Origin of the sequence: Streptomyces sp. NRRL S-920 (assembly GCF_000717945.1) — a bacterium.
Classification (GTDB): domain Bacteria; phylum Actinomycetota; class Actinomycetes; order Streptomycetales; family Streptomycetaceae; genus Streptomyces; species Streptomyces alboniger.
In genome coordinates this window covers 1-57,671 of sequence record NZ_JODF01000035.1, presented here as the reverse complement: position 1 = coordinate 57,671, position 57,671 = coordinate 1, and the positions used below count along the sequence as shown (strand labels likewise).

The window sequence follows — 57,671 nt, the reverse complement described above, 5'->3', positions numbered from 1 at the left end:
ACGCGGACTCGTCGTCGGCGCTCCAGGTGTCGCCGACGCGCTTGGCGTCGAAGCGGGTGTCGTCGGCGATCAGGCGCCCCGAGACGCGCCGCACCCCGGAGGCGGCGATCTTCGCGGCGAGTCCGTCGTAGTCCTCGGCGAGCGTCGTCGGGTCGCCCGTGCCGCGCAGATACAGGTTTCCGTGCAGCACGCGGCCCCGCCGCTCTCCGTCGGCGAGTACGTCGGTGGTGAACCGGTGGTCGGGTCCCAGCAGCTCCATGGCGGCGGCCGAGGTGAGCAGTTTGGTGTTGGAGGCGGGCATCAGGCGCCCGCTGGGCCGGTGCTGGTAGAGGACGTCACCGGACGCGGCGTCGGCGACGACCACGCCGGCCACGCCGCCCTCCATCCGGGAGTCGCCGAGGATGGTGTCGATGGCCTCCGGCAGGCCGGACCGGTCGGAGTCCGCGCCGGCCGGGGCACCTGCGGAGAGCGTGCCCGCCGCGACGGCGAGCACGGCCGGCCAGATCCAGTGGCGCATACGGTGGTTGACGCGTCGCACGGGTCTCCTCATGACCCAGGAGGATAAACCCGGGCGCCACACGGAAGAAGCCCCCTGACCGAGGGTCAGAGGGCTTCAACCTCACATGGGAATTGTGGAGATGGCGGGAATCGAACCCGCGTCCAACGGTGCTGAACCAGGGCTTCTCCGAGCGCAGTTCGCTGCGATTTTCTCGGCCCCGGAGATCTCGCGAACAAGTCTCCGACGGGCCCAGTCACTGTTTGATTTCCCGTCGAACCCCGTGACCGGGTTCGACGGTTTAGTTCCCTAGATTATGCCAGGGTCCGGGTCGGGAACACCCCCGGGCTGACACCCATTTAGGGTCCTTCAGTCACTGCTTATTAGGCAGCGAGGGCGAAGGACTGGGAATCGCTCTTGGAATTGGCGATTATTTGTTGCGACATATGGTTTACGAGATCATTGCCGCTTCCTCGGCTCGCTTCCCCTGCTTCGACATCCGCTGTCGAAACCGATCATCCCCATGTTGTTTTTTCAATGTTCCTTCAAGGTGGGCCCCTGCTGGGCGGGGACCCGGTGCCCCTGCTGTGAGGAGCACGACCCATCGTACGTGACCAACGCCCGACGGTGCCAGCCTATTCCTGAGGGCCCGGCCGCAAGGCTAGGCGATCCCCTGGCGCCGCCGCACCGCCGAGATCGCGCGGTTCGTCTCGCGCGTGTCCTGCTTCTCGCGGAGCGTCTGCCGCTTGTCGTACTCCTTCTTGCCCTTGGCCAGCGCGATCTCGACCTTGACCCGGCTGTCCTTGAAGTACAGCGCGAGGGGCACGATCGTGTGACCCGTCTCCTTGGACTTGGACTCCAGCTTGTCGATCTCCGCCCGGTGCAGCAGGAGCTTGCGCTTCCGCGTGGCGGAGTGGTTCGTCCAGGTGCCCTGCACGTACTCGGGGACGTGGATGTTGTGCAGCCACGCCTCGCCGCGGTCGATGTGCACGAAGCCGTCCACCAGGGAGGCCCTGCCGAGCCGCAGCGACTTGACCTCGGTGCCCATCAGCACCAGGCCGCACTCGTAGGTGTCCAGGATGTGGTAGTCGTGCCGCGCCTTCTTGTTCTGCGCGACCATCTTGCGGGCGGGGGCCTTCTCATTGGCCTTCGCGGCCTTGCGCTTTACCTTTTCCTTCGCCATAGTCCGGCCATTTTCGCACTACGAGGGGGGTCCGAGGCCAGTCAATACTGTCTCGGCCCGCTTCTCGGCCCCGTCCTCGACCTCAAGGTCCGGTGTGATGCCCCGCCCGTCGACGGCCCGCCCCGAAGGCGTGCGGTAGTGGCCGACGGTCAGCTCGGCGACGGAACCGTCCGGGAGGCGGCTCGGCATCTGGACCGAGCCCTTGCCGAAGGTCCTGGAACCCACCACGACCGCGCGGCCACGGTCCTGGAGGGCGCCGGTGAGCAGCTCGGCCGCGCTCATCGTGCCGCCGTCGACGAGCGTGACCACCGGTCTGCCGGTGTCGCCGCCCCGCCGGGCGTGCAGCGCCTTCTGCTCGCCCCGTACGTCGTACGTCGCCACGAGGCCGCCGTCCACCAGCGCGGACGAGGCGGTGACCGCCTCCGAGACCAGGCCTCCGGAGTTCCCGCGCAGGTCGAGCAGGATGCCGGCGCCCTCGGGAGCCTCGCGCACCGCGGTCCGCACGGCCTCTCCGGAGCCCTTGGTGAACGCGGCGACCTTGATCAGGACCGCGCCGCCGGGCAGCTCGGTGACGGTGACGGAGTCCGTGGAGAGGCGGGCCCTGTGCAGCGTCTCGCTCCACGCGCGCGTGCCGCGCGCGAGGCCGAGGCGCACCGGGGTGCCGGCGCGGGTCCCGCGCAGCAGGCCGACGACCTCGGTGACGGGGCGGCCGGTGACGCGCTCACCGTCGATGGAGCGCAGCCGGTCGCCCTCCCGGATCCCGGCGCGGTCGGCGGGCGCGTGCTTCTGGACCCGGGAGACCTCGATGCGTCCGTCGGCCGCGCGCCGCGCCCACAGTCCGACGCCCGTGTAGGCGCCGTCGAGGGCCTGCTCGAACTCCCGGTACTCCCCGTGCGAGTACACCGCCCCCCAGCGGTCCCCGCTGCGGCTGACGGCTTCCTCGGCGGCCTTCTTGGCGGACTTGCCGTCGGCCATGGCATCGGCGGCGGCGTCCGCGGCCTCCTCGGCGGTGTCGGCGCCGCCCGTCAGCGGGGCCGAGGCGTCCGAACGTACCGAAGGAGGTGGCGTTTTCCGGCCGTCGTCCGCCGCCTCGCTCCAGGAGCCGGTGGCGGCCCCGGTGGCGAGGACGCTCGCGAAGACCAATGTCAGCGTCGCCCCGCGGCGGATGCGGCGGGGCACTGAGCACCGATCGGCGAACCGGTCGAGACCTGACATGACGGTGAGTCTAGGACAACGAAAGGCGCCGTACGGCGGGTTGAACCGTACGGCGCCCTGGAACGACGAGGGTACTTGTCACACCTTGAGGTACTTGCGCAACGCGAAGAACGCGGCAAGCGCGGGCATCAGAAGACCGATCGCGAGCACCAGCGGCAGCTTCGCCAGGACGGCGTCCCAGCCGATGAAGTTGATGAGGTTGATCTTCTCGGCGAGCGCGAGACCGTGGTCGATCATGAAGTAGCGCCCGACGACCAGCATGCCGCAGGCGAGCGCGCCGCCGATGAGACCGGCGACGGCGGCCTCCATGATGAACGGCATCTGGATGTAGAAGCTGGAGGCGCCGACCAGCCGCATGATGCCGGTTTCCCGTCTGCGGCTGAACGCCGAGACGCGCACGGTGTTGACGATCAGCATCAACGCGACGACGAGCATCAGCGCCATCACCGCGAGCGCCGCCCAGTTCATGCCGTTGAGGAGCCCGAAGAGGTTGTCCAGATAGCCCTTCTGGTCCTGCACGGCCTGCACGCCGTCACGGCCCGAGAAGGCGGTCGCGACGACCTGGTACTTCTCGGGGTCCTTCAGTTTGATGCGGTACGACTCCTGCATCTGGTCGGGCGTGAGCGAGCTGGACAGCGGGGAGTCGCCGAACTGCTCCTTGTAGTGCTTGTACGCCTCGTCCGCCGACTCGTGGGTGACCTTGTCCACGACCGGCATCTTCTTCAGATCGCCGAGGATCTGGTCCTTCTGCTCGTTCGTGACGGCGCCCTTGGCGCACTTCGGGTCCTGCTCGGCGTCGGCCTTGTTGCACAGGAAGATCGAGACGTTGACCTTGTCGTACCAGTAGCCCTTCATCGTGCTCACCTGGTCGCGCATGAGCAGCGAACCGCCGAAGAGGGCGAGCGAAAGCGCTACGGAGACGACGACCGCGAAGGTCATCGTGAGATTGCGGCGGAGACCGACGCCGATCTCCGACAGGACGAACTGGGCACGCATGGCGGCCTTTCAGTGCTCAGGTGGATCAGGTGGAACGACAGCGGTCGGGCCGCGGATGTCAGTGCTGGTAGCCGTAGACGCCGCGCGACTGGTCGCGCACGAGACGGCCCTTCTCCAGCTCGATGACCCGCTTGCGCATCTGGTCCACGATCTGCTGGTCGTGGGTGGCCATCACGACGGTGGTGCCGGTCCGGTTGATCCGGTCGAGCAGTTTCATGATGCCTACGGAGGTCTGCGGGTCGAGGTTGCCGGTCGGCTCGTCGGCGATGAGGAGCTTGGGACGGTTGACGAACGCGCGCGCGATCGCCACTCGTTGCTGCTCACCACCGGACAGCTCGCCGGGCATCCGGTCCTCCTTGCCGCCGAGGCCCACGAGATCGAGGACCTGGGGCACGGACTTGCGGATCTCGCCGCGGGACTTGCCGATGACCTCCTGCGCGAAGGCGACGTTCTCGCCGACGGTCTTGTTGGGCAGCAGGCGGAAGTCCTGGAAGACGGTGCCCAACTGGCGGCGCATGTGCGGCACCTTGAAGTTGGACAGGCGCGCGAGGTCCTTGCCGAGGACGTGCACCTGGCCGTGGCTGGTGCGCTCCTCGCGCAGGACGAGCCGCAGGAAAGTGGACTTTCCGGAGCCGGAGGACCCCACCAGGAAGACGAACTCGCCCTTTTCGATCTCTAGGGAGACATCCCTGAGCGCGGGGCGGGTCTGCTTGGGATAGGCCTTGGAGACGTTGTCGAAACGGATCACGGATGCACCACGGGTTGCCGGGGGTAGGTGTGCGTGACCCTACGCGAAGGCGGTGCGCGAGCGCAGTCGGCGTCCGGAGTTGCGCGATTTGTCGCGGAAGTACCGAGGTACGGAACGTGCCGAAACCGGCGGGCGGCGGCGGGCCGCGCCGAAACCCGTGGAAGCTGGCACAGTGGTAAGGGGAACGATTGGGTTCCCCGTAGCGTTGGGCAGGCTGAGACTGTGCGGGAGGAGAAGCGCATGACCCTGGATCGGTTGGTATGCGCGAACTGCGCAGCGCCCGTGAGTGAAGGCCGATGCCCCGTGTGCCGGGCCAATCGCGAGCGCATACAGCAGGAAGGGCCCTTCGCGGGCCTCAATCCCGCGGCACTGATAGCGCTGCTCGTGGTGCTGATCGCGGCGGTCGCGCTGCTGGCGCGCGTATAGGCACGCCGCGCCGCGGCACACCGCGCGGACGACGGAGAAGGGCCCGGAGCTTCAGGAAGCTCCGGGCCCTTCTTTTACGTACGTACGTCTCAAGGACGTACATCGCGTACGTGCCGTACATGCCGTACGCCTCGCTACCTCGGGTACGGGGCGTACGTCGGCGCCGGTGTCAGGCGGCGGCGCCGCGGTTGCCGACGAGGCGCGGCAGGACGCGGAAGCCGATGCCGCCGGCGATCATCGTGGCGGCGCCGATCACCAGGAAGGTGATCTCGGCGGCGCCGGTCTCGGCCAGCTCGCCCTTGCCCTTGTTGCCGCCCTGCTCGACCGGCTTGGAGCCGGTGTCGGAGAGGCTGTCCTTGCCCTGGCCCTGCTCGACGGGGTTGGAGCCGCCGGCGGGGTCGGTGTCGTTGCCCCCACCGTTGCCGCCGCCGTTGCCGTGGCCGTTCCCGTTGCCGTTTCCGTTGCCGCCGCCGTTCCCGTTGCCCTCGTTGCCCGGGTCACCCGGGTCCGAGGTGGGCCGGCCCGGGTCGGTCGGGTCCGAGGTGGGCGGGTCGGTGGGGTCGGGCTCGGTCGGCTCCGGCGGCTCGGTCGGCTCGTTGGTCGGCTCGGGCGGGTCCGTCGGCTCCTCGGTCGGGATGCCCGGGTCCGAGGGGTCGTCGTCGGGCTCGACGTCGACGTCGACACCGACACCGCTGTCGTCCGCGTGGGCGCCCACCGGGCCGAGGTCGACGTCGAGGGCCGAGGCGGCACCCGCGGCGGTCAGCGAGGCACCGGCGGCGATCACCGCACCGGCGGCTATCCGCGCGACACGGATCCGCGTCTTCTTGGTCATCTGGTTGCTACCCCCAGTAGCTGAATCGTCAGAGAGGCAGCGTCCGAGGCGGCGTTCCGGGGCGAACGATCAGCCCCCACAGATCCCACGCACCCCAGGAATACGCATACCGCTCGCTAGCCTTTCCACTTTTCAGAGCAGCGTCAAGGTCGTTGCGGGCGCGATGTCCGAAATCGGGGCAGTTGACCGTCGTAGGGAGATGTGACTGTGACGTAAAAGGCAACTGCCGCCTCATGGGCGGCAGTTGCCTTGTCGATAAAGCCGCTCCGGGCGGTTTTTACTTCTCCTGCTGCTTGCGCCAGCGAATTCCGGCTTCCAGGAATCCGTCGATCTCGCCATTGAAGACGGATTCGGGATTGCCGACCTCGAACTCCGTACGCAGGTCCTTGACCATCTGGTACGGGTGAAGGACGTACGAACGCATCTGGTTGCCCCAGGAGTTGCCTCCGTCACCCTTGAGGGCGTTCATCTTCGCCTGCTCCTCCTGGCGGCGGCGCTCAAGGAGCTTCGCCTGGAGGACGTTCATCGCGGTCGCCTTGTTCTGGATCTGCGAGCGCTCGTTCTGACAGGAGACGACGATGCCGGTGGGGAGGTGGGTCAGCCGCACCGCGGAGTCGGTGGTGTTGACGCCCTGGCCGCCCGGGCCCGAGGAGCGGTACACGTCGATGCGCAGCTCGCTCTCGTCGATCTCGATGTGGTCGGTCTGCTCGACGACCGGGAGGATCTCGACACCGGCGAAGGACGTCTGGCGGCGGCCCTGGTTGTCGAAGGGCGAGATGCGGACGAGACGGTGGGTGCCCTGCTCGACCGAGAGCGTGCCGTAGGCGTACGGGACCTGGACGGCGAAGGTGGTCGACTTGATGCCGGCCTCTTCCGCGTACGACGTTTCGTACAGCTCCGTCTTGTAGCCGTGGCGCTCCGCCCAGCGCAGGTACATGCGCTGGAGCTTCTCGGCGAAGTCGGAGGCGTCGACGCCGCCGGCCTCCGCGCGGATGGTGACGAGCGCCTCACGGGCGTCGTACTCCCCGGACAGGAGGGTCCTGACCTCCAGCTCGTCCAGCGCCTTCCGGACGGACTCCAGCTCGGACTCGGCCTCGGCGCGGGTGTCCGAGTCGTCCTCCTCCTCGGCCATCTCGAACAGCACGGCGAGGTCGTCGATGCGCCCGCGCAGCGCCTCGGCCTTCCTGACCTCCGCCTGGAGGTGGCTCAGCTTGCTGGTGATCTTCTGTGCCGCTTCCGGGTCGTCCCACAGGGACGGTGCGGCCGCCTGCTCCTCGAGCACGGCGATATCGGCCCTCAGCTTGTCGAGGTCCAGGACGGCCTCGATCGACTCCATGGTCGAGGAGAGGGACTTCAGCTCTTCGGATACATCGACGACTGCCACGCCTCCAGCCTAACGGCTGCGGCAACCGACCTGGCCCCGAGTGGGGTGAGCGGGGCGGGGAGGAGGTCGGGGAGGAGGTCAGGGGGAGACCGGGGAGGAGGTGTCGGGGGCCGAGGGGGGCGCGTCGGAGGAGCTGGCGGCATACACGCCGACGCCGGCCGCCGCGGCGAGGACGACCCCGGCCACGCCGAGCGTGATCCGGCGCCGGCGCGCGGAGGCGCGGTGCTTGGCGGAGCCGGGGCGGGCGGCGCCGGCCGCCCGCGGCGCGCGGGCCGTACCGCGGGCCCCGCCGGCCAGCTCGTCGGGTCCTGGCACCCGCATCGAGGTGTGCGTGTCCCGGTTGGAGTCGGCGGGCGCCGAGCCCGGCACCAGGGGGACCGCGCCCCGCCGGGGGGAGGGCTCGCGCGGCTCGGGGGCCGAGTCCTCGTACGCCTCCTCGGCCCGCGAGGGCTCCGTGTCCGGCTCGTCGACGTCCAGCGGGGGCATCCCAGCGACCAGCGGCAGCAGCTCCCGAAGGCGCGTGGCCAGCTCCGAGGCGCGCAGCCGGGACGCGGGAGCCTTGGCGAGGCACTGGACGAGGAGCTGCCACAGCTCCTCGGGGATGCCGGGGAGCGGCACCACCGTCTCGGTGACGTGGCGCCGCAGGACCGCCCCGGGGTGCCCGCCGCCGAAGGGGGTGAAGCCCGCGAGCAGTTCGTACAGGACCGTGGCGAGGGCGTAGATGTCGACGGCGGCGCGCGGCGGCAGGCCCTCGATGATCTCGGGGGCGAGGTAGTCGGGCGTGCCGATGATCTTCGTGGCGCGGGTGCGGCGCGGGGAGTCGATCAGCTTGGCGACGCCGAAGTCGGTGAGCAGGGCGGGGTGCGCCCCGCCGGGGCCGAGGGGGCCCTGCATGTCCAGGAGGACGTTCTCGGGCTTGACGTCGCGGTGCACGATGCCCGCGGCGTGCGCGGCCGCGAGCCCGTCGGCGACGTCCGCGACGATGGCGACCGCGGCCTCGGGGGCCATGCGCCGCTCACGGTCGAGGCGGGTGCGCAGGTCCGTACCGCGTACGAGGTCCATGACCAGCGCCAGGTCGTTGCCGTCGACGACGAGGTCGTGGACGCCCACCACGCGCGCGTGGTCGAGGCTGAGCAGAGCCGTGCGCTCCTGGACGAAGCGGCCGACGAGTTCCTGGTCGGAGGCCAGGTCCTCGCGCAACAGCTTGATGGCGACGGGGCCTTCGGGCCCCTCGCCGAGCCACACCGTGCCGGCGCTGCCACGGCCCAGGATCTGGTGGGCGGTGTACCGGCTGCCGATCTTGCGCGTCAAGACTGCTCCTACGGATGCGTGTTGGCGACAAAACTACGCGTCCTCGCCGCCAACCTTCACTCCGGGAGCAGAAATCACTCTGCTGATGTCGACAAATCCCCAGAGTCGTCCGAGCCCTAGTTCCCGCCGAGCTTCCCGATCCAGCCGCTGACCGTGCCGTACCAGTCCGTCAGCTGTTCCCAGTAGCCCTTCGTGGTGCCGATCCAGTCCTGGAGCGGGCTGAACTCCCAGACCAGCCAGCTCGCCACGAAGAGGATGAGGATCGTGAACAGACAGCCCTTGAGGCAGCCGAGCCCCGGGATCCTCATCGGGTTGGCGCTGCGCTGACGCGGCTGCCTCGGCTCGCGCGCGGGGCGCGGGGCGGGCTGCTGGGGCGGCGGCGCCTGCGGGGGCGCGGCGTACTGCTGCGGCTGGGGCTGCTGGTGCTGGGGCGCGGGAGCGTACTGCTGCTGGGGGCGCTGCCCGCGCGGCTGCTGCGGGGCGTACTGCTGCGGGCGCGGCGGCTGCTGCTGGGGCCGGGCCACCTGGCGCTGGGGGCGTCGGCGCAGCGGGTCCTGGTCGGGGTCCAGCTGCGCGTGGTACTGCGTCTGTTCGTTGCGGTCGCGGGCAGCGGCCATCTGGCTCTGCCAGGGGTGCGGGTCGTTCGGGTTCGCGCCGGGGCCGTTCGGCGGGACCGGCGGCATGACCGCGGTCGGGTCGGCGCCGCCGCCGCGGTTGGCCGGCAGTACGGAGGTGGGGTCGGCGTCGCCGTGGCCCTGGCCGCCGGTGCTCCGCATGACGCTGGTCGCCGCGTTCGGGTCGTACGAGCCCGCGTTGCTCGGCAGGACCTGCGTGGGGTCGGCCGCGCCCGGGGCGTCCGGCACGGGGGCCGGCGAGGGGTCCGGCATGAGCAGGGCGCCCACGCCCTCCGCGGCGGCGATCTGCGCCGGGGTGGAGTGCACGCCGACGCCCTCGGCGACGGCCCGCAGGCCGCGGGCGAGGTTCACGGCGCTGGGGCGGCGGTCCGGGTTCTTGTCGAGGCAGCGCTCGATGACCGTCCACAGCGGGTCCGGGACGGTCGAGGGGCGGCGCGGCTCGGCGCTGAGGTGCTGGTGCAGGACTTCGAGGGCCGAGCCCCCGGCGAACGGCGGGCGGCCGGTGACCAGCTCGTACAGCAGGATCCCGGCGCCGTAGATGTCGACGGCGCTGGTCTGCGGGCGGCCCTCGGCGGACTCCGGCGCGACGTACGCGGGCGTGCCGACGAATTCCTGGGTGCGGGTCAGGCCCGGGGAGTCCGCGAGGCGCGCGATGCCGAAGTCGGTGAGCATCGGGTGCATGCCCTGGGCGTCCTGCTTGAGCAGGACGTTCGCGGGCTTGAGGTCGCGGTGGACGACGCCGTCGGCGTGGCTCGCGGCCAGCGCGTCGGCGATCTGGGCCGTCAGCAGGGCCGCGGCGACCGGCGTGAACGGGCCGTTCTCGCGCAGATAGCGGTGCAGGTCGGGGCCGTCGATCAGGTCCATGACCAGGGCGAGGAGATCGCCCTCGACCACCAGGTCGCGGGTTCTGACGATGTTCTCGTGAGTCAGCCTGAGCAGGACGGAGCGCTCCCTGAGGAAGCGCATCACCACGTCCGCGTCGTTGGCCAGCTCTTCCTTGAGGACCTTGATCGCGACGGTCTCGCCGGGCTGGCCGGCGACGGCCGCCTCGGCACCCGCGGTCTCCCGCTGGCGGGCTCGCCAGACGGTGCCCGTGGCGCCGCGCCCGAGCGGCTCCTCGAGCAGGTACTTGCTGCCTACCGGCCGCACGTCATGCGCTCCCTGCTGATCTGGCTGGTCCCGTCCGGACGCTGGTCCTGTCCGGGGGTCTGAGATGTTCCGACCCACTGTAGTGCTGCCGAACGGGGCACCGGTCGATCCGATTCCGCCCGGCCGTTCCCGTGGATCGCTGTCCAGGGGGAAGACGCCCGCCCGTGGCCATTGGTTGCCGTGGAGTGCGCGGTGCGACCTTCCTGTCGACCTTCCTCCACGGACCCTCGCATGTGTCCCCAACGGTCCAAGCAGGCACTTTTCCGAGCAGAGGCGACCAATCAAGATCACTTACCGGTGGCCGCCGGGCGTGTTGTCGGTCGCAGGTGCGAGGATGCCTCCAGTACTGGCCACGTGCCCGTGTGCGGTGGGGGGAAACACAGCGCGAGTCCCCGTGCCGGGCGCCCAGCGCAGAAGGGACCGCTGACGGCGATGCAGATCCGGCTGACCGTCCTCGGGCCGCGCAGCGGCCAGCCCGAGCAGCAAGGCCGCCCCACGGCGGCGACCGGCATCCACGGCGCCTGTGACGTGCTGGTCACCGCGCCCGCCGGGACCGCCCTCGCCGCGGTGGCCTCCGGCCTCGCCACGGCCGTCGCGGGCAGCGAGAGCCCCCTCGTGCTGTACGCGGGCCCCGAGCGCCTGGACGCCCAGCGGTGCACGCTCGGCGAGCCCCCCTTGATCGACGGCGCGGTGCTCTCGCTGGGCGCCCCCGCCGAGCCCGGCCCCGAACCGGCCGGCGCGGCCGCCCAGCTGCACGTGGTGGCGGGGCCCGACGCGGGCGGTGTCCATCTGCTGCACGGCGGCCAGATCCGGGTCGGCCGCTCCGCCGACGCGGACGTGCCGCTGGACGACCCCGACGTCTCCCGGCTGCACTGCGCGGTCACGCTCGCCCCGGACGGCCGCGTGACGGTCACGGACCTCGGCTCGACGAACGGCACCTCGGTGGACGGCACGGAGGTCACCGACCGCCCCGTGCGGGTCTCCCCCGGCTCCCTGCTGCGGATCGGCGAGTCCGCGCTCCGGCTGACCGGCGGCGGCCTCGGCGCGGCCCCGGGAGCGGGCGGCGTCCTCTCGACGGCCCCCGACGGCGAGGGGCACGTGCGCGTGCGGGTCGCCGAGGCCCCCCAGCCCGCCTTCCTCGCGCCCGCACGCCCTCCGGAGGGGACCGCCCACCACGCGTACGGCTCGGCGGACTGGGGCGCGGCGGGAGGCGACGGCACCCACCGCCCGTCCGGCGCCCACGGGACCCACGGCGCCTCGGGGGCGTACGGCACTTCGGGGGCGTACGGGACACCGGGGCCGCACGGCTCGCACGGGGACGGCACGTCGCAGGCCCACGCCGGCGGGCCCGGTGCGTACGCCCCGGGCGGCGGCCCGGGTGCCGTGCCGCCGCAGGGTGGCGTGCCCGACGCCGAGCGGACCCGCGCCGGGACCCCGCCGCGCGGCACGACCGTCCCGCGCGCCCTGCGCAAGCGGAGCGGCCTCTCCGCCTGGGCCCGGCGGCTGGCCGGGGGCCGGGCCGGCGGGCAGGACGAGGGCGCGTACGACAGCTATGAGCCCTACGCCGACGACGAGGACGGGGCCGACGGCGCTCTCGGGGCGGCGGAGCCCACGCCGGAGGAGCTGGCCGTGGCCGCCGCCGCCCGGACGCCCGAATCCTGGCCGGATCCCGCCACCCTGCTGCTCACGGCGCTCGGCCCCGGCCCCCGTCTCTGGGAGCGCGGCCCCGGCCACCCGGAGGCGCTCGCGGTGCGGCTCGGCACGGTCGACCGGGTGGCCCCCGGCGATCAGGCGCCGCTGCCCGCCGTGCCCGTCACGGTGAGCCTGCGGGAGGCGGGCGCGCTCGGCCTCGCCGGGCCCCGGGAGCGGCTGACCGGCCTGGCCAGGGCCGTCGTCGCCCAGCTCGGCGCGCTGCACTCCCCCGACTGCCTGGAGATCGTGCTGATCAGCACGGACCGCGCCCGCACCACAGCGGAGCGCACCGCCGAGTGGGCCTGGCTCGGCTGGCTCCCCCATCTGCGGCCCACCCACGGCCAGGACTGCCGGCTCCTCCTCGCCTACGACCGTGATCAGGCGGCGGCGCGCACGGGCGAGCTGATCCGGCGCCTCGACGACCACATCGCCGATGAGGGCGTGGCGGGTGCCGGGAAAGCCGCTCCTTTCGAAGGCCCCGAGCCCCTCGGGGGCCCCGGTTCCTTCGGACAGCCCGGCTCCTTCGGGGCGCCCGGGTCCACGGAGTCCGCTGCCCGGGAGCCCGCGTGGCGCACTGTCGTCATCGTCGACGGCGACCCCGGGTCGGCCGCGCTGCGGGAGGCGACCGTCCGGCTCGCCGGTGAGGGCGCGCGGGCCGGGATTCACGTCGTGTGCCTCGCCGAGACCGAGGCCGCCTCCCCCGCCTCGCCGGTCCTCGACACGTACGAGGCCGCCTGCTCGGTGTCGCCCGCCTTCCGCGCGTGCGGTGCCGTCGCGCTGCTCAGCGGGGACGTGGCGACCGCGCTGCGCCTGATGCGGACGGCGGGCGGGCGCCCCGCGGGGCACGGCACCGTCGCCGCCGTGGACGCGGTCTCGGCGGCCTGGGCCGAGCGGTTCGCACGGGCGCTCGCGCCGCTGCGGACGGACGGCACGGCCGGTGAGGGCCACGCGCGCGTGTCCGCGCCGCTGCCCCAGGCGGCCCGGCTGCTGGACGAGCTGGGGCTCGCCCGGGCCACGCCCGCCTCGCTGATGGCGCGCTGGGCCGCCGCGGCGGACGACGCCGAGGCGCTCGGCGGGCGGGCCGTCGCGGTGCTGGGTGCGGGACCGCGCGGGCCCGTCGTCGCGGATCTCGCCGCCGACGGACCGCATCTGCTGGCCGAGGGGCCCGCGGGCAGCGGGCGCACGGAGTTGTTGCGTTCCATCGCCGCGTCCCTGGCCGCCGCCGAGCGGCCCGACCGGCTCGGCATGGTCCTCGTCGACGGGCGGGACAGCGGGAGTGCGGGCGGGGCCGCCGGGCGGCAGGGCGCGGGGCTCGGGGTCTGTACGGACCTGCCGCACGTCACCACGCACCTGGTGGCCAACGACCCGGTGCGGATGCGGGAGTTCGCGCAGTCCCTGGCGGCCGAGCTGAAGCGGCGGGCGGAGCTGCTGGGCAGGCTCGGGTTCGCCGAGTGGCATACGCAGCGGGAGGTCTCGGGGCGGATGGTGGCGCAGCGGTCGCCGTCGTCGTCCGGGGCGGGTGGTGCCTCCGGGGGCTCCGGGGCCGCTGGGTCTTCCGGGGCGGGCGGGGCAGGCGGGTCCTTCGGGGCTTCTGGGGCGTCGTCGTCCGGGGCGTCGTCCTCGGGGGGTGGCGCGGAGGGTTCCGCGGCCGTGCCCGCGCAAGGCGGCGACGGTGATCTCGACCCGACGCCCAGTCCCACGATGCGGTTGCGGCCCGCGGCGGCGCGGCAGCGGCCCGAGCCCGGACCTCCACTGCCGCGGCTCGTCGTACTCGTCGACGACTTCGACGCGCTGCTCGCGCCCGCCCTCGGCTCCCCCGGGCGCCCGGCGGCCGGCTCGGTCGTGCGCGCCCTGGAGGCGGTCGCGCGGGACGGCGAGCGGCTCGGTGTGCATCTCGTGGCGGCCACCGGGCGCAGTGAGCGGATGCCGGAGACCGAATTGGGGCAGCGGGCGTCGCTGCGCGTGGTGCTCGACGCGGTGGCCTCGGGGCCCGAGGAGCCCGCGCCGGGGCGGGGGGAACTGCGCTCCCCGGATGGGCGGGCCACCCCCTTCCAGGCGGGGCGGGTCACCGGGCGGATTCCCCGTACGGCGACGCTTCGGCCCACGGTCGTGCCGCTGGAGTGGGAGCGGATGGGGGATCCGCCGGCGCGGCGGCCCGTGCGGGAGCTGGGGAACGGTCCCACCGATCTGGCTCTGCTGGCCAGTGCGCTGGAGCGGGCGGCACGGTCGGTCTCGGCTGATCAGGTGCCGTCGCTTCTTTAGGCGGTGGGGGGAGCTTCTGTTCCGTCCCCTTTGCCGCGGGGGCGCTTGCGTGCCGTACGCCCGTTGGATCGGTTCCCGGCGCTGGTGCGTTGTGCCCACCCTTCCCCAAGCTCTCGGCTCCGCTCGACCAGGGGAGACCCCAATCGCCCTGCGGCACGCCTGCCCACAACGGGCAGACCTCTGCCCTCAGCGGATCGTCGCCCCGTACACCCTCTCCACCCGCATCGTGATCAGGACGCGTCGCTCCGCGACCATCACCGCGCGGTACTCGTCCCAGTCCGGGTGTTCTCCCGCGGCCTCGCGGTAGTACTCCACCAGGGCCGCCACCTCGGGGCCCGCGGGGTCCGAGCCGGGGCCCGTGAGGGTGACCGTGCCCTCCGCCGTGGCCCAGGCCATGCCGTCCGGGTGGGTGACCTCCAGCGCGGCCCGCGCGTCGCGGCGCAGGTTGGTGATCTTCGCGGTGCCCACGGTCGTGGAGATCCGCAGGAGGCCCGTGGCGCGGTCGTACGACGGCAGGACCGGGGAGAGCTGCGGGCGGCCGTCGGCCTTGATCGTCGCGAGTACGCCGAGGCGGCTTTCGGCGAGCAGCGCGTGCGGGTCGAAGGCCTGGGCGGCGCCGGCGGTGGCTTCAGTCATGTCGGGGCCAACCCGCGCCCCGGTGGTGCCTATTCCCCCCAGTGGTGCGACAAGGCCGGGCACGCGGTGATGACGCCACGTCACAACGCCATCACGATCGATGAGTTGACACCGCAGGCCATCTTGCCGCCCCTCCCCGCACGGGCGTAGACAGACCGCACGGGACTCGCCAGGGAAGAGAACGGGGCAGTGATGCGCAGCACTCTTCGCAGTACACGCAGGGCGCCACAACATCGGCGCACCACCGCCAAATTCGCCGCGGCCCTCGTCGCGGGGGCGCTCGCGCTCACCGTCACCGCGTGCGGTGGCGACGACAGCGACGACGGGGAGAAGGGGGGCAAGGACGGCGGCAAGGGCGACGGCGCGTCGGTCCAACTTCCCAAGCTGGACGGCGAGAACGTCTCGGTGTCCGCCGTATGGGGCGGCTCGGAGCGCAAGGTCTTCCTGAAGGTGCTCGACGAGTTCGAGGAGCGCACGGGCGCCAAGGTCTCCTTCGTGCCCGCCCAGGACCCGATCATCAGCTTCCTGGAGTCGAAGGTGGCGGGCGGGCAGCCGCCGGACGTCGCGATGCTGCCGCAGGTCGGCGCGATCGAGCAGGCCGTGGCGAACAAGTGGGCCAAGCCGGTCGGCGCCGAGGCGCAGAAGCAACTCGACAAGAACTACGCCAAGGGCTGGCAGGACCTGGGAGCCGTCGACGGCAAGCAGTACGGCGTGTACTTCAAGGCCGCCAACAAGTCGCTGGTCTGGTACAACACCCGCGTCTTCGAGAACGCGGGCGTCAAGGCCCCGAAGACCTGGGACGAGTTCATGGAGGCCGCCCAGACGATCTACGACTCCGGTGTGCCGCCGGTATCGGTCGCGGGCGCCGAGGCGTGGACGCTGACCGACTGGTTCGAGAACATCTATCTGTCGCAGGCGGGCCCGGAGAAGTACGACCAGCTGGCCCAGCACAAGATCAAGTGGACGGACCCGTCCGTGAAGGACGCGCTGACCACGCTCGGTGAGCTGTTCGGGAAGAAGGGCTTCGTCGCGGGCGGCGCGGACGGCGCGCTCCAGACCGAGTTCCCCGCTTCCGTGAAGCAGACGTTCAAGGGCGGCGACCAGCCCAAGGCGGGCATGGTCTTCGAGGGCGACATGGTCTCCCTGCCGATCTCCGAGACGAAGGCGAAGGTGGGCACGGACGCGAAGGTGTTCCCGTTCCCGGCCGTGGGTGACGAGTCGCCGGCCGTGGTCGGCGGCGACGCGGCCGTCGCGCTGAAGGACAGCAAGGGGGCGCAGGCGCTGCTGACCTATCTGGCCTCGCCGGACGCCGCGCGGATCTGGGCCGAGGCGGGCGGGTTCATCTCGCCCAACAAGAACCTGGACATGGCGGCGTACCCGAACGACGTGCAGCGCAGCATCGCCAAGGCGCTCATCGCGGCGGGCGACGACATCCGCTTCGACATGTCCGACCAGGCCCCGCAGGCCTTCGGCGGCACGCCGGGCAAGGGTGAGTGGAAGGCGCTCCAGGACTTCCTGAAGAACCCGAAGGACGTCGAGGGGACGCAGAAGACGCTGGAGACGGCCGCCGCCAAGGCCTACAAGGACTGACGCGATGGCGTCCGCGAACGCCGGGGGCACCGCGAAGGCGGCGCCCCCGGCCCCGATCCCGCGCAAGAGCGTGACCGGCACCCGCAGGATCGTGGCGGTGCTCTTCCTGCTGCCCGCCCTGGTGCTGCTCGGCGCGCTCGTCCTCTACCCCATCGGGTACTCGCTGTTCCGCAGCTTCTTCGACTCGTCGGGCGACTTCACGGCGTTCGGCAACTACAAGACGCTGTTCACGGACGACAGCATTCTGACCGCCATCAAGAACAACGCGGTCTGGCTGGTCGTGGCGCCCACCGTGGCGACCGCGCTCGGCCTGATCTTCGCCGTGCTGACCGAACGGGTGCGCTGGGGAACGGCGTTCAAGCTCGTCATCTTCATGCCGATGGCGATCTCGATGCTGGCCGCGGGCATCATCTTCCGGCTCGTGTACGAGTCCGATCCCGACCGGGGTGTCGCCAACGCGGTGGCGGTGAGCGTGCACGACACATTCGCCGAGTCGTCGGCGTTCCCGCAGGCGCACCCCAGCATGAAGTCGCCGCTGAAGTCGGCCGGCGGCGGGGCCTTCATCACCAAGGAGCCGGTCGAGGCGGGCACGCCCGTGGTGCTGCCGCTGACCGGTGTGCCGCCGAACGAGATGCCGGACGACGCGAAGGCGGCCAAGCCCGCGCGGGCCGAGGCCGGCCAGGTCACCGGCACGGCCTGGCAGGACTTCACACGCGGCAAGGGCCGGGGGAAGGTCAACGCCCCCGACACCGCCGAGCTGGGCTACGCGGGCATCAAGGTCGAGGCCGTCAAGGACGGCGAGGTCGTGGCGTCCACCGAGGCCGGGGCGGACGGCACCTTCGCCCTGCCGAAGGAGGCGGACGGCGCCCGACTGCGCTTCCCCGCCTCGAACTTCCGCGAGCCATACAACGGCGTGGACTGGCTGGGACCGTCCCTGATCACCCCCGCGGTGATCGGCTCGTACCTGTGGATGTGGGCCGGTTTCGCGATGGTCCTGATCGCGGCGGGCCTCGCGAGCGTGCCGCGTGAGCTGCTTGAGGCGGCGCGGGTGGACGGGGCCAACGAGTGGCAGGTGTTCCGCCGGGTGACGGTGCCGCTGCTCGCGCCGGTCCTCGCGGTGGTGCTGGTCACGCTCATGATCAACGTACTGAAGATCTTCGACCTGGTGTTCGTGATCCCGCCGGGCTCCTCGAAGGACGACGCGAACGTCCTCGCGCTCCAGCTCTACAACTCGGCGTTCGGCGATCGCGACGCGGGTGTGGCCAGCGCCATCGCGATGCTGCTCTTCCTCCTGGTGATCCCGGTGATGCTGTTCAACATCCGGCGCATGCGGCGGGAGGGGCGACGATGACGACCCAGACGGAGATCGTCAAGGCCAAGCAGTCCCTCGGCGGGCGGATCGCGTCCGCGCTCGGGGGCACCGCGCTGCGCGTGTTCCTGGTGCTCGTCGGGCTGTTCTGGCTGGTGCCGACCATCGGGCTGCTGATCGGCTCGCTGCGCACCTCCGCCGACATGAGCGAGAGCGGCTGGTGGAAGGTGTTCGGCGCGCCCTCGCAGATGACGCTGGACAACTACTCCAACCTCCTCAAGGACGAGACGATCACCGACTCGATCCTGTCCAGCGTCATGATCACGGTCCCGGCGACGGTGCTCGTCGTGGTCCTCGGCTCGCTCGCCGGATACGCCTTCGCGTGGATGGACTTCCCCGGCCGCGACTGGTGGTTCATCGGCGTGGTCGGGCTGCTCGTCGTCCCCGTGCAGGTGGCGCTGCTGCCGGTCTCCGAACTCTTCGGCGAGATCGGCATCTTCGAGACGACGGTCGGCGTGGTCGTCTTCCACGTCGCCTTCGGCCTGCCGTTCGCGATCTTCCTCCTGCGGAACTTCTTCGCGGAGATCCCCCGCGAACTGCTTGAGGCGGCGCGGCTGGACGGGGCGGGCGAGCTGCGGCTGTTCCTGCGGGTCGTGATGCCGCTCGGGGCGCCCGCGATCGCCTCGCTCGGCATCTTCCAGTTCCTGTGGGTCTGGAACGACATGCTGATCGCGCTGATCTTCGCCGACTCGGAGAGTCCCCCGATCACGGTGGCGCTCCAGCAGCAGGTGCGGTTCTTCGGCGACAACGTGCACATCCTGGCGCCCGGCGCGTTCATCTCGATGGTGATCCCGCTGGCGGTGTTCTTCGCGTTCCAGCGGCAGTTCGTGACCGGGGTGATGGCGGGCGCGGTGAAGTGACTCGCGCGCGGGCCGCCGCCTCCTTCCGTGTGTAGCGGCCCGCGTTGTGAGACGTACGGGGTAAAAGTGGGCAAAGTGTATAAATGCATTACTTTGGGTTCACGTCACCGCGCCGCCCAGGACCCCCGCCGCCTGCCCTGCGGCGGTTCCGCGCCGGCGCGCGCAGCACGCGGTTCCGGCTGGAGCGGGCCGCCGCGGGGCGGGTACGCGGAGCGGCCTGGCGGGCCGAGCCCCTGCTGACGCCCGTTCACCTCTCGCTCCGGGACAGCCGTACGCTCAATCTCGCGCTCCCCGCGGAGACCGAGGGCGCCGACGGGGCCGCCGACGCGCCGGTCCGGGCCCGGCTGCTGATCACGCGCGGCCACCGCAGACACGTCGTCCCCCTCGCCCTTGAGCGGCACTCCGCCGGGGCCCCGCTCCTCACCGCCACGGCCACGCTGCGGGACATGCGGGACGGCGTGTGGCGGCTCACCGTCGAGACGCGGGGCGCCGACGGGCGCGTACGGCGGCGGGGAATCACGCCGGCCGGGGACGGCGCGCCGGCCGGGACGCCGACCGTGCCGCACGCGCCCGACCCGCTGACCGGCACTCTGGTACGGATCGTCAGATCCCGCGGCGGGCGCGCCGTGCTCCAGGCCACGCGGTCGCGGCCGCGCGCGGAGCTGGTGCGGTTCGAGCCGCGCGGGGACGGGATCACGGTGCGCGGACGGCTGATCGGGGGACGACCGGCCGGGGCGGCGTCCCCGCCCCGGCGCGCGGAGGCCGTGCGCCGCAGGGACAAGGTGGTCGTACCCGTCGAGGTGGCGGAGCGGGGGCCGGACGGCACGTTCACGCTGCGGGTGCCGCTCGGCGCGATGACCGGGGCCGGGCCGGGGCAGTGGGTGTGGGACTTCCAGGTGGACGGGCTGCCGCTCGGGCGGTGGCTGTCCGACGTACGGGACCCCTCGGCCGCCTATCCGACGCCCTTCCGCGTCTTCGCGCTCCCCGACGGCGCGCTGGTCCGCGCGCACGCCCACTTCACCCGGACGGGCGCCTTCGCGGTGACGTGCTGGGACATCACCGACCTCACGCGCGAACCGGCCGCCCTCGCCCCCGGACCGAAAGGCCGCACGCCCCACCCCACACCCGAGCCCGCGAAGGAGACCACATGAAGATCACGTATCTGCTCGGCTGGGGCGACGAGATGGGCGGCACCGAGCTGGCCACCTACACCCAGGCCAAGCACCTCGCCGAGCGCCCCGGCGTCGAGGTCGAGGTGATCTCCGTCTTCCGGACCCGCGCCGAGCCGTTCTTCCCCGAGGCGCGCGGCCTGCCCGTCCGCTACCTGGTGGACCGCACCACGACACCCGAACGGCCGGTACGGGAGACGGACCTGGACGACGCCGCGTGCCGCACGCTCGCCGCGCTGCCCAGCGAACTGATCAGGCCCGCCTGGGAGGACACCTTCGACCGGCTCTCCGACGTCGAACTGACCGCCGCGCTCACCGCCGTCGACACCGACGTGCTGGTCAGCACCACGCCCGCGCTGCTCGCCGCCGCCGTGACGCTCGCACCCGCGCGGGTCGTCACCGTCCACCAGGAGCACCGCCCCACCCAGCGGCGCGGCCCGTCCGGCGAACCGCTGCTCCTGCACGCCCCGCGCCTGGACGCCCTGGTCACCCTCACCGAACGCACCCGCGACTGGATCGCCGAGTCCCTCGGCCCCACCGCCCCCGAGCTGGCCGTCATCCCGAACGCCGTACCGGACGGCTTCCGGCCGCGCTCCGACGGCGAGGGCAAGGTCATCGTCATGGCGGCGCGGCTGACCGGCGAGAAGCGCGTCGACCACGCCGTCCGCGCCTTCGCGCAGGTCGCCGACGCGCACCCGGACTGGACGCTGCGGATCTTCGGCGGCGGCCACCGCGAGCGCCAGCTGCGCCGCCTCGTCGACGGGTTCGGGCTGCACGACCGGGTCGAACTGCTCGGCCCATGCCAGGACATGGCCGCCGAGTGGGCCAAGGCGGGGCTGAGCCTGATGACCGCCGGGCACAACGAGGCGTTCCCGCTGGTGCTCCTCGAAGCGCTCGCCGCCGGGGTGCCCGTCATCGCCTACGACGTACTGACCGGGCCCGCGGAGATCGTGCGCCACCGCGTCGACGGACTGCTCGTGCCACCCGGCGAGGTCGGTGAACTCGCGTGCGCGATGGACGAGTTGATGGGCGACGACGCGGCCAGGCGCGCATACGCCCGCGCCGCCCGCGAAGGCGTCTACGCCCGCTTCTCCTCCGCGGACGTCACGGCCCGCTGGGAGGAGCTGTACACCCGGCTCGTGGCCGGGCGCGACCGGCCGCGGCGGCTGGCCGGGCGCGCGGACCGCGTGGCCCTCGGCGTCGCGTCCGGCGGCTGCGGCTTCCGGCCCACCGCCCCGCACACCTTCGACGCCGCGGCCGCCGCCGACGAGCGGGCCCGCGAGGACGAGATCATCGCCGCCGACACCACGGGCCGCGTCATCCGCTCGGTGGGCCGCCTCGCCGAGCGGCGCGACGACGTGCTCGCGCCGGACATGGCGCGGTGGAACCTCCGGCTCACCGCGTCCGCCCTGGAGGCCGAGGACGTGCCCTACATCCTCGTACGCACCAACGACGGCACCGCCCACACGCTGGCGGTGGCCGCCGACGACCAGGGCCGCGCGCTGAAGGCGCTGGCGGGGGCGCTGCGCGGGCAGCCCGTCTACGCCGAGCTGGTCAATCCGCGCGACGCGGCGCCCGGGGCCGTCCTCGCCGAACGCCTGGACGGCATCGGCGAGTTGTCCGGTGTCAAGATCTTCAAGCCGGTGACCACCACGACGCTCTCGCTGCGGCACGGCGCGGGGCTCGCCTGCACGGTGGCGTTCTGGCCCCGGGCGGCCGAGGGGGCCCCCGCGGCGGAGGGCGGCTTCCGCGCGCCCTTCGGGACGACGCTGGCCGGCGCCGTGCTGCCCTCGCTCACGCCGACGGCGACCCTGCGGGTGGCGGACCGCGACTACCCCACCCTTGAGGTGTTCACCGAACTCCTCGTCAAGGATGTCGACTTCCCCATCGACGCCGTCTACACCTGGGTGGACGACTCCGACCCCGAGTGGCGCGCGCGCCGCGACGCGGCCCGCGGCGGCGCCGGGCAGGAGACCGCGGACGACGGCGCCGTGCGCTACCGCAACCGCGACGAGCTGCGCTTCAGCCTGCGCTCCCTGGCCATGTACGCGCCGTGGATCCGGCACGTGTACCTCGTCACGGCGGGGCAGGTCCCCGACTGGCTCGACCGGGACCACCCCGGCCTCACCGTCGTGGACCACCGCGACCTCTTCGCCGACCCCGACGCATGCCTTCCGACCTTCAACTCGCACTCCATCGAGTCCCAACTGCACCGCATCGAAGGCCTGTCGGAGCACTTCCTGTACTTCAACGACGACATGTTCCTCGGCCGCCCCACCAACCCCGACACGTTCTTCCTCAGCAACGGCCTGGCCCGCTTCTTCTGGTCCTCCGCGTCCGTGCCCGCCCTGCCCCTGTCCCCCGACGACGAGGGCTATCTGGCGGCGGCGAAGAACAACCGCGAGCTGCTGCGCCGCACGTTCGGCAGGACGACGACGCACAGCTTCTTCCACGTGCCGTACGCACTGCGCCGCAGCGTCCTGACGGAGATCGCCGAGCGCTTCCCCGAGGAGACGGCGGCCACGGCCCGCAGCCGCTTCCGCTGCGCCGACGACTTCGCCCTGGTCTCCTCGCTGCACCAGCACTACGCGTACCTCACGGGGCGGGCGGTGCCGGGCTCCATCTCCTACGACTTCGTGGACATCGGCGACCGTGCCGACCACGCCCGGCTCGGGCGACTGCTCCAGAACCGGGACCGGACGGCGTTCTGCATCGGGGAGTCGCCCGACAGCGGCATGGCGGACGAGGAGATGGCGCTCGCCATCAGGTCGTTCCTGACGGCGTACTTCCCGGTGCGCTCGCCCTACGAGGCCTGAGCCCGGGAGATCTCAGGGCAGAAAGAGCCGCCGCACGACGCGTTCGGCGGCCTTCCCGTCGTCGTAGGGGCAAAAGCGCGCTCGGAACGCGGACCGCAGCCTCGTGGCCTCCGGGGTGTCCCAGCCGCCGTCGCGGAACAGGTCGGCCAGTTCGTCCTCGGTGGTGGCCACGGCCCCGGGCGTCTCGCCCGCCCGTCCGGAGAGCAGGTCGAAGTAGGTGCCGCGGGCCAGGCGGTAGGCCTGCCAGTCGGGGGCGTACGTCACGATCGGGCGGTCCAGGCAGGCGTAGTCGAACATCAGTGAGGAGTAGTCCGTGACGAGCGCGTCGGCGGCGAGGCACAGGTCCTCCACGCGCGCGTGCCCGGTGACGTCGATGAGCTGCGGGTGCGCGTCGAGTCCGGCGTCGGCGCCGTAGAAGTAGTGGGCGCGCACCAGGACCACGTAGTCGGGGCCGAGCCGTTCGGCGAACCGCTTGAGGTCCAGGCGGGGCAGGAAGCCCTTCTGGTAGTCGCGGTGGGTCGGCGCGTACAGCAGCACGGTCCGTCCGTCGCCGACGCCCAACCGCGTGCGGATACGGGCGATCTCGTCGTCATCTGCCGTGAAGTACACGTCGTTGCGTGGATAGCCCGCCTCCAGCGGCTGGTACGCGGTGGAGGGGTAGACGCGCTCCCAGATCTCCGTGGAGTGCGGGTTGGCGGAGAGGCTGTAGTCCCACTGGTCGGTGTGGTCGAGGACCTTCTGGAAGCTGATGCCGTGCGTGCCCGCCGGGTAGCGGCGCTGGTCCAGGCCCATCTTCTTCAGCGGGGTGCCGTGGTGGGTCTGGAGGTAGACCTGGCCGGGGCGCTTGGTGAATCCGCCGGGGAAGCTGGAGTTGTTGATGAGGTACGTGGCGGTGGCCATCGCCTGCCAGTAGCGCCGGGAGCCTTCGACGACGTAGTCGACCCCGGCGGGCACCCTGTGCCTGTGGCGGCCCGAGACCACCCACACGCCCCGGATGTGCGGGGCCAGTTCGCGGGCCTTGGCGTGGATGGCGGCGGGGTTGCAGGAGACCGCGCGGTTCCAGTAGGCGCCGTAGACCGCGAGGTGCGGGTCGAGGGCGCGGTGCAGGTCGGCGCGGTAGGCGGCGCGCATGGCGCGGGCGCGCAGCTTCTTCTTCTGCTCCTTGAGCCGCCGCGAGACGCGCAGGCGCCGGGACTCGGCCTTGCGCAGGCCTTCGTAGGCGGTGAAGGAGGCGGCGGCGAGGGCCCTCTCCTCGGGGGTGCGGGATTCGGTGCCGGGGGCCGCGTACGTGCGGTGGACGCGGGCCGCCTCGCGGAAGAAGTCGCGCCGGTCGCCCGCGCGGATCCGCCCGGGGTCGTCGAGGACGGCGAGGAGGTGGGCCGCGGCGTGCGGCAGGAGCCGGGCGCGGTCGGCGGGCCCGGCGGCGGCGAGGAGTTCCTCGTACCGCCCGACGACGGCGAAGTGGTGTCTGCCCGGCGTCTTGGAGAAGCTGCCGCCGCGCCGCTCGCGCCAGCGCACGCAGCTCCGGTCGAGGACGGCGAGACGCTCGCCCGCGCGCAGGGTCGCGGTGTGGACCGGCACCACGTCCTCGTACGCCCCTTCGGAGAAGGCCAATTGCCGCTCGCGCCAGAAGCCGCGCCGGAAGACGCGGTTCCAGGCGGCCGGGGTGACGGACAGGGGGTCGCCGGTGAGGGGGCCGCCGCCGGGGCGGACGGTCTCCCACCAGTCGACGCGGTCGTGCGCGAAGAGCAGGACGTCCGGGTCGCCCCGTTCCGTGAGGGCCGCGTCCAGGGCTTCGAGGGCGCCCGGCAGCAGGAGGTCGTCCCCGTCGAGGAAGAGGAGGTAGTCGCCGGTGGCGCGGTCGGCGCCGATGTTGCGCGCGGGGCCCGGACCCGCCTGGGCGGGGACGCGCAGCAGTTGCACGCGCGGGTCGCGCTCCGCATACTCCGCGGCGATCGCGGCGCAGGCGTCGGGCGAGGCGTCGTCGACGACGGTCAGTTCGAGGTCGCCGAAGGACTGGGTGAGCACCGAGTCCAGGCATTCGCGCAGGTAACCCTGGACGCGGTGGGCGGGGACGACAACCGAGAAGCGCGACATGACAACCGACCGTAACCAGCGGGACACGGCCTGTCGAAGACCTCCCGTCACTCATTGGGGTGACAGAAGCCGAAGGGACTGACCGTCGGGAGCGACGAGCGGGCAAAAGGGGCTAAATATGCCCGTACTCCCATGAAAGGCCGGTCGCCGTGCAGCCCCGTCTCAGCGTCGTCGTGCCCATCTACAACGTCGAGGAGTTCCTGGAGGAGTGCCTGGAGTCGATCGCCCGGCAGACCGTGCAGACCGCGCAGACCGGGCGGACCGGGCGCACCCCGGCCGGCCCCGGGCGACCGGGCGGGCCGGAGGGTCCCGGCGGCCTCGAATGCGTCATGGTCGACGACGGCTCGACCGACGCCAGCCCTCTCATCGCGCGTGAGTTCGCCGCCAAGGACCCCCGTTTCGTCTATGTCCGCCAGCGCAACGCCGGGCTGAGCGCGGCCCGCAACACCGGGGTGCGCAAGGCGTCGCCCACCGCCGAGTTCCTCACCTTCGTCGACAGCGACGACGTCGTGCCGCACGACGCGTACGAGCGGATGATCGCGAGCCTGGACGAGACCGGCTCGGACTTCGCGAGCGGCAACGTCTGGCGGCTCACCGAGCGCGGCCGCTCGCAGGCCTGGCAGTACAAGTGGCTGACCGAGCCGCGCGCCCGTACGCACATCTCGCGCGACCTGGACCTGCTCTCGGACCGCGTGGCCTGGAACAAGGTGTTCCGCCGCTCCTTCTGGGACCGGCACCGCTTCACCTTCCCCGAGGGCAAGCTGTACGAGGACACGCCCGTGATGATCCCGGCGCACTTCCTCGCCGGGTCCGTGGACGTACTCAGCGACCACGTCTACTACTGGCGGGTCCGCGAGGGCTCCATCACCCGGCGGCGCACCGACGTCAAGGGCGTGCGCGACCGGATCGCGGCGTGCGCGCACGTCAGCGGCTTCCTCGCCCAGCACGCGCCGGAGATGAAGAAGACGTACGACGTCTCCTGTCTGCGCGACGACTTCGTGTACTTCCTGGAGGGCCTGCCGATGGGCGGCCCCGAGTACCGCGCGGCGTTCATGGCGGACGTGGCGGCGTTCCTGCGCCGCGCCGACCCGTCCGTGATCACCGGACTCCCCGTCGACCTGCGCGTCAAATGGCAGCTCGTCCGCGAGTCGCGCACCGCCGAACTCATCGAGCTGCTCGCCTTCGAGCAGGCCAACGGCACCGCCTTCCACGTCCGCGGCGCCCTGCGCCGCAGCGCCTCCTACCCGGGCGTCGGCCGCGTACCCGAGAAGCTGGCGCGGATCGGGCGGGGCGAACTGCCCGTCGTGGCGCGGGTCGGCGAGGCCCGGTGGGACGCCGAGGGGAAGCTGCGGATCAGCGGATACGCGTACGTACGCAATCTGGCGGCGACCCGCCCCGGGCACTCCCTCAAGGCGGGGCTGCTCAAGTCGGCGCGCAGCAGGGGGCAGTTCCGCCGCGTGCCGACGAGGACGGTCGCCGCGCCGCAGGCCACCGAGGAGTCCCGGCAGCGCCTGCACTGCTACGACCTGTCCGGCTTCGAGATGACCGTCGACCCCGACCAGCTGAGGACCGGCGGGAGGTGGCGGCCGGGGAACTGGCTGCTCGGCGTGGTCGTCGCGGGCCACGGCACGGTGCGGCGCGCGGCCGTGCGGTCCGCCGACGGGGCGTCCGCGCAGTCCCTGGTGCGCGAACTCGGCGAGGGGCTGCGCCTGGTCCTCGGCTTCAGCAAGGGCCGGCTCGTGCTGCGGATCCAGGAGTACGCGGCGCGCGTGGACGCCCACCGGCGCGACGGGGGCGATGTCGTGCTGAGCGGGAGCCTGCCGGGGCGCGTGCGGCCGAGGGCCCTGCGGCTCACCCACAAGCATTCCGGCACGGACTTCGACTATCCCGTGGCGCTCGCCGACGACCGCTTCGAGGTCCGGGTGCGGCTCGCGGACCTGGCGGGCGTGCCGCCCACGCCGCACCTCGCGCCCAAGGAGGTCGAGCCGCCGCACGGCGACCGCTGGCAGGCCAACCTCGTGCTGCCCGACGGCAATCTGAAGTCCCTCGCGGCGACGTTGGACCTGGCTCCGGGGCGGTACGCGTCGGAGACGGGCCGCGAGCTGTGCGCCACCGCCAACGACCAGGGCCAGCTGATCGTCGAACTGACCCGGCAGCCGATCGCCGACCGCGTCGCGTGGGGCCCGGACGGCACGCTGACCGTCGAGATGCCGGCGAGCGGGTCCGGTTGGCCCGAGGCGGAGTTCGTCCTGCGGCACAGCAGCCGCGACGAGGAGCTGGCGGTTGCCGCCGAACGCGTCGGCGAGCGGCTGCGCGCGGTGGTCGCGCCGGGGGGCGGGGCGCTTCGGGAGGGGCGGTGGTACGCGTTCCTCCGGGAGGCGGGTCCCGGGGCGGGGCCCGGGGCGGGATCCGGCGAGGGGGCCGGGCAGCAGGAAGACGGCCGGCGGGAGGACGGCATGCCCGTGCGGCTGCTCGCCTCCGTGGCGGCGGAGCTGCCCCTTCACCAGGTCGCCGAGGGGCGGGAGTTCACCGTCGACCGGCGCTTCGGAGACCGGCTGCTCGTCGAGGCGGGGGCCGTCCTCCCCCGCTCCGAACGCGGGGCCTACCGTCAGCACCGGCTGCGCACCGCCCACTATCCGAGCCACCGCGAGCGGCCGCTGACGGACGCCGTCCTGTACTTCGACGGGGACTCGCCCCGCGCCGTCCACGAGGAGCTGGTGCGGCGCGGCGCCGACGTCGAGCACCTGTGGGTCACGCACGACCAGCAGACCCGCGTACCGGCCGGCGCGAAGGGCGTGGAGGAGCACAGCGCCGCCTGGTACGAGGCGCTGGCCCGCTGCCGCCGCATCGTGACGGCGGGCCACCTCCCGGACTTCTTCGAGCGCCGCGAGGGCCAGACCGTCGTACAGACCTGGAACGGCGCCCCGCTCAAGCGCATCGGCACCGACCTCACCGGCACCCTCTACGCCGACCACGGCCACCTCGACGCGCTGCCGAGGCTGTCGCGCCAGTGGGACGTGCTCGTCTCGCCGAACCGCTTCTCCACCCCGCACCTGGGCCGCGCCCTCGCCTACGACGGCGAGGTCCTGGAAGCGGGCTCGCCCCGCAACGACGTGCTCTTCGGCGACGACCGCCGCAAGACCGCCGAGCGGGTCCGCCGCGATCTCGGCCTCTGCCCGGACAAGCGGATCGTGCTGTACGCGCCGACCTACCGGGACCATCTCGCGTACTCCCCGGGCCGGTTCCGCTACGAGCCCGCGCTCGACTTCCGCGCCGCCGAGTCGGTGCTCGGCGACGACCACGTCCTGCTGGTGCGCAAGCACCCGCTGACGGCGGGCCGGCTGCCCGGCGCCCGCGCGCCCTTCGTACGGGACGTGTCGGCCCACCCCCGCGCCGCCGAACTGCTCCTGATCGCCGACGTGCTGGTGACCGACTACTCCTCGCTGATGTTCGACTTCGCGCACACCGGGCGCCCGATGCTCTTCCACGCGTACGACCTGGAGCACTACCGCGACACCGTGCGCGGCTTCTACCTCGACTTCGAGACGAGCGCGCCCGGCCCGCTGCTCGCCTCCACCGGCGAGGTCGTCGAGGCGCTGCGCGACCTGGACGCGATCGCGGCCCGCCACGCGGACGCGTACACGGCGTTCCGCGAGGCCTACTGCGACCTCGACGACGGCAGGGCCGCGGCCCGCGTCGTGGAGAGGCTGATGCGGTGACCGGCACGCTCCTCGCCCGCAGGACCGCCTTCGGCGCGACGGCGCTGGGCGGCGGCCGGCGGTGGCGCCCCTCCCCCTTCCTGGTCCTCGGCGGGCTGTTCTGGCTCGTGATGTCGCTGGCGTTCTGGCGGGTGCCGATGTGCTGCGACTTCGGGCAGCACGCGGCGGTGGTCGAGCGGCTCAAGGACGACCTGCTCCATCCCGCGCACCCGATGGCGGACCTGCCGGGCGACGGCAGCGCGTACTACTCGCCGTACGCGGTCGTCCAGGGCCTGTTCGCCAAGGTGACGGGCCTCGCGGGCTGGCAGGTCGTGAAGCTCTCGGGCCCGCTCAACCTCCTGGTGCTGCTCACCGGCATCGGCCGTTTCGTGCGCGGCCTCACCCCCCGTCCGTGGGCGCCGGTCCTCGCGCTGTTCGCGATGGTGCTGCTGTGGGGCACGCGCATGGCGTGGTGGAGCGGCTATCTGGGCCTGATGTCGATGACGGGGAACCTCGGCTACCCCTCGACGTTCGCGATCGGCCTGGCGTTCTGGGCGTGGGCGTGGGCCGGTTCGCTGGCCGACGGCCCTCGGCGGGACCTTTGGCCGTACGTCGGTCTGGGCGCCCTGTGCGGGCTCGTCCTGCTCATCCATCCGATCTCCTCGGTGGCGGCGGTGCTCGGCGTGGTCGCGTTCGCGGCGTCCGGCCGCAGGGCGTGGGAGTGGGCGAGGCTCGGGGCGTGGACGGCAACGGCCGCGACCGCCCTGGCCGTGGCGGCGCTCTGGCCGTACTTCAGCGTCTTCTCCCTCGTCGGTGACGAGAGCGTGGACTGGATCCACCGCCAGCTCTACACCGAGATGCCCCAGCGGTTCTGGCTGGCGCTGCTCGGCCTGCCGGCCCTGTGGCTTCGGTTGCGCAGGGACCGCAGGGACCCCCTGGTGCTGATGTTCGCCCTGGAGTGCGCCGTCGTCGCGTACGGCTGGGTCAGCGGTCACTACACCTACGGCCGCATCCTCGGTCTGACGCTGGTCCCGCTCCAGTTCGCGCTCGCCATCGAGCTGGCGGCGCCGCGGCCCTGGGGGTGGCGGCGGGGCGCGCTCGCCGGGGCGACGGCGCTCGGGGCGTGCGTCGGGTTCTTCCAGATCCAGGCGGGCGCCGTCGTGCCGCGCGCGCTCGACCCGATCGGCTTCGACCAGCCGCCGCGGTGGCCGGGCTACGGCTGGGCGGTCGGTCATATGGACCGGGGCGACGTCGTCCTGACCGACGGCTACCGCCCCACGCGGTCCGTGCCCGGCCTCGGCGCCAATCTCGTCGCCCCCGCCTGGCCGGACGCCTCGCTCGCCGAGGACGTACGCAACCGCCGGCTCGCGGCCGTGCGCGCCTATCTCGCCCCCGACTCCACGCGTGCGGAGCGCGCCGCGATCGTCCGCCGCTACGAGGTGCGGTGGCTGCTGCTCGGCCCCGGCCAGAAGCTGCCGCCGGAGGCGGTGGTCGTCGACTGGAGCCGGCGGACCGGCGAGGTGCTGGCGCGGGTGGGCGGGGCCACTCCGGCGAATGCCCCCCTAATCGGATAATTACGAGCAACCTATAAAATTTCCTCCGTGGACCGCACCCTGTCTCACCCGACTGCCCAGAACTCACCCGCCCCTAACTCCCGCACCTCCCGGGTCTCCGTCGTCGTGATCGGCTACAACGACGCGGCCCACATCGCCGACGCGGTGCGCTCCGCGCTGGCCCAAGGGCCCGTCGTCCGCGAGGTGATCGCCGTCGACGACTGCTCGACGGACGGCAGCGCGCGGATCCTGGCCGCCCTCGCCGAACAGGACCGGCGGGTACGGGTGATCCGCCGTGCGAGCAACAGCGGCGGCTGCGGCACGCCCCGCAACGACGGGATCGACGCCGCCCGCGCGCCGTACGTGATGTTCCTCGACAGCGACGACGTACTGCCGCCCGGCGCGGCCCTCGCGCTGCTCGCCGCGGCCGAGCGGCACGGCTGCGAGGTCGCATCGGGCCTGTGCGTACGCCGCGAACTGCCCTCGGGGCGCGAGGTGCCCTGGCAGCCGGAGCTGTACGCGAAGGCCCGGCTCGTCGCCCGCCCCGAGCTGCGCACCCGCCTCGTCCACGACACGCTGTGCGTCAACAAGCTCTACCGCGCGGACTTTCTGCGCGAGCACGGCATCCGCTTCCCCGAAGGCCGCTTCATCTACGAGGACTTCGTCTTCACCGCGCGCATGCTCGCCGCGGGGCCGCGCATCGCGCTCGTCCCCGACACGGTGTACGTGTGGCATGTGCGCCGCGCCGCCGCCAAGCTGTCGATCTCCCTGGACCGCGCCGGGATCGCCAACTGGCAGGCCCGCATGGAGGCGCACCGCCAGTCCGTGGAGATCCTGCGGGACGCGCGCGGCGCCGGGGGCAAGCGGCTCGCGCGGGCGGCCCGCGCCAAGTTCGTCGACCACGGGCTGCGCATGTACACCCGAGAACTGCCCGCGCGCGGCGAGGAGTACCAGCGCGAGTGGTGGTCGCTCACGCGCGCGTACCTGACGACGTTCGACGCGGCCGACCTCGACGCCGCGCCCGCCCCCGGCCGCGTCATCGCGCGCGTCGTCCTCGCCTCCGAAGAGCCGCGCGACCTGACCCGGCTGAAGCAGGTTGCGGCGCGGCCCGCCCGGCTCGTGCCGCCGTATCCGAGGGCGGCCGACGCCACCCCCATCTGGGCGGACGACCTCCCCCACGTCACCCTGGAGCACCTGCTCGTACGTCCCATGCGCCTGCTGCCCCTCGTGGTGGACGGCGAGCTGCGGCCGCGCGCGGGCGGCACCCGGCTCACGCTGCGGCTGCGCGAGCTGTACGGGCGGGTGGCGCAGGCGGGCCCCGCTACCGTCGACGTCGAGCTGATCCACCGGCAGAGCGGTCTGCCGGGCCTGCGCAGGACGGCGGCGTTCGGCGCGGAGCGGCCCGGTGGGACGTGGACGGCCACGGTCCTGCTCGACCTCGGTGCGCTGGACGGGGCGGTGTGGGACGTACGGCTGCGGCTCCACTTCGACGACGGGACGACGCGTGACACGACCGCGCGGGCCGTCCCCGGACCCGGACTGCTGCGCCGCACGGTGGTGCCGGGCGGGCGGCGCGGCGTCCTGCTCGTCCAGCCGTACGCCACCCAGGCGGGGAACCTCTCGGTGCGGCTCGCGCCCGGGGTGCGGGGCGTCGCCGGAGTCGTGAAGCGGCGCGCGGCCCGGCTCGTCCGGTCCGCCCTTGACGCCGCACGGCGTGCTTCGGGGCTCTGACGCGCCCCGTACACGCCCTCTGCGAGACTTGCAGGCCACCTCGACGTACGCACGACAGGACGGGACAAGACGACCATGACCTGGCTGATCACCGGCGGCGCCGGATACATCGGAGCGCATGTCGTCCGCGCCATGACGGAGGCGGGCGAGCGGGCCGTGGTCTACGACGACCTGTCCAGCGGCATCGCCGAGCGCGTCCCCGCGGGCGTCCCCCTCGTGACCGGCTCGACCCTGGACGCGGACCTGCTGGCCCGCACCCTGAAGGACCACGCGATCACCGGCGTCGTCCATCTCGCGGCGAAGAAGCAGGTCGGCGAGTCGGTGGAGCGGCCCCTGCACTACTACCGGGAGAACGTGGAGGGCCTGCGGGTGCTCCTCGAAGCGGTCGTGGACGCCGGCGTGCCCTCCTTCGTCCTCTCCTCCTCGGCCTCGGTGTACGGCATGCCCGAGGCCGACCTCGTCACCGAGGAGACGCCGTGCCTGCCGATGAGCCCGTACGGCGAGACGAAGCTGGCGGGCGAGTGGCTGGTGCGGGCCGCGGGGCGCGCGCACGGTCTGGCGACGGCGTCCCTGCGCTACTTCAACGTGGCGGGCGCCGCCACGCCGGAACTCGCCGACACCGGCGTCTTCAACCTCGTGCCGATGGTCTTCGAGAAGCTCACGGCCGGCGAGGCCCCCCGCATCTTCGGCGCGGACTACGCCACCCCCGACGGCACGTGCGTACGCGACTACATCCACGTCACCGACCTGGCCGAGGCCCATGTGGCGACGGCCCGCAAGCTCGCGTCGGCCGCGCCCGGCACGGACCTGACCCTCAACATCGGCCGGGGCGAGGGCGTTTCGGTCCGCGAGATGACGGATCTCATCAACGACGTCACGGGCTACGACACGCCCGCGGAGGTGACCGGCCGCCGCCCCGGCGACCCGGCCCGCGTGGTCGCCGCGGCGACCCGCGTCACCACGGAACTGGGCTGGTCGGCCAAGCGGGACGTACGCGACATGATCGCGTCGGCGTGGGCCGGCTGGGTACGGCTGCACCCGGAGGCGGGGCGCGACTGACCCCGTCCGTGCGCGGCCGTCCTGCCGACCTCGGGGTCCGGCGAGCCCCCGCCGCGCCTCAGAGCGCCCGCAGCCCCGCCGCCGTGGCCGCCGCGAGCCTGCCCAGGTAGCCCTTGGGCAGGTCGGCCCGCACCACCACGGAACGCCAGTAGAGCGGCCCCGACACCAAGTCGAGGGCCAGTTCCCCGTCGACGCCCGCGCGCAGTTCGCCCCGCTCGACGGCCGCCCGCACGATCCCGCTCGCGACCCCGTGCTGCCCCTCCCGCAGCGCCTTCTGGAGGGCCTCGGCGATCTCGGGGTTGCGGGCCGCCTCCGCCTGGAGGTCCGGGATGATCTGGGAGGCGACGGGGTGCCGCAGCGCGCGCGAGGTCACCTCGTACAGCAGCCGCAGATCCCCCTCCAGGGAGCCCGTGTCCGGCGCGGGCAGGCCCTGGACCGCTATGGCCGAGACCAGGTCGAGCACGAGGTGCAGCTTGGAGCGCCAGCGGCGGTACACGGCCGTCTTGCCCACGCCCGCCCGGCGCGCGATGCCCTCGATGGACATGCGGGCGTAGCCGACGGAGGCCAGTTCCTCGAAGACCGCGGCCCGGATCGCCTCGGTCACGTCCTCGCGGAGCACGGCGGCCCCGGCGGGCGCCCTGCGGCGCGGCGGTTCACCGCGCGGTCCGCTCGCCCGTTCACCCTGCGGCCTGCTCGTCGTCATACGGACAGCATAAACAGCGCCAAGCGTCACGACGATACGGTTGCGTTCCGACGTATCGTCGCCCTACGCTCGGCGTGGCGACGATACGGGCCCGTCCCGACGTACGCCGCAGCCTCCCGACGCCTCCCCGAGCGAAAGCCACGGATGTGAGCCAGGTCCTCGACGCACCCCCGCCGCCCCGTACGACCAGCACGGCGGCCGCCGCCCTCTCCCCCGCCGAACTCGCCGCCCGGCACGGCCTGACCGTCAGCGGCGCCCGCCCCTCCCTGCCCGCCTACGTCCGCCAGCTGTGGCAGCGCCGCCACTTCATCACCGCCTTCGCGACGGCCAAGCTGACGGCCCAGTACAGCCAGGCGAAGCTCGGCCAGCTCTGGCAGGTGATGACGCCGCTGCTGAACGCGGCGGTCTACTACTTCATCTTCGGCGTCCTGATGGACACCAAGCGGGACGTGGCGGACTACGTCCCGTTCCTGGTCACCGGCGTCTTCGTCTTCACGTTCACCCAGCAGTCCGTCATGGCGGGCACCCGCGCCATATCGGGCAGCCTCGGCCTGGTCCGCGCCCTGCACTTCCCGCGCGCCTCGCTGCCCATCTCGTACTGCCTGCAACAGCTCCAGCAGCTGCTCTTCTCCATGGGCGCGCTGGTGGTGATCCTGCTCTGCTTCGGCGTCCCGCCGACGGCGTCCTGGCTGCTGGTGGTCCCCGTCCTGGCCCTCCAGTTCACGTTCAACACGGGCCTCGCGCTCGTCATGGCCCGGCTCGGCAGCAAGACGCCGGACATCGCGCAGCTGATGCCGTTCGTACTGCGGACCTGGATGTACGGGTCCGGGGTGATGTGGAGCATCGACGCCGTCCTCAAGGACCGGCACCTGCCGCACGCCGTACAGGTCCTCCTGGAGTGCAATCCGGCCGCCGTCTACATCGATCTGATGCGGTTCGCCCTCATCGACACCTTCCACGCGGAACAGCTTCCGCACCACGTGTGGGCCTGGGCGCTCGGCTGGGCGCTGCTCGCCGGGATCGGCGGGTTCATCTACTTCTGGAAGGCAGAGGAGACGTACGGCCGTGGCTGAGACCCCGCAAGGACAGGGGCGGGAGCACCACGCCCCCACCGTGATCGTGGACGCCGTCGACATCGTCTACCGCGTGCACGGCGCGGGCGCCACCACGGGCCGGGGCGCCGCGACCGCCGCGCTCGGCCGCATCCTGAAGCGGGGCGGCTCCCCCGGCGTCCGCACCGTCCACGCCGTCAGGAACGTCTCCTTCACCGCCCGCGAGGGCGAGGCCATCGGCCTGATCGGCACCAACGGCTCGGGCAAGTCCACACTGCTCAAGGCGGTCGCGGGCCTGCTGCCCGTCGAGCGCGGCCGGATCTTCACCGACGGCCAGCCCTCCCTGCTCGGGGTCAACGCGGCCCTGATGAACGACCTGACCGGCGAGCGCAACATCCACCTCGGCGGCCTCGCCATGGGCATGTCGCGCGCACAGGTCAAGGAGCGCTACCAGGAGATCGTCGACTTCTCCGGGATCAACGAGAAGGGCGAGTTCAGCACGCTCCCCATGCGCACGTACTCCTCCGGCATGGCGGCACGTCTGCGCTTCTCCATCGGCTCCGCCAAGGACCACGACGTCCTGCTCATCGACGAGGCGCTGGCCACCGGGGACCGCTCCTTCCAGAAGCGCTCCGAGGCCCGCATCCGCGAACTGCGCGAGCGCGCGGGCACGGTCTTCCTGGTCAGCCACAACAACAAGTCGATCCGCGACACCTGCGACCGCGTGCTGTGGCTGGAGCGCGGCGAGCTGCGGATGGACGGCCCGACAGCGGACGTACTGAAGGAGTACGAGCGTTATACAAACCCGGACAGGTAGCCCTTTTGTCGTACCAATACCCGCATCCTTACACTATGGGAGCGTTTAGCAACAGAAGGAGTACGCGTGCAGCCACGGCTGAGTGTTGTCGTCCCCGTCTACAACGTCGAGCTGTACCTCGACGAGTGCCTGGAGTCCCTGGCGGCCCAGACCTTCACGGACTTCGAAGTGGTCATGGTCGACGACGGCTCGACGGACGGCAGCGCGGCCATCGCCGGGGCCTTCGCGGCGGCCGACCCGAGGTTCCGGCTGATATCCCAGGAGAACAAGGGGCTGGGCGCGGCACGCAACACCGGCGTGCGGGAGATGTCCCCGCACAGCGAGTACCTCGCGTTCGTGGACAGTGACGACACGCTGCCCGCCACCGCGTACGCACTGATGATCGAGACGCTGGACGAGACCGGTTCGGACTTCGCGGCGGGCAACGTCACCCGCTTCCGCTCCGCCGGGTACGTCCAGTCGCCCGTGCACCGCGTGCCCTTCGCGACGACCAGGCTGCGTACGCACGTCTCGAAGTTCCGCCCGCTGCTGACCGACCGCACCGCGTGGAACAAGGTCTACCGCCGCTCCTTCTGGGAGCGGCACCAGCTCGCGTACCCGGAGGCCATGCTCTACGAGGACGCCCCCGTCAGCGTCCCCGCGCACTACCTCGCGGACGCCGTGGACGTCCTGAGCGAGCCGGTCTACAACTGGCGCGAGCGGGAGATCGGCGAGCGCTCCATCACCCAGAACCGCACCAACCCGCAGGGCCTGATCGACCGCGTGAGGTCGATCCGCATGGTCCGCGAGTTCCTGCTCGCACGCGTCGCCGACGACCCCGTGTACACCGACCATCTGCGCGTCTACGACCACAACGCGCTCGCCGAGGAGATCCCCCTCTTCTGGCGGGTCCTGCCGGGGTCGGACGCCGCGTACCAGGAGGCGTTCCTGGAGCACGTGGGCCGGCTCGTCCGCGAGATCGGGCAGGACGCGGTGCGGGCGCTGCACGTGCCGCACAAGCTGAAGTTGTATCTGACCGTGCACCGGCGCCTGGACGAGCTGATCGCGCAGCTGGAGTACGAGAAGGAGCACCCCGGCTCGATCCCCGTGACCGGCACGCTGCACCCGAAGGCCGACTACCCCTTCCTCGACACGGCCGCCCCCGTGCCGGACGCGGTCCTGCGCCTCGACCCCGAGCTGCGGCTGCGCAGCCGCCTCGACGAGGCCGCCTGGCACGACGGCAAGCTGTGGCTGTCCGGCTGGGCGTTCGCCCGCCAGCTCGGCGCCGAGTCCCGGAGCAAGGCGCTCAAGTCGCTCATCCTGAAGGAGAAGGGCAGCCGCCGCACGGTGCTCGTGCCCGCCCGCAGCCACCTCGACCCGGAGGCCACGGTGGCCTCGGGCGCGGAGTTCCGGCACGCCGACTGGGCTGGCTTCGGGGCGCTCGTGAACCCCTCGCGGCTGCGGCGGCGCGGCAAGTGGGCCGACGGGCTCTGGTACGTACGGATCGCCGTGGCCGGCACGGGCGCGACGCCCCGGCGCGGGCCGCTGTACGGCGCGGGCACGGGCTCGGGTCAGACGCCTCCCGCGCACTGGGTCACCGAGGACGTCCGCGTCGCCCCCCAGATCCACGACGGTGAGCTGGCCATCCGCGTGGAGACGGCGCACGCGCGTGCGCTGGAGGTCCGCGCGGAGGGGTCCGGCCTTCTCGTACGGGGCATCCTGCGCACGGCGCCCATGGGCGAGCCCCGCCTGCGCATGCGCCACCGCGAGTCCGGCACGGTCCTGTCCGCCCCGCTGGACCTCGACACCCCGAGGGAGGGCCGCGTCCCCTTCACAGCTCTGGTGGAGACGGCGTCCCTGAGGGAGGTCCGCGAGGACCACGAACGCCTGCGCCCCACCCAGGCGGAACGGTCGATCGGGCGGTGGGACATGTCGGTGGAGGTGACAGCTGCCGCTGCCGCTGTGGGCAATCGTTCCGCAGGGCGGAACGGGTGGGCACAGCCCTCAGCGCCGGGTGCGGCTAAAGAGGCGCCCATCAAAACGACCCGCCTAGCCCTCATCCTGGACGACCGAGAAGGCTTCACCGGCGCCCAGTTCCCCCAGGCCGACCGCACGGTCTACGCCCGGCGCAGCCCGGGAGGCTACCTCCAGCTCTGCGACCAGCCGGTCCAGCCCCTGGTCGACCACATCTCCGTACAGCCCGGCGGCACCGTCACCCTCACCGGCAGCTACCCCGCGAAGGGCGCCCACGACCTCACCCTCGTCCTCCGCCAGACCTGGTCGGGCCACGAGTACACGTTCCCGGCGAAGGCGGCCGACGGCCGTTTCGAGGCCCGCTTCGTCCCCGCCCCCACCCACCACCACGCGGGCCGGACCCCCCTGCGCGCCGGCTTCTGGTGGCCGTCCGTCCAGCAGCCGGACGGCACCCGTACCGCCGTCCAGCTCGCCCCGCCGGTCCATGCCCACCTCCCCCTGGAGGCTGCGGCGCACGGCAAACGCGTGGAGCTACAGGCCCGCCAGTACGACCAGCTGGCGCTGATGGCCCACTCCGAGCTGCGCCCCGACGAGCGCAGCCGCTACCGCCAGACCCGGCTGCGCACGCGGACCTACCCCGCCGCCCGCCACGAACCGCTGCGCGAGGCCGTCCTGTACGACGTCTTCGGCGGCCGCATGTACGGCGACTCCCCGCGCGCCATCCACGAGGAGATGGTCCGCCGCGGGCTGCCGGTCGAACACCTGTGGGTCGTCAAGGACGGCCAGTGCGAGGTCCCCGGCACGGCGAAGGCGGTCCGCGTGCACAGCCCCGAGTACTACGAGGCGATGGCCCGCTCCCGCTACATCGTCGGCAACACGCACTTCCCGCGCTGGCTGGAGCGCCGCGAGGGCCAGCAGATCGTCCAGACCTGGCACGGCACCCCGCTGAAGCGGATCGGCTTCGACTTCGACAACGACCACTTCGCCAGCACGCAGTACCTGATGGACCTGGACCGCGAGCGCCACCAGTGGTCGATGCTGCTCTCCCCGAACCGGTTCAGCACGCCGATCATGCGCAGCGCCTTCCGGTTCGGCGGCGACGTGGACGGCGAACTCCTGGAGGCGGGCTACCCCCGCAACGACGTGCTGCTCGCCCCCGACCGCGCCGAACGTGCCGCGAAGGTGCGCCGCGCCCTCGGCCTGCCCGAGGGCAAGAAGGTCGTCCTGTACGCGCCGACGTGGCGCGAGGACAAGCAGCGCCACCGCGGCGGTTTCCTGCTCGACCTGCGCGTCGACCTGGAGAAGGCGCGGCACGAACTGGGCGACGACCACGTCCTGCTGGTCCGCCCGCACGCGCACGTCGTGGAGCCGGTGCCGGGCGCGGGCGACGGCTTCGTGTGGGACGTCGCGGGCTACCCCGACATCATGGACCTGCTCCTGATCGTGGACGTGCTGGTCACCGACTACTCCTCGGTGATGTTCGACTTCGCCGTGACGGGCCGTCCGATGCTGTTCTTCACCTACGACCTGGAGCACTACCGCGACCGTCTGCGCGGCTTCTACTTCGACTTCGAGAAGCGCGCGCCGGGACCGCTGGTGCCGACCTCCGACGAGCTGATCACCGCGCTGCGCGACCTGGAGTCGGCGACCGGGCCGTACGCGCAGGCGTACGACGAGTTCCGCGCCGAGTTCTGCGACCTGGACGACGGGCGGGCCGCGAGCCGCGTGGTGGACCGGATGCTCGCCCACCGAGGGGCGGCGACCGCATGAACACACAGGAGGGGGGCACCGCCGTGCCCGCAGAACAGAACGAGGCACTGAGTGAGGCATCGAGCGAGGAACTGCGCGACGCGGTCGGCCCCGCGCTGAGCGTCGTCGTCCACGGCCGCGACGTCCAGGGCCGCCTCGGCGCCCACCTGGACGCCCTCGCCGCGCAGGCCTCCCCCGGCGTCGAGGTGGTCGTCGCCGCGGTGGGCGCCGCCGCGCGGGCCGCGGCCGAGGACCGGCCCGGCGTCACCGTCGTACCGCTGCCCGAGGGCACGGGCGACGCGGCGGCGCGGGCGGCGGGCGCCGAGCGGGCGGGCGGGCGCTGGCTGCACTTCGTGCACAGCAAGGACACCGTGCCGACGGGCGCGCCCCGCACGGTGGCGGACCGCGTCGCGGACCTCCAGGACGGCGTGGACGTCCTGCTGGTCGACCACGTCCGCTCGACGTGGCGGCACCAGGGGATGCCGAGCCCCGACGGCACATTCCTCGCCAAGCAGGGCCGCAAGGACCTGCCGCTCACGGACTGCCCCGACCTGCTGCGGGTCACGCCGGTGCTCGGCAACCGCGTGCTGCGGGCGGACTTCTGGCGGGCGCACGCCGGCCGGCTGGCCGCGGCGGACGAGACGTACGCCGCGTACGCCGCGCCGCTGCTCGCGGGCCGGATCGCCGCACTCGACCAAGTCGCCCTGAACGTCAACGAGTTGCGGGTGGAGAGCCTGCCCCCGGCCACCCCCGAGGACCGGTTCGCGGTCATCGAGCGCTACGAATCGCTGCTCGCCCTGGCCGCGGACCTCGGCCTCCCGGCGGCGCCCCGCACCGCGCTCTACGACGTGATGGTCGGCGACTGCCTGCGGATCGTCGCCCGCGAGAAGCTGCCCGACCCCGTCCGCAGGGAGTTCTTCCACCGCGCCGCCAAGGCGGCCGTCGCATGGCGGCCCGAGGGATACCAGCGGCCGGGCGGCCTGGAGGGCGTACGGCGCCGCATCCTCGAAGAGGACGCGTACACGAAGTACCGCACGTTCCAGACCGCCAACCAGCAGCGCCGCAAGCTCAGGTCGGCGGTCGTCTCACGCAAGCACAAGGTGGGCGTGAAGGTCCGCGACCTGCGCTACCGCAGGGAACTGGAACGCCCCGTCGACCCCCACCTCGCGGTGTTCACGGCCTATTGGGACCGGGGCGTCGCCTGCAACCCGGCGGCCATCGCGGCGAAGCTCGCCGAACTCGCCCCGCACATCCACCCGGTGTGGGTCGTCTCGGCGGCGAACGCGCCGCTGCTGCCGCCCGGCACCGACCACGTCGTGCCCGGCACGCGCCGCTACTGGGAGGTGATGGCCCGCGCCACGTACCTGGTCAACAACGTCAACTTCCCCAACGCGGTCGTCAAGCGCCCCGACGCGATCCACCTCCAGACCCACCACGGCACCCCGCTCAAGCGCATGGGCCTGGACCAGCTCGACTACCCGGCGGCGGCCAAGGGCCTGAACTTCCACAGCCTGCTGGCGCGCGTCGACAAGTGGACCTACAGCGTCTCCGCGAACAGCCACTCCACGCGGATGTGGGAACGCGCGTATCCCGCACGCTACGAATCCCTCGACTACGGCTATCCGCGCAACGACGTCTTCTACAGCGCGACGGCCGCCGACATCCGCGCGATCCGCGAGCGGCTCGGCATCGCGCCCGGCAAGCGGGCGATCCTCTACGCCCCGACCCACCGCGACTACGAGGCTGCCTGGACCCCGCGCCTGGACCTGGCGACGCTCGCCGACCGCCTCGGCGAGGACACGGTCCTGCTCGTGCGCGGCCACTACTTCTACGGCGGTACGGCCTCGCCGCTCGCGGGCCTGCGCAGGAGCGGCCGGATCATCGACGTCTCCTCCTACGACCCCGTGGAGGACCTCTCCCTCGCGGCGGACGCCCTGATCACGGACTACTCGTCGATCATGTTCGACTACGCCAACCTGGACCGCCCGATCGTCATCTACGCCGACGACTGGGAGACGTACGCCACGACGCGCGGCGTGTACTTCGACCTGCTGACCGAGGCCCCGGGGCCCGTGGCACGCACGCAGGAGGAACTGACGGAGGTCCTCACCTCCGAGGCGTGGCGCGACGGCTCGTCGGCCAAGGCGCGCAAGGCGTTCCGCGAGCGCTTTTGCGAGTACGACGACGGGCGGGCCGCCGAGCGGGTCGTACGCCGGGTCTTCCTCGGCGAGAGCGAGGAGTCCCTGCCGCCGGTGACCCCGGTCGACGAGCGCACGCCGGCCCCGACGCCCGAGGAGGCGACGCAGCGATGACCCGCACCCCCGATGTCACCGTGACGGTGATCGTCTACAACGACGCGGACCGCCTGCCGCGCGCGGTGGCGTCCCTGCGCCGCCAGACGCACGAGAACATCGAGATCGTCATCAGCGACGACCACTCGACGGACAACACCCCCGCGTTCGCACGCCGGTTGGCCGCGGAGGACGACCGCATCACGTACCTGCGCCTCCCGGAGAACAGCGGCGGATGCAGCGCGCCGCGCAACCGGGCGCTGGACATCGCGCGCGCCCCGTACCTGATGTTCCTGGACAGCGACGACGAACTCCCGGAGCGGGCGGTCGAGTCGCTGCTGGCTGCGCACCGCGAACGGGAAGTGGACTTCGCGATGGGCGCGGTGGAGCGGATCCGCGTCGACACGGGCCGCACCTCGACGTGGATGCCGCACCTGGTGGCGGAGCACCGCACGGTGGACGGCATCGAGGCGGAACCGGCCCTCTTCTTCGAACACCTCTCGACGAGCAAGATGTACCGCCGGGAGTTCCTGGACCGCAACGACCTGCGCTTCCCTGAGGGCATCCACTACGAGGACCAGCTGTTCTCGGCGCAGGCGTACTGCCTGGCGAGGGCCTTCACGGTGATCCCGGACCCCGTCTACCGCTGGTACATAGCGCCGTACGAGGCGGCGGAGTCGGCGTCGATCTCGAACCAGCGCCACAAGCTGTCGAACGTACGGGACCGGATCCACGTCCAGCGCCTGATAGACGACTTCCTCCTCACCAGCGGTCACGCGGCCGTCCGGGAGGCCAAGGACTACAAGTTCCTGAAGCACGACTTCCGGATGTACGCGGGTGATCTGCCGTTCCGTGACGAGGAGTGGCTGACGGCCTTCGCGGACATCGTGAACCCGTACCTGGCGGAACTTTCCCCGGGCGCGTACGCCCGCCTCCCCCGAGCCGAACGGGTCGTCCTCCAACTGGTCCGGGACAACCGCCTGGCGGAGGCGCAGCTGGCGGCGCGGGGCCTGGGCCACGGGGTGGCGCCGCGCGAGACGTCGATGGACGCGGCGGGGCGTGTGTACTGGGGCGGGCGGCTCCCGGAATCGGACCGGTCCCGCGCCGAACTGGACCTCACCGACCAGGGCCTGGACTCCCGCCCCTTCCCGAGCGCGCAGTTCCGCCACGAGATCACGCGCATCGAGCGCGGTCCTGGCGCGACGGTCGACCTCACGATCCGCACGTACGACCCGGGCCTGCGCCTCCCGGTCGGCCCCCAGGTGGCCACCCTCCTCCTGGCCCCGGGCCACCGCCGCATGAAGACCCCGTTCCGCCTGGACCCGGTCCGCCCCGGCGTCTTCGAGGGCAGGGCCCACCTGGACCTGACCCTGGCCCCCCTCCCCCTCAACGGCTTCGAGGGCACCCGCCACCCGGTCCTCCAACTGACGTCGGGCCCCCTGCGCAACACGTCCCTGCTCCTGGCCCCCCTGACGTTCCCGACCCTGCGGGCCCGCATCGACTACCACTCCGGAGCGACCCCGCACGAGGTCACGGTAGAACCGGAGGCCCGCGCCTCGGGCCGCCTCCAACTCCGCTGGACCCCGGTGGGCGTAACGGCCAAGCTCATCCGCCCGCTGGCCCGCAGGGCGGGGGCGAAGGCGGGGGCGCGGGTCCGCAGGGCGGCGGGGCTGGTGGCTAGCGTGGTGCGGTGACTACTCCGCAGGCGCGGCAGCAGATCCGGTCTTGAACACCACCCACACGGTTTTACCGGGGACGTGTGAGGTGACCCCGAAGTCGTCGCTCAGAGTGCTCGCGAGGAAAAGTCCTCGACCACCCGTGTCCTCGACGCCCTGGTCGAGCACCTGCGGCTGCCCGTCGCCGCTGTCCACCACCTCGACGCGGAGGAACGGGACGTCGAGGACAAGGCGCAGACAGAACTCCCGCCCGGGAGGGACGCCATGCAGCACGGCATTCGTGGCGAGTTCGGACACGCAGAGCCGGATGTCGTCCAGCCGTTCAGCGATGCCCCACTCCATGAGGATCTCAACAGCGAAGGAGCGTGCGGCACTCACAGATCTGCGAGTGCGGGGAAACCGTCGTTGCCGTAACAGGGGCACGCAAACCACCGCCTTGTTCCTGGACTGTACGATGGCGAGGAACGTATCGCTATTCGCGAAAAGCAGCAAGGTTAGGCCAAGGCGGGTACTCGGCGTGATTTGCTTACCGTGTACCCGAGCAGGGTCGCCGCCCATCGGTCAGCAGATCGGTCAGCAGGAGGACGCCATGAAGGACAGCGCGTGGGTCAGTACCTCGATGCCGTACCTGGCACCGCGGGAGAAGGGGCAGCCCGAAGCCTGGGGCGAAGAGGCCGCCGCGCGGGGCGGCAGGGGCAGCCAGCGCATCGTGCACGCCGGCGAGGTGCCCGCGCCGAAGGAAGTCGCCGCCCTGCTCGGCGTATCGGCCGGAGAACCAGTGGTCGTACGCCGCAGGGTCATCGAACTCGACGACGTACCCTGCGAGTTGACGGACACCTACTACCCCGCGGAGATCGCCCGCGGGACCCGCCTCGCCGGGACCGGGAAGATCCGCGGCGGAGCCGTCACGCTCCTCGCCGAACTCGGGCACGTCGGCGTGCGTGTCCGCGAGGACGTCACCGCCCGCATGCCCGATACCGCCGAACGCGAAGCCCTGCGCCTGGGAGGCGACGAACCGGTCCTCCGACTGAACAGGGTCACCCTGGACGGCGATGACCGGCCGATCCAGGTCGACATGATGGTCATGCCCGCCCACCTCCAGCGGCTCCGCTACGAGATCAGGATCGGATGACAGTGCCCCACATCGACGACGGCACGAGAGACCACCGCTCCCTGCACGAGCGGATCGCCGCCGATCTCCGCGACGAGATCATGAGCGGCGACCTCGCTCCGGGCTCGAAGCTGCCCTCCACGAGCCGACTCAAAGAGCGGTTCGACGCGTCCAACGCCACGATCCAGAAGGCGCTGCACCTCCTCAAGGACGAGCGGCTCGTCGTCGGCCGGGCCGGTGCGGCGGTCACCGTGCGCGAGCACCGGCAACGGACGATGCGGCCCGCTTCATACATGGCCCCGGCGCCGCCCGGAGAGCCCTACCGCTGGCTCACCGAGGCGGCCAAGCACGGCGCCCGCGCGCACAGCACGCTGCTGGAAGTGACGGAGACTCGGCCTCCGGCCGACGTCTCGGCGGCCCTGCACCTCTCCGACGGCGAATCGGCAGCCCTCCGCAGCCAGATCCTCTTCCTGGACGACGAGCCGGTCGAACTGGTCACGTCCTACTACCCGTTGAGCCTTGCCCACGGCACGCCCATCATGGGCAAGCAGAAGATCCGGGGCGGCACCCCGGCCCTCCTCGCCGAACTGGGCTTCCCGCCCCGCCTGAGCGTGGACCGGATCTCCGCCAGGGTCCCCACCCAGGAGCAGTACCAGGCCCTGCGCCTCCCGAGCGACCTGCCCGTACTGCGCACCCTGCGCGTCGTCTACAGCGACGAGGACCGCCCCATCGAGGCGACGGTCATGGTGAAGGCAGGCCATCTCTACGAAGTGCAGTACGAGTTCACACCCGAATGAGTCCTCGACCCGCGCTACCCGCACCGGCCCGATAGGGTCCCGCCCATGCATCCGGTCGAGCACACCAGCGCCCGCCTGGCCTTCGGCACGGAAACCGTGGGCATCCTCCTGGGCCTCGCCTTCGACGACCTCGGCCTGCACCGCGTGTGGGCAGCCCGCGCACCCCTGAACACCGCCTCCCACAAGACGCTGCTCCGCGCCGGATTGCAGGAGGAGGGACGGATCAGGCAGCACGTCCTCGTACGCGCCACCGATGAGTTCCCGCCGCCCCACCAGTCTCCCCCTCGTCGGACAACGCCAGAGGAGACACTCAACCCATGCCACAGCTGCTGAAAGTGCAGAACTTCTGCGTCTCGATGGACGGATTCGGTGCCGGTGAGCACCAGAGTCTGGAGAGGCCCTTCGGGCACGCCGACCCCGGGGACCTGGTCTCCTGGGCCGGCGCCACCGCCAGCTGGCCGGGGCGTACCGAACCCGGAGGCAGCCGTGGTCTCGATGACTACTTCACCCGGGACTTCACGCACAACATCGGCGCCGAGATCATGGGCCGCAACAAGTTCGGGCCCCAGCGCGGGCCCTGGCAGGACCATGAGTGGCGCGGCTGGTGGGGCGATGAGCCTCCCTTCCACACGCCGGTGTTCGTCATGACCCACCACACGCGGCCTTCGTTCACGCTTTCCGACACCACGTTCCACTTCGTCGACGGCGAACCGGCCCACGTCCTCGAACAGGCGCGGGAAGCGGCCGGCGGCAAGGACGTCCGGCTCGGCGGCGGGGCCACCACAATCAAGGAATTCCTCGACGCGGGCCTCGTCGACACGATGCATGTGGCCGTCTCTCCGGTGGAGCTGGGATCCGGGGTGCGGCTGTGGAAGTCGCCCGATGAGCTGCTCGACCGGTTCCACCAGGAGGTCGTCCCCAGCCCGAGCGGCGTCACGCATCACCTGTTCTGGCGCAGGTGAGACGGGCGCCTCGCGCGGGCCCGGGTTCAGCCCACCACCTCGTACAGCACCTGCCCCCTCGGCCCCGCGCCCGCCACCCGCAGCGCGGGGTCCCCGGGGCGCAGGCCCCCGTCCCCCGGGTACTGCACGACCCACCGCGCCCCGTACCGGTGCAGGATGCCGAGCCGTTCCGTGCGCGGGGTCGCGGGGGCGAAATAGGCGCGTACCGCCTCCGTTCGCGCCTCCTGGTCCGGCAGGAAGAAGTCGGGGTAGCCGGGGGCCACCGTGTAGGGGCCGTACGCCGGGATCTGGCGGGACGGGAACGTCTTCGCCATGACCACGTCCCCGTGGCGGACCCGCGGGGCCAGCCAGTCGTAGCCGGACCAGGGGGCCTTGTACTTGGCGGCCACCGGCCCCGGCAACACCCCACGCGGCACCACGTACCCGAGCGTCCCCGCCTGCGTCCACGCGCCCAGCAGCAGAGCCACGCCCAGCAGTCCGCTGAAGGCCCGTCGTGCGGCGCCCGGCTCGAAGGCCTCCAGCGCCGCCGCCAGCTGAGCGGGGACGAGGGCCGCGGGCAGCACCCTGCCCCACGAGTAGTGGCCGGTCAGGCCGCCCGCCGCGAACATCGCCGCGCCGAGCGCGAAGAAGAGGACCAGGGGATCGCGGTGGTCCCTGCGCCATCGCAGGACCAGCGCCGCCACCCCCAGCAGCGCGAGTCCGAAGTGCGGCAGGAGGTTCCGGTACAGCGAGCGGTGTATCTCCTCCAGGCCGCCGACCCCCATGAGGCCGAAGAAGGAGTAGTACGGCCATGCCGCCAGCACCGCGAGCCCGAACGCCACGCCCCCGGCCAGGCGCACCAGCACCGGCCGGGCCGGCCACGGCCGCGCCCCCAGGACCATCGCGAGCGCCCCGAACGTCGCGACGACCCCCGTGAACTGGTGACACAGGAGGATCACGGACCACAGCGCCCCCAGGCCGACGAAGACGAGCCACCCGCCATCCCCCAGGGACTTGCGCACCAGCGCCCAGAAGTGGAAGGAGAGCCCGAGCGCGAACGTACTCGGGTACGAGATCGTCAGCGCGAGGGAGTTGAGGCCGAGGAACCCGCTCCAGTTGAAGAGCCCCGGGCCCCAGAGCAGGAGCAGGCAGAGGAGCGCCAGCGGCGTCACCCCGCGGCGCGTGCTGAACGTACGTACGAAGTGTCGTACGCCCGTCACCAGCAGGCCGAACCCGACCAGCGCGGCCACCCGCAGCACCACGAACGTACCGAGGCCGGTCACCTTGGCCAGGCAGCCGAGGAGCAGCATCCAGGGGGAGTAATAGGGGCTCGGGGTGTCGGCGTCGACCAGCGGATTGCCGGGGTTCAGGAGGTCACCGCGCAGGCGTTCGATCGTCGCCGCGTGGATGCCGAGGTCGCCCGCCCAGGGCAGGCGGACGATCACCAGAAGGAGCAGGGTCAGAAGGGGCAGGGCCAGGAGGAGGAGGGCTGGCGGGGGAGCCGTACGCGAGGCCCGTATGTCGGCCCTACTTGCGGCGCGCATCGTGCTGGAAGACCCACGTCCGGTAGACCAGGAAACGGAACGCCGAGGCCAGCACGATCGACAGCGCCTTGGCGATGTTCGAGCCGAGCGGCCCGCTCATGTCCGCGCCGTGGTACGCCGCGTAGAACAGGACGCTCTCCATCGCCACGCCGATGCCGCTGAAGACGAAGAAGAGGGCGATCTGCCGCTTGGTGCGCGAGGCGCGGTCCCGGTAGGCGAAGAAGCGGAAGCCGAGGTAGTTGGTGCCCATGGCCACGCAGCTGGCCAGGACCGTCGCTGTCATCGGGCGCGAGCCGAGGCCGAGCAGAAGGAGGTTGAAGACGACGAGGTTGACGGCGACACCGCTGCCGCCGACCAGGCCGAACTTGACGAGTTCCAGGGACAGCCGGCGCAGGCGGGCGAAAGCGGGCGCGGGCGCGGCCACCACGGCGGGCGCCGATGCCGGTGCGGGTACGGACGGGGACGCGGACGCGGATGCGGATGCGGGCAAGGACTCGCCGGCCGGCGCCTCCCGCAGCGCGGGCCCCGTCATCCGCGCACCCCCGCGCCGGGCCGCGAGGCTCTCGCGCCGAGGACCCCGAGCGCCCCCAGCCGCAGCTTCCACGGCATGACGATCGACTCCAGCTGCACCATCAGGTTCATCTTCGACTCGCCGACCGTGCGGTCCTCGAAGTGGATCGGCACCTCCATGACACCGAAGCCGCGCCGCAGCGCCCGGTACTTCATCTCGACCTGGAAGCTGTAGCCCGCGCTGTCCACGGACGCCAGATCGATGGCGCGCAGGGCGTCCGCGCGCCAGATGTTGAAGCCGCCGGTGATGTCACGGACGCGCGTGCGGAGGATGGTGCCCGCGTAGGCGTTGGCCCAGCGGGAGAGCAGCTTGCGGTGGGCGCCCCAGGCGTCGGAGAGCGTGCCGCCCTGCACATACCGGCTGCCGATGACGACGCCCGCGTCGGTGGCGAGGGCGACGCCCAGCAACTCGGCGGCCTTCGCCACGGGGTGGCTGCCGTCGGCGTCCATCTGGAGGACGTACTCCGCGCCCTCGGCGACGGCCCGCGTCATCCCTGCCGCGTAGGCCCGGCCGAGGCCGTCCTTCTCGGTGCGGTGCAGGACGCTCATCCGGGCGCTGCCGTACCGCTCCGCGAAACGCTCGGCGATCTCGCCGGTGCCGTCGGGGCTGGAGTCGTCGACGACGAGGAGGCGCAGTCCGGGCAGCGGGAGCGCCATCAGGGCCTCGGCCATGCCGGGCAGGTTCCCCGCTTCGTTGTACGTCGGCATCACGACGGTCAGCGCAGTGGCGGCCCAGGTTTCGGGCAGTCTCGCGGCGAGGCCGTCGGAGAGGTTCTCGGGGGTGTTCACGGTCACGGCTGGGGCCCTTCGGTGGTCCGCGGTCGATGGGTGGTCCGGTTCCCTGGGCTGTGGATCTCGTACCTCCGTCAGACAATCTCACCCACCTTAGACCAAATGCCCGAATTGGTGGGATATGGCGAATCTCATCACCCATTCCGCGCCACGCGGACAACCAATCAGGCCAAGGAAACCTCCGCCCGCCGGTGGCCGTACCTCCGCGGCCGCCGAGCGGCAACACGAGATCCGCCGAGCGGCAATACGAGATCCACCACCGAAGACGCCGGAGGGCCGCTCCACGTTGCCCGGCGCCCCCGCGACCTGCGGCCCCGCAGCCTCAGGCCCCGCGCCCCGGACGTGCCGCCCTCACGACCAGTGGCGCAGCACCAGCCCGGGAGCCCGGTGGACCAGCCACGCACTGGCCACGCCGATCACAGCACCGACGGCCACATCGCTGGGGTAGTGCGCCCCGGAGTGCACCCGCTCGACCGCGACCGCCGCCGCCGGGACCGCGCAGGTGGCGCCCCATCCGCGGGAGGAGCCGGCCACGGCGGCGGTGAAGCCGACGGCGGCGGCGGTGTGCCCGGAGGGGAACGAGGAGCTGTCGGGGCGATCGTGGACACCGTCGTGCGGAATCAGCTCCTTCGGCGGCCTGCGCCGCTCGTAGAGCTGCTTGCACACCGCGTTGGAGGCCAGCTCCGCGATCCCCATGGCGGCCAGTCCGGCCACCGCGGCCCGCCGCTCCCGGTAGCCGCCGGTGGCGGACATGAGCACCGCCGCGGCCCACCACAGCTTGGTGTGCTCGGCCGCGGCCTCGACGGCCGGCAGTACTCGGCGCGTCAGCGGTGAGGTCCAGTGGGCCATGCGTCGGGTGAGCCGTTCATCGCCTTCTTTGATGTCCGCCAAGCCGATCATGTGAGCCAGTTTCCCGCTTCCGTTCCCGCCATGCACGAAAGCGGCACGCATACGGTCCGGTTTCCCGGGCACCTGGTGTTGCAGATTCCAAAAAGTTTTTGGCAACAGATGGAGGAGCTGACGTGTCATTCCTGTGGGCCATCATCGCGGGTCTCATCATCGGCGTGATCGCCAAACTCGTCCTGCCGGGCCGCCAGCCCATTCCCCTCTGGCTGACGGTCATCCTCGGTATCCTCGGCGCCGTCATCGGAAACGCGCTCGCCAGCGCCTTCGGCGTACGTGACACCGGTGGTATCGACTGGATCAGGCACATCTTCCAGATCGGTGTCGCCGCCGCCCTGATCGCGCTGGTCACCCCGCTGTGGGCCCGCCGCGGAGCGCGACGACACGCCTGACCCGCCGCGCCTGCCCCATAGGGGAGAGCAAAAAGGGGGCGCCCCGAGCCATAAGGCTCGGGGCGCCCCCTTTTCACGTACCGGATACCGGGTAGTACCGGATACCGGATATCGGATACCGCCGACGGCAACGCCTAGGAATGCGTACGCAGCAACGTCCGCATCGTCCGCATCGCCACCGACAGATTCGCCAGATCGAACGCGTCGGAACTCTGGATCTCCTCCAGCGTCGTCCGCGCCCGGCTCAGGATCGGCGCGTTCTTCTCCTCCCACGCCTTGAAGCGCTGCTCGGGCGTCGACGCGCCGTTGCCCACGGCCAGCACGTCGGCCGTCAGCGCGGCGTGCGCCGCGTACAGGTCCTCGCGGATGGAGGCACGCGCCATGGACTGCCAGCGGTCGGCCCGCGGCAGCTCGATGATGCGGTCCATGAGCTGGGTGATCCGCAGCCGGTCGGCGAGGTCGTAGTAGACCTCGGCGACGGCCATCGCGTCGCTGCCCACCCGGTCGGCCACCGCGACGATGTCGAGCGCGGGGAAGGCGGACGAGAACCCGGCGACGCGCGTGGCCAGCTCGTCGGGCACGCCCGCGCCCGTCAGCTCGTCGCGGATGCCCAGGTACCACTCCAGGTCCGAGCCGCGCAGCAGGGTCGGCAGCGCGTCCCAGACCTGCGCGACGCCCGCACTGAAGAAGTCGATGGTCTCGGCGAGCTGGAGCGGCTGCGGCCGGTTGTTGAGCAGCCAGCGCGAGCCGCGCTCGACCAGGCGCCGCGAGTGGAGCCGTACGCGGGTCTGCACATCGGCGGCGACGACATTGTCGAGCGCCTCGACGGCGTCCCAGACCTCGCTGAGCCCGAAGATCTCCCGCGCGGCCAGCTGGGCCCGCACGATCTCCTCCAGGGAGGCCCCGGTCTCCTCCCGCAGCCGGTGCAGGAAGGTCGAACCGCCCGTGTTGACGGTGTCGTTGACCAGGATCGTCGTGATGATCTCGCGGCGCAGCGCGTGCCCGTCGACCTGCTCGGGGAACCTCTCGCGCAGCGCCTGCGGGAAGTACGCGTGCAGCAGCCGCCGCAGGTACGGGTCGTCGGGCAGCGTCGTCTGGATCAGCTCCTCCGCCGCCGTGATCTTCGTGTAGGCGAGGAGGACGGCCAGCTCGGGCTGGGTCAGACCGCGCGTGGAGTTGAGCAGTTCACGGATCTGCCGGTCGTTGGGCAGGAACTCCAGGCTCCGGTCGAGGTGGCCCTGCTTGCCGAGCCGGCGCATGAAGCGCTGGTGGGCGTGGAGCAGGGACGGCGACTGGGCGACGGCGTTGCCCAGCGCGGTGTTCTGCGCGTAGTTGTTGCGCAGCACCAGATGGCCGACCTCGTCGGTCATCTCGGCGAGCAGCTTGTTGCGCTGCTTGACGGTCATGTCGCCGTCGGTGACGACCGCGTTGAGCAGGATCTTGATGTTCACCTCGTGGTCGGAGGTGTCCACGCCCGCGCTGTTGTCGATGGCGTCGGTGTTGATGCGGCCGCCCGCGCGCGCGAACTCGATGCGGCCCAGCTGGGTCAGACCGAGGTTGCCGCCCTCGCCGACGACCTTGACGCGCAGGTCGGCGCCGTTCACGCGGATCGCGTCGTTCGCCTTGTCGCCGACGTCGGCGTTCGACTCCGCCGACGACTTCACGTACGTACCGATGCCGCCGTTCCACAGCAGGTCGACGGGCGCCTGGAGGATGGCCTTCATCAGGTCGGCCGGGGTCATCTTGGCGACGCCGGTCTCGATGCCGAGGGCCTCGCGGATGTGGGCGTTGAGCTGGATCGCCTTGGCGGAGCGGGGGAAGATCCCGCCGCCCGTGGAGAGCAGCTCCTTGTCGTAGTCGGCCCAGGAGGAGCGCGGCAGTTCGAACAGGCGGCGGCGCTCGGCGTAGGAGGTCGCGGCGTCCGGCTTCGGGTCGATGAAGATGTGCCGGTGGTCGAAGGCTGCGATCAGGCGGATGTGCTCGGAGAGCAGCATGCCGTTGCCGAACACGTCACCGGACATGTCGCCGACGCCGACGACCGTGAAGTCCTCGGACTGGGTGTCGCAGCCCAGCTCCCGGAAGTGCCGCTTCACGGACTCCCAGGCGCCGCGGGCGGTGATGCCCATGCCCTTGTGGTCGTATCCGGCGGAACCTCCGGAGGCGAACGCGTCGCCGAGCCAGAAGTCGTAGTCCTCGGCGACCTTGTTGGCGATGTCCGAGAACGTCGCCGTGCCCTTGTCGGCCGCGACCACCAGATACGTGTCGTCCTCGTCGTGGCGCACCACGTCCGAGGGCGGCACGACCGCGCCGGCGACGAGGTTGTCGGTGATGTCGAGCAGCGCCGAGATGAACGTCTTGTAGCAGGCGACGCCCTCCGCCAGCCAGGCGTCGCGGTCCACCGACGGATCGGGCAGCTGCTTGGCGACGAAGCCGCCCTTGGCGCCGACGGGCACGATGACGGTGTTCTTGACCATCTGCGCCTTGACCAGGCCGAGGATCTCCGTACGGAAGTCCTCCTTCCGGTCGGACCAGCGCAGACCACCGCGCGCGACCTTGCCGAAGCGCAGGTGCACGCCCTCGACGCGCGGCGAGTACACCCAGATCTCGTACGCGGGGCGGGGCGCGGGCAGGTCGGGGATGGCCTGCGGGTCGAACTTCATGGAGACGTACGCGTGCGGCTCGCCGCTCTCCGTGCGCTGGAAGAAGTTGGTCCGCAGGGTCGCCTTGATGACGGTGAGGAAGGACCGCAGGATCCGGTCCTCGTCGAGCGAGGCGACCTGGTCGAGCGCCCCGTCCAGCTCCTCCAGGAGCCCGTCGGTCAGCTCGGTCCCGGCACGCTGGTGGTCCGGCGACATGCGCGCCTCGAAGAGCGAGACGAGCAGCCGGGTGGTGTGGACGTTGTTGCGGAGGGTGTCCTCCATGTAGTCCTGGCTGAACGTCGAGCCCGCCTGGCGCAGGTACTTGGCGTAGGCCCGCAGGACCATCGCCTGACGCCAGTTGAGGCCCGCGCGAAGGACCAGCGAGTTGAAGCCGTCGACCTCGGCCGCACCGGTCCAGGCGGCGGCGAAGGCCTCCTGGAAGCGCTCGCGGCCGTCGTCGCCGAGGTAGTCGCCGTGGCCGTTCGCGGACTTGGGCATGCGCAGCCCGAAGTCGTAGATCCACGCGTGCGTGCGGTCGGAGCAGCGCAGCTCGTACGGGCGCTCGTCGGTGACCTCGACGCCGAGGCGCTGGAGGACGGGCAGCACCGCGGAGAGGGAGACCTGCTCACCGGAGCGGTAGATCTTGAAGCGGCGCTCGTCGGGGGCCGCGCCCACCGGCTCGTACAGGGAGAGCGCGAAGTCCTTGCCGCCCTGGACGAGCTGCTCCAGGTGCTGGAGGTCGGCGACGGCGGCGCGCGGGGTGTGGTCGGCCTTGTAGCCCTCGGGGAAGGCACTCCCGTACCGGCGGAGGAGTTCGGCGGCGCGCTCCTCGCCGCACTCGGCGGTCAGCGCCTCGGCGAAGCCGTCGGCCCACGAGCGGGCGGCGTCGACGAGCCGTCCCTCGATGCGCTCGACGTCGGCCTCGGAGAGGTCGGGGACCTCGGCGCCCTTCGGCACCCTGACGACGAAGTGGATACGGGAGAGGATCGACTCCGTGTTCCAGGCGGTGAAGTCGACGCTCGCGCCGTTCAGCTCCTCCTTGAGGATGTCGATGATCCGCAGCCGGACGCCGGTGGTGTAGCGGTCGCGCGGCAGGTAGACGAGGGCGGAGTAGTAGCGCCCGTACTCGTCCTTGCGCAGGTACAGCCGCAGCCGGCGCCGCTCCTGGAGGTAGAGGACGCTCGTCACGATGGAGCGCAGCTCGTCGGCCGGGGTCTGGAACAGCTCGTCGCGCGGATAGGTCTCCAGGATCTGGAGGAGGTCACGCCCGTCGTGGCTGTTGGCGGAGAAGCCCGCGCCCTTGAGGACCTCGGCGACCTTGCGACGGATGACGGGCACGCGGCGCACGGACTCGGTGTACGCGGCGGACGAGAAGAGGCCGAGGAAGCGCCGCTCGCCGATGACGTTGCCCTCGGCGTCGAACTTCTTCACGCCGACGTAGTCGAGGTAGCTGGGGCGGTGCACGGTCGCGCGGCTGTTGGCCTTGGTCAGGACGAGCAGCTTGTGCTCGCGGGCCTTGGCGCGCGCGTCGGCGGGCAGCCGGTTGAAGGACGGGCTGACGGGGTGGTGGTCGTCGCCGTGCTGCGGGTCGGCGCGCAGGATGCCGAGGCCGGTGCCGGGGACGGCGGCCAGCGAGTCGTCGTCCGTGAGGTTGTACTCACGGAAGCCCAGGAAGGTGAAGTGGTTGTCGGCGAGCCAGCGCAGCAGCTCGCGGGCCTCGTCGACCTCCTGGTCGCGCAGGTCGTCCGCGGTGGGCTCGGAGGGCAGCTCGTCGGCGATGCGCAGGGCGGCATCGCGCATCTTCTCCCAGTCCTCGACGGTCTCGCGCACGTCGGACAGGATCCGCAGCAGATCGGCGGTGATCTGCTTCAGGTCGGCGCGGTCGGTCTCGCGGTCCATCTCGACGTGGATCCACGACTCGACGAGCGCGTCGTGCGGCCGCTCGCTGACCGGCTCGGTGGCCAGGACCTCCAGGAGCTTGCCGGTCAGGTCACGGCGTACGACGACCTGCGGATGGATCACCACATGGATGCCGCGGCCCTGGCGGGAGAGTTCGTTGGTGACGGAGTCGACGAGGAAGGGCATGTCGTCGGTGACGACTTCCACCACGGAGTGACTGCACGTCCAGCCGTTCTCCTCGACCGTCGGGGTGTGCACCCGTACGTTGGCCGTCCCCTGGGGGCGGTTCTCGGCGAGCCGGTAGTGGGAGAAAGCGGCACCGAAGACGTCGACCGGGTCGCGGTCGGCCAGGTCCTCGGGGGCCGTGTGCAGGTAGTAGCGCCGGAGGAACGCGAGAGCCGTGTCCTGGTCCGGCGCGGCCTCACTCGTCTCCCCGGTCGGTGCACCGCTCGGCAGGCGCCCCCCGACCGGGCTGTTCTCAGCTACCCGGGCGGCCCGCGCGAGCAGCTCGGTCTTGGCTTCGTCCAGCTTGGTCTGCATTGTCCTCTTGGCTCCTGTCGCGCGCCATTGCGCGACGTAGAAGGAAGTGAAGTGACGTAACGCCCTCGGACGGGGTCTCCGGCCTGTTCGACGTTATGCCGCGATGCGGGAAGAGCCGTCGGCTTTCCGCCATTTTCGGCGGTTCCGTCGGCGGATGGCCCGCCCGGCCCGGTCGGCCGCACCGCGAAGAAGCGTCAGCGAGGTCCCGGGCACGGATGTCCTCCGTGTTCCCCGGGCGCAGGGCGGAGGCACCGATGCCTCCGCGGGATATCGCGCTGATCACGGGTCAAGGCTATCGCTCCGCGATGGGTAAGAGTCACGAGCCTTTTGTATACAAAACCAGGGGCGGAACCTGGATGGTCTGCACAGTGCCGCCGGGAGCGCCCCTGGTGCCGGCCCTCTTGGCAAACGGGACACGGGCGTGCACGTTGAGCAAGACGGACAAAGGACATGCGCGACGGACTCCGGAAGCGAGCACCGATGGCAGCCAAGATCCTGATTGTGACCGGCGACGCGGCCGAGTCGATGGAGGTCCTCTACCCCTACCAGCGGCTGCGCGAGGAGAGGTACGACGTCCACATCGCGGCCCCCGCCCGCAAGACGCTGCGGTTCGTGGTGCACGACTTCGAACCGGGCTTCGACACGTACACGGAGAAGCCGGGTTACACCTGGCCCGCGGACCTCGCGTTCTCCGAAGTGGATCCCGGCCAGTACGCCGCCCTGGTGATCCCGGGCGGCCGCGCCCCGGAGTACCTGCGCAACGACCCGGAGCTACGCAAGATCCTCAAGTCCTTCTTCGACGCGGACAAGCCGGTGGCCCAGATCTGCCACGGCCCGCTCCTGACAGCGGCGATCGGCGCCCTGAGCGGCCGCAGGGTCACGGCGTACCCGGCACTGGAACTGGACATGCAGACGGCGGGCGCGACCTTCCAGGACGCGGAGGTGGTAGTCGACGGCACCCTGGTCTCGGCCCGCGCGTGGCCGGACCACTCCGGTTGGATGAGGGAGTTCCTGACGATACTCAGGGCGAAGGCGCCGGTGACTTGAGGGACGGCGTGCTTTGTGCCGGCCCACGGACGTCGTCAGGCGGGGAGGGGCTTCGCGACGAGCGGGCCTTCCCGGGTGGCGGGCCCTTCCGCGGTGAGCACGGGACCCTCAGACGGCGAGCCCCTCCGCGACGGGCGCGGCATCCTCAGACGGCGAGCGGCTCCGCGACGAGTACGGCCGTCCTCCGGCGGCGAGCGGCTGCGCGACGGGCAGGGCATCCTCAGGCGGCAAGCCCCGCCACGACGAATAGGGCCTTCCCCAGACGGCGACCCCTCTGCGATGAGCACGGTGTCCTTAGACGGCGAGCCGCTCCACGACAAGGACGGCATCCTCAAGCGGCGAGCGCTCCGCGACGAGCACGGGATCCTCAGACGGCGAGCGGATCCGCGACGAGCACGGGATCCTCAGACGGCGAGCGGATCCGCGACGAGCACGGGATCCTCAGGCGGCGAGCCCCACCGCGCCAAACACGGCCTCCTCAGGCGGCAAGCCCCTCCGCGACGAGTACGGCCTCCTCCAGGCTGTCCACGACGGGCACCCCGGCGACCTCCAGGCTCCGCCGGCTGTGGGAGCCCCCGGTGTAGAGCACGGCCCGCGCCCCCACGTGCGCGGCGGCCACCGCGTCGTCCACCGCGTCCCCGATCACGACGACCCGCTCGACGGCGGCGACGACACCCTCCAGCGCGGCGAGGTGCCGCACCATGCGCTCGGCCTTGCCGGCGTGCGAATCGTCGGTCCGCCCGTCGATCCGCACGAAGTGCTCATGAATGCCGTGCCTGCGCACGATCGGCACCAGATGCTCGTGCGGAGCGAGCGACAGCAACGACTGCGTACGCCCGTCGGCCCGCCGCCCGGCGAGCAGCTGAGCGGCCCCTTCGGTGAGCCCGCAGGCCTCGGCCCGAGCCCAGTAGTGCCGATGGAAGACGGCGTCCATGACCCGCCACTCGCTCTCACTCGGCAGCCGCCCCATCAGCCGCTCGTAGAAGAGCGGAATCGGCACGCAGTACAGCTCCCGGTACCGCTCCAGCGTGATCGATTCGATCCCGATCTCCGCGAAGGAGGCATTGGTCGCCTCGATCACCGCATGAATGTCATGCAGGAGGGTCCCATTCCAGTCCCAAACGATGTGCGCCCCGCGCCGCGTCCCCATCCCTGAAATTTACCCTCCCCGAGGGACTGGGCGGGCGCCCACCCTGACACGACGGCACCAGCCAGACCCCCCACCGAAACGCCACCCCAGCGAGCCGACGACCCGACCCGCCCCTACCTCGCCATGTCATCGCAGCGAGACGGGCGGGCGGGTGGGAAACATCCGCCGCGAAGCGGGCGGCCTACAACCCCCCACAAC

General features: G+C 71.8%; 41 protein-coding genes and 1 other RNA gene (1 of these 42 running past the window's edge). 22 read left to right on the top strand and 20 right to left on the bottom strand.

The genetic code is table 11. The features are described 5' to 3' along the window. The 6 genes from dacB to ftsE form a co-directional block, all read right to left on the bottom strand. Nucleotides 1–550: the 5' end (the start) of a D-alanyl-D-alanine carboxypeptidase/D-alanyl-D-alanine-endopeptidase gene (gene dacB, locus IG54_RS0124020; protein WP_030788126.1), read on the bottom strand. The gene continues 1,043 nt to the left of window position 1, outside the view; 550 of the gene's 1,593 nt are visible here — the first part of the coding sequence; it begins with the start codon at nt 548–550; the stop codon falls past the left edge of the window. 80 nt (nt 551–630) lie between these two features. Then, nucleotides 631–1,019: a transfer-messenger RNA gene (gene ssrA, locus IG54_RS39695) on the bottom strand. 138 nt (nt 1,020–1,157) lie between these two features. Beyond that, nucleotides 1,158–1,679 (bottom strand): SsrA-binding protein SmpB, encoded by a 522-nt coding sequence (gene smpB / locus IG54_RS0124015; RefSeq protein WP_051819846.1) that lies wholly within the window; start codon nt 1,677–1,679, stop codon nt 1,158–1,160. A gap of 18 nt (nt 1,680–1,697) precedes the next feature. Then, the gene (locus tag IG54_RS0124010; RefSeq protein ID WP_030788119.1) at nt 1,698–2,894 is read right to left on the bottom strand and encodes a S41 family peptidase; all 1,197 of its coding nucleotides are present in this window, start codon (nt 2,892–2,894) and stop codon (nt 1,698–1,700) included. 78 nt (nt 2,895–2,972) lie between these two features. Beyond that, a complete protein-coding gene (gene ftsX / locus IG54_RS0124005) occupies nt 2,973–3,890 on the bottom strand; it encodes a permease-like cell division protein FtsX (protein ID WP_030788116.1) in 918 nt (305 codons plus the stop codon). A gap of 58 nt (nt 3,891–3,948) precedes the next feature. Continuing rightward, the gene (ftsE, locus tag IG54_RS0124000) at nt 3,949–4,638 is read right to left on the bottom strand and encodes a cell division ATP-binding protein FtsE (protein WP_030788113.1); all 690 of its coding nucleotides are present in this window, start codon (nt 4,636–4,638) and stop codon (nt 3,949–3,951) included. Between the two features lie 240 nt (nt 4,639–4,878). Here ftsE and IG54_RS0123995 point away from each other — a divergent pair, with 240 nt between their 5' ends. Beyond that, complete coding sequence (locus IG54_RS0123995) at nt 4,879–5,064, top strand: hypothetical protein (protein WP_030788110.1); 186 nt, start codon at nt 4,879–4,881, stop codon at nt 5,062–5,064. A gap of 169 nt (nt 5,065–5,233) precedes the next feature. On the opposite strand, the gene IG54_RS0123990 is transcribed toward IG54_RS0123995, so the two are convergent. The 4 genes from IG54_RS0123990 to IG54_RS0123975 all read right to left on the bottom strand — a co-directional run bounded on the left by IG54_RS0123990 (nt 5,234) and on the right by IG54_RS0123975 (nt 10,375). Next, nucleotides 5,234–5,896 carry an LPXTG cell wall anchor domain-containing protein gene (locus IG54_RS0123990; protein WP_030788106.1) on the bottom strand — a complete coding sequence of 221 codons (663 nt, stop codon included), beginning with the start codon at nt 5,894–5,896 and terminating at the stop codon, nt 5,234–5,236. Nucleotides 5,897–6,173: 277 nt separating this feature from the next. Further along, nucleotides 6,174–7,280, bottom strand: a complete 1,107-nt coding sequence (prfB, locus tag IG54_RS0123985) for a peptide chain release factor 2 (protein ID WP_030788104.1) — start codon at nt 7,278–7,280, stop codon at nt 6,174–6,176. Between the two features lie 78 nt (nt 7,281–7,358). Then, entirely contained in the window at nt 7,359–8,591 is a 1,233-nt protein-coding gene (locus IG54_RS0123980; RefSeq protein ID WP_030788101.1) for a serine/threonine-protein kinase, read from the bottom strand. Between the two features lie 116 nt (nt 8,592–8,707). Beyond that, a complete protein-coding gene (locus IG54_RS0123975) occupies nt 8,708–10,375 on the bottom strand; it encodes a serine/threonine-protein kinase (RefSeq protein WP_030788099.1) in 1,668 nt (555 codons plus the stop codon). A 432-nt stretch (nt 10,376–10,807) separates the two neighbouring features. Between IG54_RS0123975 and IG54_RS0123970 the strand changes: the two genes are divergently transcribed. Then, on the top strand, nt 10,808–14,329 hold the full coding sequence (locus IG54_RS0123970; protein WP_030788097.1) for an FHA domain-containing protein: 3,522 nt from the start codon (nt 10,808–10,810) through the stop codon (nt 14,327–14,329). Between the two features lie 186 nt (nt 14,330–14,515). On the opposite strand, the gene IG54_RS0123965 is transcribed toward IG54_RS0123970, so the two are convergent. Then, nucleotides 14,516–14,965, bottom strand: coding sequence for a PPOX class F420-dependent oxidoreductase (locus tag IG54_RS0123965; protein WP_030788094.1), 450 nt, complete (start codon nt 14,963–14,965; stop codon nt 14,516–14,518). 192 nt (nt 14,966–15,157) lie between these two features. Between IG54_RS0123965 and IG54_RS0123960 the strand changes: the two genes are divergently transcribed. The 5 genes from IG54_RS0123960 to IG54_RS0123940 all read left to right on the top strand — a co-directional run bounded on the left by IG54_RS0123960 (nt 15,158) and on the right by IG54_RS0123940 (nt 22,769). Next, a complete protein-coding gene (locus IG54_RS0123960; protein ID WP_030788092.1) occupies nt 15,158–16,555 on the top strand; it encodes an ABC transporter substrate-binding protein in 1,398 nt (465 codons plus the stop codon). 4 nt (nt 16,556–16,559) lie between these two features. After that, nucleotides 16,560–17,906, top strand: a complete 1,347-nt coding sequence (locus IG54_RS0123955; protein WP_199809582.1) for a carbohydrate ABC transporter permease — start codon at nt 16,560–16,562, stop codon at nt 17,904–17,906. Beyond that, nucleotides 17,903–18,784, top strand: a complete 882-nt coding sequence (locus IG54_RS0123950) for a carbohydrate ABC transporter permease (protein WP_030788087.1) — start codon at nt 17,903–17,905, stop codon at nt 18,782–18,784. The genes IG54_RS0123955 and IG54_RS0123950 overlap by 4 nt, the downstream gene beginning before the upstream one ends. Before the next feature lie 83 nt (nt 18,785–18,867). Next, nucleotides 18,868–19,935 (top strand): hypothetical protein, encoded by a 1,068-nt coding sequence (locus IG54_RS0123945; RefSeq protein WP_051819845.1) that lies wholly within the window; start codon nt 18,868–18,870, stop codon nt 19,933–19,935. Beyond that, the gene (locus tag IG54_RS0123940; protein WP_030788082.1) at nt 19,932–22,769 is read left to right on the top strand and encodes a stealth conserved region 3 domain-containing protein; all 2,838 of its coding nucleotides are present in this window, start codon (nt 19,932–19,934) and stop codon (nt 22,767–22,769) included. The genes IG54_RS0123945 and IG54_RS0123940 overlap by 4 nt, the downstream gene beginning before the upstream one ends. Before the next feature lie 12 nt (nt 22,770–22,781). Here the strand turns inward: IG54_RS0123940 and IG54_RS0123935 are convergent, their stop codons facing one another. Then, nucleotides 22,782–24,866, bottom strand: a complete 2,085-nt coding sequence (locus tag IG54_RS0123935) for a bifunctional glycosyltransferase/CDP-glycerol:glycerophosphate glycerophosphotransferase (protein WP_030788079.1) — start codon at nt 24,864–24,866, stop codon at nt 22,782–22,784. 149 nt (nt 24,867–25,015) lie between these two features. Here IG54_RS0123935 and IG54_RS0123930 point away from each other — a divergent pair, with 149 nt between their 5' ends. From IG54_RS0123930 to galE, 4 genes are all read left to right on the top strand, one after another. Further along, nucleotides 25,016–28,585 carry a bifunctional glycosyltransferase/CDP-glycerol:glycerophosphate glycerophosphotransferase gene (locus tag IG54_RS0123930; RefSeq protein WP_030788077.1) on the top strand — a complete coding sequence of 1,190 codons (3,570 nt, stop codon included), beginning with the start codon at nt 25,016–25,018 and terminating at the stop codon, nt 28,583–28,585. Next, complete coding sequence (locus IG54_RS0123925; RefSeq protein WP_030788074.1) at nt 28,582–30,138, top strand: hypothetical protein; 1,557 nt, start codon at nt 28,582–28,584, stop codon at nt 30,136–30,138. The genes IG54_RS0123930 and IG54_RS0123925 overlap by 4 nt, the downstream gene beginning before the upstream one ends. Nucleotides 30,139–30,165: 27 nt before the next feature. Then, nucleotides 30,166–31,848 (top strand): glycosyltransferase family 2 protein, encoded by a 1,683-nt coding sequence (locus tag IG54_RS0123920; protein ID WP_234336319.1) that lies wholly within the window; start codon nt 30,166–30,168, stop codon nt 31,846–31,848. 75 nt (nt 31,849–31,923) lie between these two features. Beyond that, nucleotides 31,924–32,907: a UDP-glucose 4-epimerase GalE gene (galE, locus tag IG54_RS0123915; protein ID WP_030788069.1), complete on the top strand. Its 984-nt coding sequence runs from the start codon at nt 31,924–31,926 to the stop codon at nt 32,905–32,907. A gap of 58 nt (nt 32,908–32,965) precedes the next feature. Here the strand turns inward: galE and IG54_RS0123910 are convergent, their stop codons facing one another. Then, nucleotides 32,966–33,610 carry a TetR/AcrR family transcriptional regulator gene (locus IG54_RS0123910; RefSeq protein ID WP_030788067.1) on the bottom strand — a complete coding sequence of 215 codons (645 nt, stop codon included), beginning with the start codon at nt 33,608–33,610 and terminating at the stop codon, nt 32,966–32,968. 146 nt (nt 33,611–33,756) lie between these two features. On the opposite strand from IG54_RS0123910, the gene IG54_RS0123905 reads away from it, so the two are divergent. The 5 genes from IG54_RS0123905 (at nt 33,757) to IG54_RS0123885 (ending at nt 43,166) form a co-directional block, all read left to right on the top strand. After that, on the top strand, nt 33,757–34,683 hold the full coding sequence (locus IG54_RS0123905; RefSeq protein WP_030788065.1) for an ABC transporter permease: 927 nt from the start codon (nt 33,757–33,759) through the stop codon (nt 34,681–34,683). Then, on the top strand, nt 34,676–35,479 hold the full coding sequence (locus IG54_RS0123900; RefSeq protein WP_051819842.1) for an ABC transporter ATP-binding protein: 804 nt from the start codon (nt 34,676–34,678) through the stop codon (nt 35,477–35,479). Before IG54_RS0123905 ends, IG54_RS0123900 begins: the two co-directional genes overlap by 8 nt. Before the next feature lie 66 nt (nt 35,480–35,545). Continuing rightward, complete coding sequence (locus IG54_RS0123895) at nt 35,546–39,202, top strand: bifunctional glycosyltransferase/CDP-glycerol:glycerophosphate glycerophosphotransferase (RefSeq protein ID WP_030788050.1); 3,657 nt, start codon at nt 35,546–35,548, stop codon at nt 39,200–39,202. Continuing rightward, entirely contained in the window at nt 39,199–41,493 is a 2,295-nt protein-coding gene (locus tag IG54_RS0123890) for a CDP-glycerol glycerophosphotransferase family protein (RefSeq protein ID WP_078594419.1), read from the top strand. Before IG54_RS0123895 ends, IG54_RS0123890 begins: the two co-directional genes overlap by 4 nt. Continuing rightward, nucleotides 41,490–43,166, top strand: coding sequence for a glycosyltransferase family 2 protein (locus IG54_RS0123885; protein ID WP_030788044.1), 1,677 nt, complete (start codon nt 41,490–41,492; stop codon nt 43,164–43,166). The genes IG54_RS0123890 and IG54_RS0123885 overlap by 4 nt, the downstream gene beginning before the upstream one ends. On the opposite strand, the gene IG54_RS0123880 is transcribed toward IG54_RS0123885, so the two are convergent. After that, nucleotides 43,167–43,571: an ATP-binding protein gene (locus IG54_RS0123880; protein ID WP_030788041.1), complete on the bottom strand. Its 405-nt coding sequence runs from the start codon at nt 43,569–43,571 to the stop codon at nt 43,167–43,169. Nucleotides 43,572–43,737: 166 nt separating this feature from the next. On the opposite strand from IG54_RS0123880, the gene IG54_RS0123875 reads away from it, so the two are divergent. The 4 genes from IG54_RS0123875 to IG54_RS0123860 are packed head-to-tail and all read left to right on the top strand — an operon-like array spanning nt 43,738 to nt 46,018. After that, nucleotides 43,738–44,280: a GntR family transcriptional regulator gene (locus IG54_RS0123875; RefSeq protein ID WP_030788038.1), complete on the top strand. Its 543-nt coding sequence runs from the start codon at nt 43,738–43,740 to the stop codon at nt 44,278–44,280. Continuing rightward, nucleotides 44,277–45,056: a GntR family transcriptional regulator gene (locus IG54_RS0123870; RefSeq protein ID WP_030788035.1), complete on the top strand. Its 780-nt coding sequence runs from the start codon at nt 44,277–44,279 to the stop codon at nt 45,054–45,056. Before IG54_RS0123875 ends, IG54_RS0123870 begins: the two co-directional genes overlap by 4 nt. A 45-nt stretch (nt 45,057–45,101) precedes the next feature. Next, nucleotides 45,102–45,389: a hypothetical protein gene (locus IG54_RS38210; RefSeq protein ID WP_030788032.1), complete on the top strand. Its 288-nt coding sequence runs from the start codon at nt 45,102–45,104 to the stop codon at nt 45,387–45,389. Beyond that, nucleotides 45,374–46,018, top strand: a complete 645-nt coding sequence (locus IG54_RS0123860; RefSeq protein ID WP_030788029.1) for a dihydrofolate reductase family protein — start codon at nt 45,374–45,376, stop codon at nt 46,016–46,018. The genes IG54_RS38210 and IG54_RS0123860 overlap by 16 nt, the downstream gene beginning before the upstream one ends. A gap of 26 nt (nt 46,019–46,044) precedes the next feature. Here IG54_RS0123860 and IG54_RS0123855 read toward each other — a convergent pair whose 3' ends face one another. The 4 genes from IG54_RS0123855 to IG54_RS0123840 form a co-directional block, all read right to left on the bottom strand. Continuing rightward, nucleotides 46,045–47,541: a hypothetical protein gene (locus IG54_RS0123855; protein ID WP_030788025.1), complete on the bottom strand. Its 1,497-nt coding sequence runs from the start codon at nt 47,539–47,541 to the stop codon at nt 46,045–46,047. Further along, on the bottom strand, nt 47,525–48,073 hold the full coding sequence (locus IG54_RS38205) for a GtrA family protein (protein WP_030788022.1): 549 nt from the start codon (nt 48,071–48,073) through the stop codon (nt 47,525–47,527). Before IG54_RS38205 ends, IG54_RS0123855 begins: the two co-directional genes overlap by 17 nt. After that, entirely contained in the window at nt 48,070–48,819 is a 750-nt protein-coding gene (locus IG54_RS0123845; protein ID WP_199809583.1) for a polyprenol monophosphomannose synthase, read from the bottom strand. The genes IG54_RS38205 and IG54_RS0123845 overlap by 4 nt, the downstream gene beginning before the upstream one ends. Before the next feature lie 435 nt (nt 48,820–49,254). Then, nucleotides 49,255–49,803 carry a phosphatase PAP2 family protein gene (locus tag IG54_RS0123840; protein ID WP_030788016.1) on the bottom strand — a complete coding sequence of 183 codons (549 nt, stop codon included), beginning with the start codon at nt 49,801–49,803 and terminating at the stop codon, nt 49,255–49,257. A 122-nt stretch (nt 49,804–49,925) separates the two neighbouring features. Here IG54_RS0123840 and IG54_RS0123835 point away from each other — a divergent pair, with 122 nt between their 5' ends. After that, nucleotides 49,926–50,198, top strand: a complete 273-nt coding sequence (locus IG54_RS0123835) for a GlsB/YeaQ/YmgE family stress response membrane protein (protein ID WP_030788013.1) — start codon at nt 49,926–49,928, stop codon at nt 50,196–50,198. Between the two features lie 134 nt (nt 50,199–50,332). On the opposite strand, the gene IG54_RS0123830 is transcribed toward IG54_RS0123835, so the two are convergent. Then, nucleotides 50,333–55,276 (bottom strand): NAD-glutamate dehydrogenase, encoded by a 4,944-nt coding sequence (locus IG54_RS0123830; RefSeq protein ID WP_030788009.1) that lies wholly within the window; start codon nt 55,274–55,276, stop codon nt 50,333–50,335. 480 nt (nt 55,277–55,756) lie between these two features. Here IG54_RS0123830 and IG54_RS0123825 point away from each other — a divergent pair, with 480 nt between their 5' ends. Further along, on the top strand, nt 55,757–56,323 hold the full coding sequence (locus tag IG54_RS0123825) for a DJ-1/PfpI family protein (protein WP_030788007.1): 567 nt from the start codon (nt 55,757–55,759) through the stop codon (nt 56,321–56,323). Nucleotides 56,324–56,801: 478 nt separating this feature from the next. On the opposite strand, the gene IG54_RS0123820 is transcribed toward IG54_RS0123825, so the two are convergent. Then, entirely contained in the window at nt 56,802–57,473 is a 672-nt protein-coding gene (locus IG54_RS0123820; protein ID WP_030788004.1) for an HAD family hydrolase, read from the bottom strand. Nucleotides 57,474–57,671: the final 198 nt, after the last annotated feature.

What these genes read in the sequence shown, in the direction of transcription:
- smpB (WP_051819846.1), bottom strand. Translation starts at nt 1,679, where the DNA reads ATGGCGAAGGAAAAGGTAAAGCGCAAGGCCGCGAAGGCCAATGAGAAG.
- IG54_RS0124010 (WP_030788119.1), bottom strand. Translation starts at nt 2,894, where the DNA reads ATGTCAGGTCTCGACCGGTTCGCCGATCGGTGCTCAGTGCCCCGCCGC.
- ftsX (WP_030788116.1), bottom strand. Translation starts at nt 3,890, where the DNA reads ATGCGTGCCCAGTTCGTCCTGTCGGAGATCGGCGTCGGTCTCCGCCGC.
- IG54_RS0123995 (WP_030788110.1), top strand. Translation starts at nt 4,879, where the DNA reads ATGACCCTGGATCGGTTGGTATGCGCGAACTGCGCAGCGCCCGTGAGT.
- IG54_RS0123990 (WP_030788106.1), bottom strand. Translation starts at nt 5,896, where the DNA reads ATGACCAAGAAGACGCGGATCCGTGTCGCGCGGATAGCCGCCGGTGCG.
- IG54_RS0123970 (WP_030788097.1), top strand. Translation starts at nt 10,808, where the DNA reads ATGCAGATCCGGCTGACCGTCCTCGGGCCGCGCAGCGGCCAGCCCGAG.
- IG54_RS0123965 (WP_030788094.1), bottom strand. Translation starts at nt 14,965, where the DNA reads ATGACTGAAGCCACCGCCGGCGCCGCCCAGGCCTTCGACCCGCACGCG.
- IG54_RS0123960 (WP_030788092.1), top strand. Translation starts at nt 15,158, where the DNA reads ATGCGCAGCACTCTTCGCAGTACACGCAGGGCGCCACAACATCGGCGC.
- IG54_RS0123955 (WP_199809582.1), top strand. Translation starts at nt 16,560, where the DNA reads ATGGCGTCCGCGAACGCCGGGGGCACCGCGAAGGCGGCGCCCCCGGCC.
- IG54_RS0123950 (WP_030788087.1), top strand. Translation starts at nt 17,903, where the DNA reads ATGACGACCCAGACGGAGATCGTCAAGGCCAAGCAGTCCCTCGGCGGG.
- IG54_RS0123945 (WP_051819845.1), top strand. Translation starts at nt 18,868, where the DNA reads ATGCATTACTTTGGGTTCACGTCACCGCGCCGCCCAGGACCCCCGCCG.
- IG54_RS0123940 (WP_030788082.1), top strand. Translation starts at nt 19,932, where the DNA reads ATGAAGATCACGTATCTGCTCGGCTGGGGCGACGAGATGGGCGGCACC.
- IG54_RS0123935 (WP_030788079.1), bottom strand. Translation starts at nt 24,866, where the DNA reads ATGTCGCGCTTCTCGGTTGTCGTCCCCGCCCACCGCGTCCAGGGTTAC.
- galE (WP_030788069.1), top strand. Translation starts at nt 31,924, where the DNA reads ATGACCTGGCTGATCACCGGCGGCGCCGGATACATCGGAGCGCATGTC.
- IG54_RS0123910 (WP_030788067.1), bottom strand. Translation starts at nt 33,610, where the DNA reads ATGACGACGAGCAGGCCGCAGGGTGAACGGGCGAGCGGACCGCGCGGT.
- IG54_RS0123890 (WP_078594419.1), top strand. Translation starts at nt 39,199, where the DNA reads ATGAACACACAGGAGGGGGGCACCGCCGTGCCCGCAGAACAGAACGAG.
- IG54_RS0123885 (WP_030788044.1), top strand. Translation starts at nt 41,490, where the DNA reads ATGACCCGCACCCCCGATGTCACCGTGACGGTGATCGTCTACAACGAC.
- IG54_RS0123875 (WP_030788038.1), top strand. Translation starts at nt 43,738, where the DNA reads ATGAAGGACAGCGCGTGGGTCAGTACCTCGATGCCGTACCTGGCACCG.
- IG54_RS0123870 (WP_030788035.1), top strand. Translation starts at nt 44,277, where the DNA reads ATGACAGTGCCCCACATCGACGACGGCACGAGAGACCACCGCTCCCTG.
- IG54_RS38210 (WP_030788032.1), top strand. Translation starts at nt 45,102, where the DNA reads ATGCATCCGGTCGAGCACACCAGCGCCCGCCTGGCCTTCGGCACGGAA.
- IG54_RS0123860 (WP_030788029.1), top strand. Translation starts at nt 45,374, where the DNA reads ATGCCACAGCTGCTGAAAGTGCAGAACTTCTGCGTCTCGATGGACGGA.
- IG54_RS0123855 (WP_030788025.1), bottom strand. Translation starts at nt 47,541, where the DNA reads ATGCGCGCCGCAAGTAGGGCCGACATACGGGCCTCGCGTACGGCTCCC.
- IG54_RS38205 (WP_030788022.1), bottom strand. Translation starts at nt 48,073, where the DNA reads ATGACGGGGCCCGCGCTGCGGGAGGCGCCGGCCGGCGAGTCCTTGCCC.
- IG54_RS0123845 (WP_199809583.1), bottom strand. Translation starts at nt 48,819, where the DNA reads ATGCCGACGTACAACGAAGCGGGGAACCTGCCCGGCATGGCCGAGGCC.
- IG54_RS0123840 (WP_030788016.1), bottom strand. Translation starts at nt 49,803, where the DNA reads ATGATCGGCTTGGCGGACATCAAAGAAGGCGATGAACGGCTCACCCGA.
- IG54_RS0123830 (WP_030788009.1), bottom strand. Translation starts at nt 55,276, where the DNA reads ATGCAGACCAAGCTGGACGAAGCCAAGACCGAGCTGCTCGCGCGGGCC.
- IG54_RS0123825 (WP_030788007.1), top strand. Translation starts at nt 55,757, where the DNA reads ATGGCAGCCAAGATCCTGATTGTGACCGGCGACGCGGCCGAGTCGATG.
- IG54_RS0123820 (WP_030788004.1), bottom strand. Translation starts at nt 57,473, where the DNA reads ATGGGGACGCGGCGCGGGGCGCACATCGTTTGGGACTGGAATGGGACC.